Below are 57,671 nucleotides of genomic sequence, written 5' to 3'. Positions count from 1 at the left end.
CTGGGCCCGCGACCGGATCCACCCGGAGGTCGAGCAGGCCTTCGCCGCCGCCCTCCGGCACCTGCAGGCCATGGGGGCCGAGCTGGTGGAGATCGGAGGAACGGGTCCCGGCGAAGGGGACTTTCCCGCCGCCGGGGTGCTGACCCTGGTGAACCGCCTGCTGGCCCTGGCCGAGGGGGGCGCCTACCATGCGGCCACCCTGGCACGGCAGGGCGGGGACTACAGCCGGGAGGTGCGGGTCCGGTTCGAGCTGGGCCAGTTCCTCCTGGCCCGGGACTACCTGCTGGCCCAGCGGCTGCGGACCGAGCTGGCCCGCCGGGCGGCGGCGGTGATGGCGCGCTGCCATGTGCTGGTGGCGCCCACCCTGCCCATCCCGGCGCCGCGGCTGGGGCAGGCCACGTGGCAGCCCGAGGGTGCCGGCGCCGAGCCGGTGCCCGAGGCGCTGATCCGGCTGACGGCGCCCTTCAACGTCACGGGCCAGCCGGTGCTGTCGGTGCCGGTGGCCATCGGCCCCAGCGGGCTGCCCCTGGCCATCCAGATCGCGGGCCGGGCCTTCGACGAGGCCACGGTCCTGCGGGTCGGCGCGGCCCTGGAACGGGCCCGGGGCCCCCTGCGGGGGTGAGGGGCGCCGGGAGGACCGGAGCCCCTGGCGACCGGCGGCTGGACCCGACCCGGGGCGTGGCGCCTGCGGCCGGCGGTGGGATGGGGCCCGGCGGTTGCACGCGACCCGTGGGCCAATCCGGCCGCCGGCGGCGGGACGCGCCCGGCGCCGGCCGGCAGGGGGTGGCGCCTCCGCCCGGCAGTGCCCAGCGGTTCCGTTTCATCGCAACCGGCGAGAGGGAGCCCGGAGACCACAGGCGGGGCCGGGACGCTGCGGCGTCCCGGCCCCGCCTGGTTTTGCTTTGCTTGCTTCCTTTGCCCTGAAATCCGGCCCCGCTCGTCTTGACGCCCCGGGCGGCGGCCGTTATACTTGGCCGCGGGTCACCATTATTGACACTCATTTTCAAAAACCGACCTCCTGCGCAACGCGACCGGAGTGGAGGCGTGCCCGTGAAAGCGGCATCGGCCTTTGAGGTCATCGCAGCCCGCGGCTGGAACCTGCTCAACGAGGGCAAGAGCTTCTACCCGATCTTCAACCTGGGCCTGCTGGCGGTTCTGGTGGCGGCCGACCCGGCCTGGCGCCGGGGCGCCCTGGCGGGGGGCGGGACGGGTCTGGCTTTGGCCCTGCTGGCCAGCCTGCCCCTGGTGCTGGCCTACATCCGCTGGGACTTCCCCCTGCACCTGCGCTGGTTCCTCTGGCCGCCGCTGCTGGCTTTCGGCCTGTTCTTCGGCTGGCCGCCGGCCGCCGCGGTGGTCCTGTCGGCCGGGCTGTACTTCTTCTTCACCGTCATCGTCTGGGGAACGATCTACTACCACCTGCGCACCGGCACGACCCTTTGGAACTTCCTCCGCTTCTGGAAGCTCGTCCTCAAGAACGCCGATTCCACCAGCGGCAACGCCCAGGAACAGCTGCCCAAGTCCTTCCTCACCCTGGCGGTGTGGCACCACCTGCTGGCAAGACCGGGCACCGCCTCCGCCGCCGCGGCGGGGCGCATGGAGGACCTCCTGCCCGTGTTCCTCTTCGCCCTGGCGGTGGCGGCCTACGGGGCGGTGGTCCACCGGCTGGGGTTCAACTGGCGGCCGGCCGAGTACCCGGACTACGCCCCGGTGCCCCCGCCGCTGCCGCAGCCGTCGCAGCGGGTGGTGGTCATCGTCATCGACGGGTGCCGCAAGGACAAGCTGGAGCGGGCCGAGACCCCCTTCCTGGACTGGCTGGCGGCCCGGGGGACCCGGTTCGACCGGATGGAGACGGTCTATCCTGCTCGGACGGTGGTCTGCTTCAGCTCGATGTTCACGGGCACCTACCCCAGGGAGCACGGCATCACCAGCAACCTGGTGCTGCGCCTGGGCGTGCGGGTCGAGAGCGCCTTCGACGTGCTGGCGCGCCACGGCCGCAAGGGCGTCCTGCTGGGGATCGCCCACCTGATCGACGCCTTCGGCGACCACGTGCGGGCCATCACCAGCGTGCAGAACGGCGACGAGGTGGACGGCAACATCATGGCCGCGGCCCGGGAGATCCTCCAGCGGGACGACCCGGATTTGCTGGTCGTCCAGCTGATCGCCACCGACCAGACCGGCCATGCCCGGGGCGTGCATTACCCGGAATACCTGCAGCGCATCCGCGAGGCCGACGCCCACATCGAGGCCTTCTTCGCCTGGATGCACCGCCACGGCTACACCCGGGACGCCACCTTCCTGATCTGTGCCGACCACGGCCAGGGGGACGGCATCGGCGGCCACGGCCACCTGGGCGAGGGGGAGCGGTGGGTGCCCTTCTTCCTGGTGGGGCGGAACGTGGCCCGGGACCGGCGCAGCGAACGGCACCACAGCATCGTGTCGGTGGCCGCAACGCTGACGCACCTGCTGGGCCTCCCCCTGCCCGCCCGGGCCCGGGGGCCCGTGCTGGAGGAGGCGCTGGATCCGAGTGCCCCCGACCTGGCCGCGGACCTCGACCGCTACTTCGCCGCCGAGGGGAGGGCCGCCCTGTGAGGGAACGAGGGCATCCGCCGGCCCGAACCGGCCAGGTGCATCTCCCGGGACGAACCGGCCGGTGGGCACGGCTTGGGCTCTCTGCCGGCGGGGCAGGGGATGCCACCGCCCGGCCGGGCTGCGGGCCGGGAGCGGTCCGCGGCCGGCCCGCAGCCCGGGGCCGGCGCGCAGCCCGGGGGCGTGGCCACCGGCCCCCAGGCGTGGCCGGCATGACCCCCGGGCGGCGGCTGGTGGTGGTGTTCCTCCCGGCCTACAACGAGGCGGCGGCCATCGGCCAGGTGATCCGACGGATCCCGCGGCCTGCCTGGCCGGGATGGGAGACCCTGGTCCTGGTGCTGGACGACGGCTCGACCGACGGCACGGCCCAGGTGGCCCGGGCCGCGGGGGCGGACCTGGTGGTGCGGCATCCCCGCAATCGCGGCCTGGGCTACACCGTGCGGCAGGCCCTGCGCCTGGCCTACCGCCTGGGTGCCGGGGCGGCAGTGATGATCGACGCCGACGGCGAGTACCCGCCCGAGGCCATTCCGGACGTGCTGGCGCCCATCATGGCAGGCCGGGCCGATTACGTGCTGGGTTCCCGCTTTCGCGGGCGCATCCGGGGCATGCGCTGGTACCGGCGGCTGGGCAACTACGCCTTCACCCTGCTGCAGGCCCTGATCCTGCGCCGCTGGATCAGCGACGGCCAGACGGGGCTGCGGGCCTTCAGCCGGCCCGCGCTCCGCCGCTGCCGGATCGTCCACGACTACAACTACGCCCAGGTGATGAATCTCAACCTTCTGCGCCAGGGCTTCCGCCTGGCCGAGGTGCCCATCCACTACCAGTTCCGATCCACGGGCCAGTCCTTCGTCCGCTTCCGCGACTACGCCCGCCGGGTGCTCCCCGCCATGGTGCGGGAGCTGCGCCTGCCGGTGGAGCCGGTGCCAGGGCGGCTGCCGAGGCTGGGCCCGCCCGTGTCACGGGCCCGGGGCCAGGGGGTGGCGCCGGGACAGGGGCCGGCGGCCCCGGAGCTGGTCCGGCCCGCGGGCCGCACGGGGTGAGGCCGTGGTGCCGGCGCAGGCCACTGGAGACGCCGGGCGGAGGAGGGCGGGCTCGCGGCCAGCCTCGGGGGAGCCGGGTGCTGCAGCCCGAGCCGGCCAGCGCCAGGCGGGCAGCGGTGGGGGCGGCGAGGAGGGGCGGAAAGCGGGGGACGGGCAGGGGCCCGCCCAGCCCGCCGGGAGGCCGGCGGGGGCGGTTCACCGGGGGGTGGCCCGCCCGGCCACCGCCCGGAGACATCACCTGAGGTATCGCCAGCAGGCACACCAGCGGGCCGGAGGGCCCGCAAGGAGGGTGGTTCCATGACGGTACATGACGGGCGCCCGGGCGGGCACCGGCCTGGCCGCCGGGCCTGGCTGGGGCGGGCCGCCCTGGCGGCGGTGCTGGTCCTGACGGTCGTGGTGCTGGCGGCCTGTGGCCGCGGGGAAGACCGGCCGGGGACCGTGTCGGTGGACCCGGAGAGCTCGACCCCGTCGGTGTCGGGCTCGGGCACCGGGACCCACTCGGGCAGCGGGTCGGGCACCCACAGCGGGAGCAGCTCCGGCACCCACAGCGGCAGCGTCTCCGGCACCCATACCCACAGCGGCGCCGCGGCGGGTCACGTGGAGCCCAAGCCGGCCGGCGCCGCCCAGGTCAACGTCACCCTGAAGGAGTGGGCCATCGAGGTCGAACCGGCGGAGGTCAAGGCCGGTCAGGTCTACTTCCTGGTGACCAACGCCGGCCCCGAGCATCCCCACGAGCTGGTCATCGTCCGGTCCGATGCCGGGCCGGAGGAACTGCCCGTGGTGGACGGCCGGGTGCCCGAGGACCAGGTGGAGATGATCGGCGAGGTGGAGGCCTTCGCCGCCGGTACCCAGGCCTCGGGGCTCTTCACCCTGCAGCCGGGCCGCTACCTACTGATCTGCAACATCGTCGAGGGTGAGGGCGAGCACGCCGTAAGCCACGTGGAAGAGGGCATGGTGGCCGAACTCACCGTCACGCCTTGAAGGAGATGAGGCCCTTGCAGACCGTGGTCGAACCGGCGCCGGCCGCCTCCCGGCGGCCGGCGCCAGCGGGCAACGGCTGGAGTCCCACCGCCGCACCCGGGGGCGGCCCGGACGGCGATCCCGTCGCTTCACCGCGGGCCCGGCGGGCCCGGGGAACCGCCGGTCACCGGGGTCCCGGGGCCTCGGGCTGGCGCCGCTACCTGGCGGCCGGGCGCCGGCTCCTGGGGTCGGTGCTCCTCCTGGCGCTGGCCGGGTTCGTCCTGGCGGGGTGCGGCCCGCTGGGCGGCGGCAACCAGCAGCTGGTGATCTACTCCAGCCGGACCCAGAGCCTGGTCCACCCGCTGCTGGAGCAGTTCGCGAAGGAAACGGGCATCGACATCCGGGTGCGTTACGGCAGCACGGCCGAGCTAGTCAACACCCTGCTGGAAGAGGGGGACCGCACCGAGGCCGATGTCCTGTACCTGTCCGACGCCGGCGGCTGGGGCCCCCTGCGGGAAGCCGGCCTGCTGGCCCAGCTGCCCCAGGACGTGCTGGAGAAGGTCGACCCGCGGTTCCGCTCGCCCGACGGGCAGTGGGTGGGGGTGTCGGGCCGGTCCAAGGTCATCGTCTACAACAAGGACCGCATCGATCCCGCCCGCGACCTGCCCGATTCGGTCATGGCCCTGACCGACCCCAAGTGGAAGGGCCGCGTCGGCTGGGCACCGACCCATGGTGAATGGCAGATCCTGGTCACCGCCATCCGGCTGACCCGGGGGGAAGAGGCGGCCCGGCAGTGGCTGGAGGGCATGAAGGCCAATGAGCCCAAGGAGTACCCCAACCTGATCAGCATCGTCCGGGCGGTGGCCGACGGCGAGATCGACATCGGCGTGGCCAACCACTACTACGTGCCGCGCCTCATGGAGGAGCTGGGCACCGGCTTCGCCGCCCGCAACCACTTCCTCAAGAACGGCGATCCCGGCGCGGTGATCGACGTGACGGGGGCGGCCATCCTGCGCTCGACGGACCAGAAGGAGGCGGCGGAGCGGTTCGTCCGGTTCCTGCTGAGCGAGGAGGCCCAGCGCTATTTCACCCAAGAGACCAAGGAGTTCCCGATGATCGCCGGCATCCCGCTTCCCGAGGGCGTGCCGCCCATGGAGGAGCTGGACCCGCCGGCCATCGACCAGAGCGACCTGGCCCAGATCCGGGAGACGGTCAACCTGCTGCGGGATACGGGCGTGCTGCCCTGAGAAAGCCCGCCGGGACAGCCTGAAGGGCAGGCCGGGAGCCGGCGGCACCGGCGGGGACGGGGCCGCCGCCCAGGTTTGGCCATCCACCCGCGGGGGCGGGGCCGTCGGCCCGGCTGACGCCGGCCGCCCGGCCGGGTAGGGTCGGGTTCCCCAGGCTGCCGTCAGGCAGGGGCGGGCCAAGGGGCAGGGGCCGCGATGCAACCGGGACGCAGCCGGGACCATCCCGTGCCGGGGCCGGCATGGCGTGGAGACGGAGCCGGGACGGCGACTAGAGCCGGGACGGCGACCGCCGCCCGGCGGCCCGGGCACCGCCGGGCCGGAGCAGCGGCCGGGGAGCCCGGGAGCGGGTGGTCGCGCCGGGTCGCTGAGCAGCAGCGGGTGCGGCTTCGCCTGGCGGGTGCAGGCGGCTGCCGCGGACAAGGGGGTGGCAAGGATGGCCCGGAGGGCCGTGGCGCTGTTCGTCCTGCTGGCCGCGCTCTACAGCCTTTCGGCGGGCCTGCGGGCCAGCCAGGGCGCCGCCATCACGGGGGACGAGCCGTTCTACCTGCTCACCACCCAGAGCCTGCTGGAGGACGGCGACCTGGACCTGAGCCAGCAGTACCGGCGCCATTCCTACCGGGCCTTCTTCGACCATCCCGACGGCCTCTGGATGCAGTCGGTCCCCACGGCCGACGGGCGCATCCTGAGCCCGCATAACCCCGGGCTGTCGGTGCTGCTGATCCCCGGCTTCGCGCTGGGCGGCCTCCGGGGCGCGCAGCTCCAGCTCCAGCTGCTGGCCGCCCTGACCTTCGCCCTGGTCTACGTCTGGGTGGCCCGAGTGACGGGCGAGGCGCGCTGGAGCGCCTGGGCGACCCTGGCCCTGGCCCTGGCGGCCACGCCCTTCGTCTACGCCACGGAGATCTACCCGGAGGTGCCGGCCGCCCTGGTGCTGGTGGCAGCGCTGTTGCTGCTGGAGGCCGGCGGGCCGGCGGCCGGGGATCCGGCTCGGGCTGCGGGCGGTCCCCGCCACCTCCCTCTGGCGGCAGGGGCCCGGGACGCCGGGGGAAGCCTAGCCCCGCGGCGGGAGGTGACCCGGGCCCTGATGCTGGCCCTCTTGCTGGCCGCCCTGCTCTGGCTGGGCATCAAATACGCGCCCCTGGCCGCGGTGGTGGCCGCGGCGGCCTTCTGGAGGGCCGGGCGGGAGGGCCGCTGGGCGCTGGCCGGGGCGGGCGTGCTGCTGGCCGTGCCCTACGTGCTGTTCCACCTGCGGGTCTTCGGCGCCCTGACGCCCTACTCGGTCAACGTGGTGTACGCGGGCGACTCCACGCCCGAGGTGTTGCGGGCGCACGTGACGGACCTGGCCAACCGGTTCTACCGGCTCTGGGGGCTCTTCGTGGACCGCCGCTTCGGCCTGGCGCGCTGGGCGCCCGTGCTGCTCCTGGCGCTGCCGGGGCTGGTGCTCATGGCGCGGCGGAAGGGCGCCCCGCGTCTTGCCCTGGGCCTGATCGCGGTGCAGCACCTGATGGCGGTCTTCGTCGCCATCACCATGATGGGCTGGTGGTTCCCCGGCCGCACCGTGATGACCGTCCTGCCGCTCTACGCCCTGCCCCTGGCCCTGGTGCTCGAGCGGGGCGGGCGTGGGGCGCGCAGCGCCTTCTTCCTGCTGGCCGGGCTGTCGGTGGCGGTGACGGCGGCCCTGGTGCGGGCGGTCAACCTGGGGCAGGTCACGGTGGCCGTCGACCCCTTCGCCATGCCGGTGGGCTGGTTCCAGGCCATGGGCCTGCTGTTCCCGGACTACCGCTCCTGGGCGGGGAGCACCCCCTGGCTGACGGGGCTGTGGCTGGCCGTCCTTTGGGCATTGGGGAGCTGGGGATGGCGGCTTGACCGGAAGGACGGGAGCGGCCGTCTTGACCGCCGGGACCTTTGGGCCAAGGGCCAGGCCTTGTTGAAATAGAGAATGTCTATCAATTCGGCCGCGGCCGTGCTACAGTGAACCCGAGGAGGCGACCCCTGTGGCAGAGGCCTGGTCCCCCGCGCGGACCCCGGTGCCAGCCCCCCAGCCGGCGAGACGGCCCGGTCCGGGCCCCCGGGCCGGTTTCCTGGAGGCCGCCCGCCGCAAGGCGGGAGGGCCGGGTCAGGGCCCCCAGCCGCCGCTGGCCCTGGTGGTGCCGGCAGCCCTGGTGGCGGCGGCGATGCTGCTGCCGGTGGCCTACCTGCTCATCCGCACGGCGGGAGCCTGGGACCGGGTGGCCGAGCTGCTCTTCCGGCCCGCCACCTGGGCCATCGCCGGCCGCTCCCTGGGGCTGGTGGCGGCGGTGACCGCCACGGGCGTCATCCTGGCGGTACCCCTGGCCTGGCTGGTGGTACGGACCGATCTCCCCGGGCGGCGCTTCTGGGCGGTGGCCACGGTGCTGCCCCTGGCCATCCCGAGCTACGTGGGCAGCTTCCTCTACGTGGTCGCCGCGGGGCCCCACGGGCTCCTCCAGCGCCTGCTGGCGCCCCTGGGCGTCCAGCGGCTGCCGGACCTGCACGGCTTCTGGGGCGCCTACCTGGTCATGACCCTTTTCACTTATCCTTACATCTTGTTGCCGGTGCGGGCCGCCCTGGCGCGCCTCGACCCGGCGCTGGAAGAAGCGGCGCTCAGCCTCGGCCGCGGCCGCGGCGCCACCTTCCGGAGCGTCATCCTGCCCCAGTTGCGCCCGGCCATCCTCTCCGGGGCGCGGCTGGTGGCCCTGTACACCCTGGCCGAGTTCGGCGCCGTGACCACCTTGCGCTACGAGACCTTCACGTGGGCGATCTACGTCCAGTACCAGGCCGCCTTCGACCGGGCGGCGGCGGGGGGCCTGGCCCTGGTGCTGGTGGCGGCGGCCCTGGCCATTCTGGGACTGGACGCCCTGCTGCGGGAGCGGTGGCGGTACCACCGGGACACCCCCGGCACGCCGCGGCCACCGGCGCCGGTTCCGCTGGGCCCGTGGCGCTGGCCCGCCCTGGCCTTCTGCGCCGCCGTAGTCCTGCTGGGGCTGGGCGTCCCCCTGGGCGTGCTGGCCTACTGGGTGGTGCGCGGCGTGCTGGAGGGAAGCTGGTGGGAGCTACTCGGGCCGGCCACTTTCAACTCCCTGGCCGTCGCCGCCCTGGCCGCCGCCGGAACGGTGGCCGCCGCCCTGCCCGTAGCGGCCCTGGGGGCCCGGTTCCCCGGTTTCCTGAGCGGCCTGGTGGAGCGGGCCAGCTACGTGGGCTTCGCCATTCCCGGGATCGTCATCGCCCTGGCCATGGTCTTCTTCGGGGTGCGGTTCCTGGGACCGCTCTACCAGACGGTGGCCTTGCTGGTGGCCGCTTACGTGATCGTCTTCTTGCCGACGGCCCTGGGCCCCCTGCGGGCGTCCTGGCTGCAGGTGGATCCCAAGCTGGAGGAAGTGGCCCGCACCCTGGGCCGGCGGCCGTGGCAGGTCCTGGCCCAGGTGACCCTGCCCCTGGTGCGGCCGGGCCTGCTGGCCGGGGCCGGGATGGTGTTCCTGGTGACGCTGAAGGAGCTGCCCTTGACCTTGATTCTGAGCCCGGCGGGGTTCGGCACCCTGGCCACCTCGGTCTGGAACTCCATCACCGAGGGCTTCTTCGGCCAGGCGGCGGTGAAGTCCCTGCTGCTGGTGGCGGCGTCGGCCGCCTCGGTCATGCTGATCCTGCGCCGGGAAGGGGAGTGGCAGGCGTGAAGGATGCCGGCGCGCCCGTCATCCGCTGCCGCGGGCTGGTGAAGCGCTTCGGGCCCACCCAGGCGGTGGCGGGCCTGGACCTGGATGTGTACCGGGGCGAGATCCTGGTGCTGGTGGGGCCCAGCGGCTGTGGCAAGACCACCACCCTCCGGCTGATCGCCGGCTTCGAGGTGCCCGACGCCGGCCGCATCGAGCTGAGCGGCCGGGTGGTGGCGGGAGCGGGCCGGCCGGTTCCTCCCGAAGAACGGCGGGCCGGGCTGGTGTTCCAGGAGTATGCCCTGTTCCCCCACCTGACGGTGGCGGAGAACATCGCCTTTGGCCTGCCCCGGGGGCCCGAGCGCCGGCGCCGCGTGGCGGAGATGGTCGAACTGGTGCGGCTGGAGGGCCTGGAAGACCGCTACCCCCACGAGCTCTCGGGCGGGCAGCAGCAGCGGGTGGCCCTGGCCCGGGCCCTGGCCCCGCGGCCCCAGATCCTGCTCTTGGACGAACCCTTCTCCAACCTGGACGCCGACCTGCGCCAGCAGGTGCGGGAAGAAGTCCGGGAGATCCTGCGCCGCACGGGGACCACCACCGTGCTGGTGACCCACGACCGGCGGGAAGCCCTCAACCTGGGCGACCGGGTGGCGGTCATGCACGGGGGCCGCATCGAGCAGGTAGGCACGCCGGAGGAGGTCTACTACCGGCCCCTGACCCCCTTCGTGGCGGAGTTCATGGGACCTGCCACCCTGCTGGAGGGCCGGGTCGAACCCGGCGGCATCGCCACCGAGCTGGGGTTCTTCCGGCAAGGCGTCACCGTGGCGCCGGGCACGCCGGTGCGGGTGCTGGTGCGGCCCGACGACATCACCCTGCGTCCTCTGGCGGGCGGGCGCGCCGCCGCCTGGACCGGGCCGGGGGCCACGGGCGTCATCGCCGGCCGGGAGCGGCGGGACGGCTACTACCATTACCGGGTGCGCCTGGACAGCGGTACCGTGGTGGGCAGCGAGCTGGTGCACGTCCACGACTACCCGGTGGGCACCCGGGTCGCCGTGACCGTGGAGGCCGGCCATCCCCTGCACTGGTTCCCGCAGGGGGACGAACCGGCCCCTGCCGCGGCAGGTCCTTCGCCGGCGGAGGGGGCGGCGATGGAAGCGGCGGCCGGGGGACCGGGCGGCAGGCCGGTGACAGGCCAGGGCGACACGCCCGGCCAGGCCGGCCAGGGCGGGCAAGCCCTTGAGCAGGTTGGCTGCCAGCGGCGGGGGGAGGGCCGCCCGGCAGGACCCCGCCCGGAAGCCTTGAACGGGCGGCAGCGCGCCCTGTGGGCCGCCCTCCGGGGCCGGGGGGACCGGCCATGAGGCTCCTGATCACCGGCGGAGCCGGCTTCATCGGCTCCCACCTGGCCGAGTGGGCGCTGGTGCAAGGCGCCGACGTGGTGGTGCTGGACGCCTTCGCGTCGAATTACGATCCGGCCCTGAAGCAGGCCAACGTGGAGCTTCTGCGCCTGCGGGCGGCGCGGGCTTCAGGATCCTTCCGGTTCGTCCGGGGGGACGTGCGCAACGGGGAGCTGCTCGACCGCCTCTTCGCCCGTCACCGCTTCACCCATGTGGCCCACCTGGCGGCGCTGCCGGGGGTGCGCCCGTCCCTGGCCGAGCCCCGGCGCTATCTGGAGGCCAACGTGGGCGGCACGGTGGCCCTGTTCGAGGCCATCCGGCGGCACCCGGGGACGGTCCGGCGGGTGGTGGTGGCGTCGTCGTCGTCGGTCTACGGCGCCCAGCCCGGTCCCTGGCGGGAGGACATGCCGCCGGCGCCCCTGTCGCCCTATGCCGCATCCAAGGCGGCGGCCGAGCAGTACGCCCTGACGTACCAGCGGCTGCTGGGCATCGGGGTCAGCTGCCTGCGCTACTTCACGGTGTACGGGCCGCGCCAGCGGCCGGACATGGCCATCGCCCGCTTCACGGCCCGGGCGCTGGCCGGCCAGCCTATCCCCGTGTTCGGCGACATCCAGAGCCGCCGCGACTACACCGAGGTGGGCGACGTGGTGCGAGGCACCTGGGCCGCCCTGCTGGAGCCGGGCACGGGGTTTGAAATCTACAACCTGGGGAGCGGAGGGCCCTTCACCCTGCAGCAGCTGATCGCCGCCCTGGGACGGGTCCTGCACCGGCCCATCGCCCTGGATCTGCAGCCGCCGGCCCCTGGCGACGCGCCGGCCACCTGGGCGGACATCGGCCGGGCCCGGGAGCGGCTCGGGTACGAGCCCCGGGTCTCGCTGGAGCAGGGGCTGGCGCGGTACGTGGCCTGGGTGCGGTGGCATCACCAGTGGGCCCAGGGACGTCCTGGCTTGTCAGCGGGGGGCCGCTCCCGCCGGAGCGGGGATCGCCGCGAGAGCTGGCGCTAGGGACGGGGCGTCACGGCAAGGAAGGGTAGAGGCCGTCATTGTTATGTTTCATCCCGCCAGCTGACCAAGCTCGCCACATGATCTGGTTCGCTGCATTCTTGGTTCAAGATGGGTACGATACTTACGGCAGGCGGACTCACCTGATGCGATGCGGGAAAGGACACGGGGTCGTTGCGGCACGCCGCGCGAGAGGGGTGACGAGCGGTGGCGGGTGGGCGCCCCTTCATTCAGTCGGTCAGGGTACGGAACTACAAGAGCATTGCTGCATGCGAGGTGCATTTGAGTCATGTTACGGTGCTCGTAGGGCCTAACGGTTCTGGCAAAAGTAATTTCCTAGATGCCCTGCGCTTCGTGGCGGATGCTCTGCGAACGACCCTAGAACACGCCATACGGGACAGAGGCGGGATCAACGAGGTACGCCGGCGGTCCCACGGACATCCCCATAACTTCGATATTGAACTGAAGGTCAACCTTCGTGATGGGGCGGAGGCCGAATATGCTTTCAGGATCGGCTCTACCCGCGGTGCGGGATATCAGGTGATTCACGAAACGTGCGCCATTCGGACGGCCGATATGGGGCAGCACTTTTACGAAGTGGAGAAGGGGACTGTCCGCAGGGCAAGCTTCGGCAACCTGGGACCGGAGCACATTGAAAGCGATCGCCTCTACCTGACGCTGGTATCGGGATTGCCTCAGTTTCGTGCTCTATACGACGGCCTTTCCCACATGGGCTTCTATAACCTGAATCCGGACGTCATTAAGGATATCCAAGATCCGGACCCTGGCGAGTTGTTGAGTCGGGACGGCCGCAATATGGCCAGCGTGATCCGGCGGCTTCATGAGAATAACCCTGATGTATTGGATCGCATCATGGAGTACTTACAAGCGGTGGTTCCGGGCGTGCGGTCGGTTGAGGTTGTCTACCTGCAGCATAAAGCAGCGCTGCGGTTCCGCCAAGCGGTTCGGGGTGCCCGGGACCCGTGGACTTTTGCGGCAGCCAACGTTTCTGACGGTACGCTCAGGGCTCTGGGTGTCCTGGTGGCCGCTTTTCAGACGCAGGCCATGACCAGATTCCCGGTTCCACTGGTGGGAATCGAGGAGCCAGAGATCGCGATCCACCCGGGAGCCGCGGTCAAGCTCATGGATGCGCTGCTAGAGGCAGCCCGCCAAACGCAAATCGTGATCACCACCCACAGCCCGGAATTGCTCGATCACCCCGACCTGACAGATGACATGTTGCTGGCCGTCGAGGCCGATCAGGGGGAAACGCTCATTGCCCCGGTTGACATCACCACGCGCCGCGCCATCCGCGAGCACCTGTACACGGCTGGCGAGTTGCTGAGGTTGGGACAACTTCAGCCGGAGCGGTCCCGCGCGTCAGCATCTCCCCACGAGCAAACTCGGCTGGCCCTTGAATGAGGTTCAAGGACTGCGGGTAAGGAAGGTTGGATATGCGCCTGGCGAGCATCGTGGAGGGCCACGGTGAGGTGGACGCCGTGCCCGTCCTTCTACGCCGCATTGCCCACGACCTGGAGATGTACGACCTGGAAATCCTCCCTCCGATTCGTGTGCAGCGCGGCCACTTTCATGCCGGTTCGCCCCGGCTGCACCAGGCAGCCCTGTTGGCCGCTTGCCGTGTGGGTCGCCATGGAGGTGTACTCGTTCTCTTCGATGCCGACGATGATTGTTCGGCCCACTGCGGGCCCGCCCTGCAGAGCGATCTTGCCGCCAGGCTGTCACCGCTCCCGGTGGCAGTCGTTCTGGCCCACAAGGAGTTCGAAACCTGGTTCCTTGCCGCCGTTGAGTCCCTGCGGGGTTGCCGGGGCATTCGTGAGGACGCTACCGTACCCCCCGATCCGGAAGCGATCCGCGGGAGCAAGGAATATCTCAGAAGGCAGATGCAGCCGCCAAGGGATTATCGGGAAACCGTGGACCCAAGCTGCCCTGGCCAGCCGGATGGATCTTGTTCTTGCGCGCCAGAGAAGCCCGTCCTTCGATAAGTTTTACCGGGAGGTCCGGCGACTGCTTACGGGTCGATAAGATGGAGCCCTGGTCTGAAGAACGGGGGCAGGATACCCAGTGCATCCTGCCCCCGTTCCACGCTGCTGCTGGTTTGCTCTGTCGTTCGCCGCGGTTGCCCCGGCTTACAGCCAGAGGGACGCCACGATGGGCGCGATCAGCAGGGCCACGATGTTGATGATCTTGATCATCGGGTTGATGGCCGGCCCCGCCGTGTCCTTGTACGGGTCGCCCACGGTGTCGCCGGTCACCGCCGCCGCGTGGGCCTCGGTGCCCTTGCCGCCGTAGTGGCCCATCTCGATGTACTTCTTGGCGTTGTCCCACGAGCCGCCGCCGTTGGTCATCTGGATGGCGATGAACAGGCCCGTGATGATCGAGCCCACGATCAGGCCGCCCAGCGCCTTGGGACCCAGGGCCAGGCCCACCACCACGGGACCCAGCACGGGGATCAGGCCGGGCACCACCATCTCGCGCAGGGCCGCCCGGGTGACGATGTCCACCGCCCGGCCGTAGTCGGGCTTCGCCTTGCGCTCCATGATGCCCGGGATCTCGCGGAACTGGCGCCGCACCTCCTCCACCACGTCGAAGGCCGCCCGGCCCACGGCCTCCATGCTCATGGAGGCGAAGAGGAAGGGCAGCACGCCGCCGATCAAGAGGCCGGCCAGCACGTAGGGATCGCCCAGGTCGAAGGTCAGGGCCTGGGCGCCGGCCTTGCCGAGTTCTTCCACGTAGGAGGCGAAGAGCACCAGGGCGGCCAGTCCCGCCGAACCGATGGCGTAGCCCTTGGTCACCGCCTTGGTGGTGTTGCCCACGGCGTCCAGCTGGTCGGTGACCTCCCGGACGGAGTCTTCCAGGTCGGCCATCTCCGCCAGGCCGCCGGCGTTGTCGGTGATGGGGCCGTAGGCGTCCATGGTGACGATGATGCCCGTCAGGGACAGCATCGCCATGGCCGCGATGGCCACGCCGTAGAGCCCGGCCAGGTTGTAGGCCAGCAGGATGGCCACGGCGATGACCAGGGCCGGTACCGCCGTGGAGCGCATGCCCACGGCCAGGCCGGCGATGATGTTGGTCGCGTGGCCGGTCTGGGAGGCGTGGGCGATGTTCTGCACCGGCCGGTAGTTGGCCGAGGTGTAGTACTCGGTGATGATGATCATCGCCACGGTGACGCCGAGGCCGATCAGGGAGGCATAGAACAGGCTCATGTCCAGGCCGAGCCATCGGGTCACCGCGAAGAAGCCGATGGTGCCGATGATGCCGCTGGCCAGGGCGCCCTGGTAGAGGGCCCGCATGATGCCCCCCGGCTTGGCCGGCGGGGTCGCCAGCACGCCGGCGATGGAGCTCACGATGCCCACGGCGCCCACCAGCAGCGGGAAGAAGACGAACCGGGAATCGCCGGCGAACTCCGGGGTCAGCAGGCCCAGGAGGATGGCCGCGACCGCCGTGACGGCGTAGGTCTCGAACAGGTCCGCCGCCATGCCGGCGTCGTCGCCCACGTTGTCGCCCACGTTGTCGGCGATGACCGCGGGGTTGCGCGGGTCGTCCTCAGGGATGCCGGCCTCCACCTTGCCCACCAGGTCGGCGCCCACGTCGGCCGCCTTGGTGTAGATGCCGCCGCCCAGGCGGGCGAAGACCGAGATCAGGCTGGCGCCGAAGCCGAAGCCCACCAGCGCCGAGTTGTTCTGGGCGCCGGTGAGCCACACCAGCGCCGTCACACCCAGCAGGCCGAGACCGACCACCATCAGGCCGGTGACGGCCCCGCCCTGCAGGGCCACGCGGAAGGCGGCCGCCAGCCCCTGGCGCGCCGCCATGGCCGTGCGCATGTTGGCCCGCACGGCCACGTTCATCCCGATGTAACCCGCCGCTGCTGACAGGACGGCACCCGCGAGGAACCAGACGGCCGTCGTCAGGCCCATCCCCGGCGCGGCCGCCAGGATGATGAACAGCACCGCGGCCACCACGGCCAGGGTGCGGTACTGGCGGTTCAGGTACGCCGTCGCCCCCGCCTGGATGTGGCTGCCGATGTCGACCACGGCGGGGTGATCCACCGGCAGCCGGACGATGCGGTTGGCAAACACGAGTCCGGTGAGGAGCGACAGCAGGCTCCCGGCCAGCGGGATCCAGAGCAAGCTGTTCATGTGCTTTGCCCCGCTGTGAGGCGGGTCCCTCCTTTCTTTCCCCGACAAATGCTGACGGTCCGATGAACATGATAAAAGTGTTGGAGGAACGGGACCAGTCCTTGCAGCAAAAGTCACGTGAAGGCATATCCTGCCGCCGCGGTCCGGTACGGGCCTGCGCCGCTCAGCGGGTCAGGATCGGACCAGCGCGGGTGAAGCTTGTGGCGAAAGATGGCGCATGGAGGGAGAGGGCCTTGGAGCCGGCGGCCGGGGAGGGCAAGGGCGGCGGCAGGGCGCCGGCGGGCGCCGGGCACTCCTGGGAGGCCGGATCCGCCAGCGAGGCCGGCTCTGCCAGCGAGGCCGGCGCCGCCAAGGCAGCGGCCCGTCAAGAGGTGTACCGGCGGCTGCGGGAGGCCGGTGCTGCCCGCTTCCCCTTTCCCATCGAAGGCCGCATCCCCAACTTCAAAGGCGCCGAGCGGGCGGCGGCCCGGCTGCGGGAGCTGGACGTCTACCGCCGCGCCCGGGCCCTGAAGGTCAACCCCGACACGCCCCAGCTGCCCGTCCGGGCCATGGCCCTGGCCGACGGCAAGACCGTGTACATGCCCACGCCGCGCCTCCGCGGGGCCTTCCTGCGCATCCGGCCCGAAGACGTCCCCCGCGGCGAGGAGCGGCGCGCGGCCCAGCTGGGCAGGGCTGCGGAGTACGGCCGGTTCGTCACCCTGGACGAGATGACTCCGGAGGCGGCGCCCATCGATCTGGTGGTGGCCGGCGCCGTCGCCGTCACCCGGGACGGGGCCCGGGCGGGGAAGGGGGAGGGCTATGCGGACTACGAGTACGCCCTCCTGCGGGAGCTCGGGCATCCCGAACTGCCCGTGGTGACCACGGTCCACCCCCTGCAGATCGTGGAGCGGCTGCCCGTGGCGCCCCACGACCTTTCGGTGGACATCATCGTCACCCCCGACGAGGTGATCTTCACCCGCACCCCCTACCCCAAGCCGCGGGGCATCCGCTGGGAGGCGGTGACCCCCGAGGATCTCGAGGCCATGCCCGTGTTGCAAGAACTGCGGGCGCTCCACTGGGAGCGCATGCAGGTCCCCGACGTGCTGGCGCCGGGGCTTGGGGCCGTGTTCGTCGGGCTCAACCCGGGGCGGGCCAGCGCCACCGCCGGCCACCACTTCGCCGGGCCCAACAACCTGTTCTGGCGCCTGCTGCACGAGGCGGGCTTCGTGCCGCGGGTCCTGCGGCCTGAAGAGGACGGGCTGCTGCCCCGGTGGGGGCTGGGGGTGACCAACGTGGTGCCCCGGGCCACCCGGGGGGAGGCCGATTTGACCTGGGACGAACTCCGCGCGGGCGGTGCCGCCCTGCGGGAGAAGGTGGCCCGCTTCCGGCCGCGGCTGGTGATCCTCCTGGGCAAGCAGGTCTACCGGGCCTACGCCGGGCTGGCCCGCACGGCGCCCGTGGAATGGGGCCTGCAGCCGCGCCAGACGGTGCCCGGGGTGGCCGAGTTCGTCGCGCCCAACCCGTCGGGCCGCAGCACGGTGCCCTATGCCGAGCGGCTGCGGCTCTTGCGGGAGGCCCGGTCCTGGCTGGCCGGCGGGGCGGGCGGCGGGCAGTCCTAGCGGCAGGGCCGCGGCGGGCGGTCGCCCACAGGCGCTGCGGGCGGTGGCTGCCAATGCCACGGGCGATCCAAGCGGCGGCAGCGGGCCATCCCCGCCGCAGGCAGCCGGAGCTTGTTTTATAGTGAAAATATTTCGCTTGACAACGATCTTCGCCCCGCCTACGATCCCCATGATGAACGGTTGGGAGATCCTTCAGCACATCTGGCGCCTGCAGCAGGTCGTCCTGCGGGAGGCCACGCCCTGCCTGGAGCGGCACGGCCTCTTCCGCATGGCGTCCTTCGCCCTGGCCATGGTGCGGCGCTGCGGCACGCCCTCCGGCGTTGCCTCGGCCATGGGCGTGCCGGCTCCGACCGCCAGCCACATCCTGCGGCGCCTGGAGGCCGAGGGCTGGGTGAGGCGCCAGGTCGATCCCCAGGACCTGCGGCGCTACCGGCTGGCCCTGACCCCGGAGGGGCAGGAGGCCCTGCGGGCGGCCCGCGCCTGCCTGGAAGAGGCCGTCAACCGGCGACTGGAGGGCCTGGCTCCCGAGGAACGGGACCTGCTGGCCCGGCTGCTGGCGCGCCTGCACGAGGATCTCCCGGGAGGATCGGCGGAACGCGAAGGAGCGGTGTCCGGTGAAGGAACGCAACCCCATGACCCGTGAGACCGTAGCCCGCGGCCGGCCCGGGGCGGGCACCCCCGGCCGGTCGGGAGGGGGGTCGCCGTCCACGGCGGCGTCCCCCGGCGCGGAACCGGCCTCGGCGCCCGGTGCCGGCGCGTGGGCCGGCACCGCGGCCGGAGGGGCGGCTCAGGCCGGAGGGGTGGCTGAGGCCGGCGCGGCGCCGGCCGGCTACCGTCCGGGCGAGCGGCGCCTGGCGATGATCGGCGTGCTGCTGTCCATGTTCCTGGGCGCCCTGGACCAGACCATCGTGGCCACGGCCATGCCCCGGGTGGTGGAGGAACTCCACGGCCTGGACCGCTACGCCTGGGTGGCCACGGCCTACCTGCTGGCCACCGTGGTGGCCCTGCCCATCTTCGGCCGCCTCAACGAGCTCCTGCCGGGCAAGTGGGTGTTCACCACGGCGGCCAGCCTGTTCCTGGCCGGCTCGGCCCTGTGCGGCCTCTCGCCCAGCATGGACGCCCTGATCGCCTTCCGCGCCTTCCAGGGCATCGGCGGCGGGGGCCTCTTCGCCACGTCCATCACCACCATCGGCCTGCTCTACCCGCCCCGGGAGCGCGGCCGGGTCCAGGGCGTCTTTGCTGCCGTCTTCGGGCTGTCCAGCGTGATCGGCCCCTGGGTGGGCGGCCTTCTGACCGACCACATCAACTGGCGCTGGGTCTTCTACGTCAACATGCCCGTCGGCATCGTGGCCCTCTACTTCCTGCTGCGGCACATGCCGCTGCTGCCGCCCGTGCGGCGGTCGGCCTTCGACCTGCCGGGCGCGGTGACCATGGCCCTGTGGACGGTGCCGCTGATCCTGGCCTGTGCCTGGGGCGGTTCGACCTACCCGTGGAGCTCGCCGGTCATCGTCGGGCTCCTGGCGCTGGCGGCGGTGGGTCTCGGCCTGTTCATCGCCGTCGAGCGGCGCAGCCCGCAGCCGCTGTTCGACCTGACCCTGTTCGCCAACCCCACCTTCCGCTGGTCGGTGCTGGCCCTGCTCTTCTTCGGCGGCACCTTCCTGGGCAGCGTGATGTTCCTGCCCCTCTACCTGGTGCAGGTCAAGGGTTTTTCGGCCTCCAACTCGGGCCTGGCCCTGACGCCCCTGACCTTCGGCACCATGGCCGGCAGCCTGCTGGCAGGCCAACTGGCCACCCGGTACGGGCGCTACAAGCCCATGCTGCTGGTGAGTTCCGTGGGCTCGGTGGCGCTGTTCCTGGTCTTCCACGAGGTGCTGCGGGTCGACACGCCCCTCTGGCAGGTGCTGGTGCTGATGGTCCTCCTGGGCTTCGTCTTCGGCCCGTCCATGCCCCTCTACGGCATGGCCGTGCAGAACAGCGTCTCCAGGGAGCGCCTCGGCACCGCCAGCAGCGCGACCCAGTTCTTCCGCCAGGTGGGGTCCACAGTGGCCGTGGCCTTGCTCGGCACGGTGCTCAGCGGCGCCCTTCACGACGGGATGATCCGGCACCTGCCGCCAGCCTACCAGGCGGCGACCCAGTCGATCCAGATGCCCGCCGAGGGCATGACGGGCGGGACGGACCTGGCGGCCCGGGTGCGCCAGGGGTTCGAGGCGGTGCTGGCCGACGTGGAGAAGGCGCTGCGCGGGGACGAACAGGCCTACGCGCGGCTGCAGGCCGACCCGCGGGTGCCCGCGGCGCTCAAGGAAAAGCTGCCCGAGGGCGGCGTGCGCGCCCAGGTGCGCCAGCAGGTGGCGGGCCTCAAGGCGGCCCTGGCGGCGGCTCTCCAGGGGGACGAGCAGGCCCGGCAGGCCCTGCTGGCCAACCCGGCGCTGCCCGCTTCCCTGCGCCAGCTGGTGGAGCACCCGCCGGCCGAGCCGGCGGTGCGCCAGGCGGCCCTGGCGGCAGCGGAGCAGGCGCTGGACGGCCGGGTGGACGCCATGGCAGCCCAGGCGGAAGAACAGGCCATCGCCCAGATCCGCCGGGCCATGGAGCAGCAGGTGGACCAGGCGGTGGCCACCTTCCGCAACGCCTTCAACCAAGCTGTCACCGAGGCCCTGCGACAGGTGTACCTCTACACGGCGGCCATGGCGGTGATGGGGCTCTTCTGCCTGTTCTTCCTGCCGGATGAGGAGCTGAAGCGCAGTTACGCCCAGGCGGAGGCGGTGCCGGCTCCGGCTCGGCAGTGACGGGCCGGAGCGGGAAGGTTGCTCCCCGGCGGCCGGGGGCCAGGTTGCGCTGAGGCTCGGTGGCGTGAGGTCAAGCTGCGGCGGCTCCGGCCCGGCAGCGACGGGGCGGAGCGCCGGGACTGAGCCGGTGACCGTCCCAAGGAGCCGGCGGCGGGCGTCTCGCCGGCGGCGGGTTGCCGGTGCCACCACCGCGACGAGGCTCTAGCTTCGCGGCAGCCAGATGCGCACCCGGTCGCCCTGGGCGATGCGGCCCGGCCGCTCCACGGAGAGGACGATACCCCGCCGCCCCCGCGCCACCTGGACGAACCGCACGGGCAAAGCCTCCCGCTCGGGGTGCAGGGGGTGCAGCGCCGCCAGCACCTCGCCCGGATGGCGGCAGGGGCGGTTCTCGCCCTCGCAGACCAGCCCGGCGCCGCCGGGAAAGAGCAGCCGGGCCCCCGCCGGCAGGCGGGTCAGCTCCGGCAGGCCCTCCAGCAGCAGGTTGGCGCCCAGCCATTCGGGCAGGACCGCATCGAGCCCGAGGCCGGTGGCGATGGCGGCGCACTCCTCCACCGACACGGCGCTGAGCTGGCGCCGGTTGCGGATGGGGGTGCCCCGCGGGTACATGGGCTCCCGGCTGCCCGCCGGGCGGGTGAGGCCGTGGTGGCGGTCGCCGGGGATGCCGCCGAAATCCACTTCCACCGCCTCAACCCGCTGTGTCACGAAGGTTCCGGCATCCCAGGCTCCTAGTACGGCCTCAACGCGGGTGGTCAGCACGACGGCCACGGTGTTTCCTCCCATCCGGAGGGCATGTCAGAATGGCGTTATGGGCGGTAGGGCGCCGGTCAAGGCGCTGTCCGTTGATGCCTGTACTTGTACCACTCCTGCCCAGCAGCCTCAACCCGCGGCGGCGACGCCGGCGACGGCGGTCATTGGGCGACGAAGACGAAGCGGCGGGGACGAGGAGGATCTGCGTGGAACGGTGCCCGTTTTGTCACCTGGCCATTGACCCGGAACAACGGGTCGTGCTGCAGAACGAGCATTGTCTCTTCCTGCAAAAGCCGCAAAAGGTTCTGATCGGGTCTGGCGTGATCGTCCCGAAGCAGCACCGGGAGACGGTCTTGGACTTGACCGAGGAGGAGTGGGCGGCCACTTTTTCGTTGCTACAGGACGTGAAGCGGCTGCTCGACGAGCAATGCCGTCCCGATGGGTACAACCTTGGGTGGAATTGCGGTCCCACCGCCGGGCAGCACATCATGCATGCTCACCTGCATGTGATCCCGCGCTTTCGGGACGAGCCCCTGGCCGGCAAGGGAATCCGGTACTGGCTGAAGAGCGAGGATAACCGGCGGCATCACACCGGGCCGCATTGACGAAGTCCTCACGCAAGGACGCATTCACGAATCCGCAAAACGTATCTCGAGTTTGCGTCCCTGTCCCGTCACTCCCGCAACCGGCCCAGCAGGCGTATCGGGCCTCCCGCCAGCCGCCAGGCGGGCTCCAGCCCGGCGGCGAAGGCGAAGAGGTACTTGGCCAGGTGGGTGGCCAGGGCGATGCGGAAGGCGGCGGCGGGTTCCACCGCGTAGAGCTGGAGCGCCAGGGTCATGTTCGCTTCGTAGGTGCCCAGGCCGCCCGGGGTGATGGCCAGGACCTGGCCGGCCACCGCCACCAGGGTGGCGGTGAGGGCGGCGGCCGGGTCCAGGGGCGCGCCAAGCCCCCGGGCCACCACCACCAGGATCCCCGCCTCCAGGGGCCAGCTGAGGGCCGAGAGCAGCCACGCCAGGGCCAGCCGGCGCCCGGAGACGGCGGCCAGGGCGCCGGCCACCGGTGCCAGGCGGGGCCAGCGCCGGGCCAGGCGCGGCGACAGGCGGGCTCCCGCCGCCAGCCCCACGGGGACGGCGAGACCCAGGGCCACCGCCGGCACGGCGGCCGCCTGGGCGGGCGACAGGAACAGGGCGGCGGCCGCCACCGCCAGCAAGGCGGCCGTGTCCACGGCCCGCGCCTGCACCACCGACACCAGGGCTTCCGCCCGGGGCAGGCCGGCTCGCGCCGCCAGGGCGATGCGGGCGACTTCACCCAGCTTGCCCGGCGCCAGGTGGTTGACCAGGTTGGCCGCCAGGGTGAGGCGCCAGAGCAGCAAGAAGGGCGGCCGGCGGCCCCCCGGCGGCAGGAGCACCTGCCATGCCCAGGCCCGCAGGGCAAAGGCGGCGGCGTACGCGGCCACGGCTGCCAGGGCCGGGGCCGGTTCGTCCCGGAGGAACCGGCCCAGCGTGGCCAGGTCGGCGGGCCGTATCACCCGCGCCGCCACGGCCACCAGCCCGGCCAGCAAGGCCAAGCGCAGGGCCAGGAGCCCGTAGCGGGCGGCGGGCCCGGGCCGGGCGGTGGAGCGGAGGACGGGAACGCGCATGGGGGTCATGACAACCGCATTGTACTACGGATGACGGGGTGCCAGGGGAACGGGCGGGCGCCAGAGGGACCGGGAGGCTACGGGTTCCAAGAGGACCGCCGGCGCCACCCGGTGAACTCTAGGGCGGAACCCATCGGGGTGTGTGATCCCATCCGGTTTGCGAGGCGCGATCGATGACGGGAACGTTCCATATTTACATTTACCGTTCTGGATCGGACGCGCGGGGCGGTGCCGCCTCGGGAGCGCACGCGCGGGGCGGTGCCGGTGCCGCCGGCACCGCCGGCAACGACAGGGGTGGCGCCTGGCCCGCCGGCGTCCCCAGGGGCGCCGCCCGGCCCGCCCAGGACGGCGCGGCCCCCGCAGCCTCCCCGCCCCCCGCCCGGCCGGGCGAGGAGCCCGTGGTGGCGGGCATCGACCTGGGGGGTACCAAGATCGCGCTCGGCCTGGTCGACCGCCAGGGCCAGGTGCTGGCCGGCCGGACGCTCCCCACCGACGCGCCCTCCGGCCCCGCGGCGGCCATGGACCGCATCGCTGCAGCCGTCCGGGACCTGGCGGAAGAGGCCGGCCGCCGGCCGCAGGCGGTGGGGGTGGGCGCGCCCGGTCCCCTGGTGCTGCCCGAAGGCCGGTTCGCGGGCACGCCCAACCTGCCCGGGTGGAACGGGTTCGCCCTGCGGGACCAGCTGGCCGCACGCCTCGGCTTGCCCGTGGCCGTCAACAACGACGCCAACGCCGCGGCCCTGGCCGAAGCCCGGCTGGGTGCCGGCCGCGGGGCGGAGGTCATGGTGTACGTCACCGTCGGCACGGGCATCGGCGGCGGCCTGGTGATCGGCGGGCGCCTGTTCAGCGGCGTCAACGGCAACGGGGTGGAGATCGGCCATACCACCGTCGACCCCGACGGGCCGTCGTGCGGCTGCGGCAACCGGGGCTGCTGGGAGGCCGTGGCCGCCGGGCCCGCCCTGGGGCGTCTCGCCACCGAGCGCCTCGGCCCCCCGCCGGGCCGGCCGGGCGGCCGCTGGACCGCCCGCGAGCTGCTGGACGCGGCGGCCGCGGGTGATGAACGGGCCCGGGCGGTGGCGGAGGAATACGCCCGGCTGCTGGGGATCGGGCTGGCCAGCGCGGTCAACCTGTTCAACCCCGACCGGCTGGTGCTGGGGGGCGGGGTGATGGCCCGCTACCCGTTGCTGGCGCCGGCCATGGAGGCCGAGATGCGTCGCCGGGCCCTGCCGGCCAACCTGGCGGCGGTTACCCTGGTACCCGCGGCCCTGGGCAAGGACGCGGGACTGGTGGGGGCGGCACTGCTGGCCTGGGACCTGCTGGACGAACCGGCGCCCCGGCGCTGACCGCCCTGCACCGGCGGCCCGTGGTCCGCATCCGCAGGGTGCCGCCTGGACGTCCGCTGGCCGGCCGAATGACGCGCCGGCTGAAGCAAGCCCGGAGCGGCGCCTGCGGGGGGAGCCCGCGGCTTTGCCGGCCGCCCGCCCCGCGGACGGTCCGGCCCGCGGCCTGGCCTTCCGGAGCCGGTTGCGGCTTGTACGAGGGTGGCGGAGGGGAGGGGGAAACCGTGGCCCAGTGGTGGCTGCGGCTGGAGGGGTTGCTGCTGGCCGTGGCGGCGGTGACGGCCTACGCTGCCGCCGGCGGCGGCTGGGTGGCCTTTGCCGCGTTCTTCGTCCTGCCCGGGGTGATCGGTGGGATTCCCTTCCGCAGGGCTGCACGGCGCCTGGAGAGGGATGGGGTGCAGGGCTCCGCCCCGGCCCAGGGGGCCCGCGGCCGCCGGCGCCCGGCGGGAGAGGCGCCCGAACCGCTGGTCCCGCGCCGCTGGTTCCTCCTGTACAACGCCGCCCACAGCACGGTGCTGCCGCTGCTCCTGGGCCTTGGGGGATGGTGGCTGGCGGGCCGGGTCTACCTGCCCCTGCTGGGCTGGCTGGCCTACATCGGGCTGAACCGGGCCCTGGGCCGGGGGCTGAAGCTGTACCCCTACCTGCGGTCGACCCACCTGCAGCTGGAAGAGGCGCCCCTCCGGCCGCGCTGGTGAGAGAACGGGGCGCAGCTCAAGGATGGGGCGCATTCCCGCCTGCGCCTGCGGCGCACCCGCCAAGGGCGCAGGCCATCTGGCTGCCCCTCTGGCCGGTCCCCCGGCGGGAACCCGGCCGGGGGTGGTTCGTCTTGTTTGACGAGATGGGACCCCATGCCTGGCCGGCACGCCGCCCTTCGCCAGGCTGGCGGCGCTGAACTGGGGATTGGGGGCGGCCGGCGGGTGGGGGAGGAGGATCGCAACGTTGGACGGCGGCGGCTATGCTGCGGACATCCCCTGGCGGCTGCGCAGCCTGGGATCCCGCCGTTCCCCGCGGCAACCCGGAACCCGCAGCCACTCGGCAGTCGCCCGCTGCCCTGACGGCGCAGGGCTCGGGGCCGGGGAAGGGGATGGCGGCCGGCTCGAAGCCCCCGCCGCACGGGCGGGCGGGCTTCCCGGACGGGCCGTCATGGGGGTGACCTTGGACCCTGGGATCCGAGACGCCGGGGCTCTTGCCGGCGCGGGTTCCCCCTCCCGGACGCCTTTCCGCGAGCCGGAGGTGGATGCCTCCTGGGAGGCCGGCCTGCGGGCGGGCGATCCGGCCGCCCTGCAGCGGCTGGCCGAGCACTGGGCACCCCGCCTGTACCGCTATGCCCTCCGGCTGGGAGCGGATCCCGAAGCCGCCCAGGACCTGGTGCAGGACACCCTGGTGCGGGCGCTGGGCAGCTTCCGCGCCGGGACCATGCCCGCCCGCCTGGGCCCCTGGCTCTACACCATCCTGACGAACCGGCTGCGGGACGACGCCCGCAGCGCCTACCGCCGGCGGGTGGCCCTGGCGGCCGCCTTGCCCGAGGGACCGCCGCCCTGGCACGCCGGATCTTCCCCTGACGGGGCCGCGGTGGACGACCCCGGCTGCGATCCGGCGGAGGTGGTGGCCTGGCGCGCCGGCCACGCGGCCCGGGCCGAGAGGCTGCGGGCGGCCCTTGGCACCCTGCCGGAACCCTGGCGGCAGGTGGTGGTCCTGCGGATCCTGGAGGAACGCCCGGTGGCCGAGGTGGCGGCCATTCTCGGCGTGGCCGAAGGGACCGTCAAGTCCCGCCTGCACCGGGCGCTGAAGAGCCTGCGCCAGGCACTTGAAGAGCTGGACCGGGAGTTGGAACCGGCGGGCGGCCAGGGGGAGGTGACGCGCGATGACGAGCCCTGACGTGGCGGCTCGCCGCAAGGGCGAGCGGCGGGAGCCCCCGGCGGCGAATCGGCCCGCACCGGCTGGGGAAGAACGGCCTGCTGCGCCCAACCCCTCCGCCGCGGCCCCGGCCGGTGCTCCGGACCACGATCCGGCCGCAGGGTCTGATGACCCCCGTCTCGCGGGGGCCACGGCGGCTCCCCAGGGTGCGGCGCAGGCCTGGGAGATGCTCTGGCAGGAAGCGGCGGAAGGGGCCCGCCGGGAGGGGGACGATCCCCTCTCCCCGGCGGAGGTGAAGGCTCTGTGGGCGGACTTCGCAGCCCTGCGGGCCGAGCCCGGACCCGTTCCCCAGGACCTGGTGCCCCGGGTGACCCGGGCCTTGCTGGCGACGGCGGGCGGGCAGGAGGAACCCGAGCCCGTTGCCGCGCTGCCCGCCGGCCCGGTCCCGGCCCGGGCCGGCGGCGGGCCGCTGGACCGGGACACCCTGATCCCGGCCGGTACGGTGCGGCCTCGTATGGTGCAGCTGCTGAGGCTTCTGGCCGCGGAAGCCCGCTGCTTTCCCCTGCCGTTTCTCGCCCTGCAACTGCTTTTGATGGCCGGCGGCCTGCTGCTGCACCTGGTGGCGGTGGAGACGGCCCGGGGGCTCATGCCGGACTGGACCCCGGCGCTCCGTGCGGCAGGGGATGGGGCGGGAGCCCTGGGTCCCGCAAGCCGGCCGGTGCTGGACGGCTGGCGCCTCATCCTGCTCTCCGCCGACAGCCTCGCCCTGGTGGCGCCGTGGCTGGGCACCCTGGTGGCGCTGGCGGCCGTCTGGCCCCGGCGGCAGCGGCTATGGGCCGATCTGGAGACCCTGTCGCCGTTCCCTGCGGCCAGCCGGCTGCTGGCCCGGGCCGGCGTGGCGGGCCTGCTGGCGACCCTGTTCATCCTGGTGGCGGGGTGGATCCAGCCGGCCGCGGTGCAGGCGTTCATGGGCCTGCCGCCCGGGGGTCCCGCCCCAGACACCGTTCCGGCGTGGCCGGCCACCGGGGCGGTCGCCGGTTCGGCGGCCGGGACCCTCGGCGGGACCTTGGTGGTGATCCTGGCCCGGCTGGCGCCCCTCTGGCTGGCGGCGGCGTGGGCCCTGTGGTGGCACATGCGGGCGGGCACCCTGGGCGCCATGCTGGCCTCCGCCGGCCTGTGGACGGCCGTGACCCTGGGGGGCCACTGGCTCGGCCCCTGGAACCCGCTGGCCGCGGGTCCCTTGCCGGCGGTCGCCGTGCAGGCGGCCATGCTCCTGGCGGCGGCCCTGCTGGGGCGGGGGTTGGCCAAGCAGGCGGGCGCCGGGGAGGTGGCCGTATGAATGGGGCTCCTGGCGTGGGGAGATGGACCCCATGGCCCTGACCCTGGCCGGAGTGCGGCGCCTGGCGTGGGAGGAGCTGGTCCTGCCGAGCCGGCAGCCGGTGGCGGTCCCTGACACCGTGCTGGCACCAGGGGTGGTGCTGGTCACAGGGCCGCCGGGGGCGGGCAAGTCGCTGTTGCTCCGGGTGCTGGCGACGCTGGCCGTTCCTCGCCGGGGGCAGGTGCACTACCCCTGGCCGGCTCCCGGCGGGGAGCCGGTTTCCTTTCCCGGGGCAGGACCCGGCGCCCTGGCCGCGGTCCGGGGATGCACCGGATACGTGCCCCAGGAAGGCCGCGTGGCCCGGCGGATGAAGGTGGCCGCCGCCCTGGCCTACCTGGCCGCCCTGCGGGCCGTGCCCGAGCCACGGCAGGCGGTGGCCGCGGCCCTCCGGCGGTGGGGCCTGGACGGTGCGGCCCGCCAGCGCCTGGAGGAGCTTTCGGGTGGCCAGTGGCGCCGCTGGTTGCTGGCCCAGAGCCTGCTGGCGCGCCCGGCCCTCTGGATCCTGGACGAACCCGCCCGTGGCCTGGACCATGACGGCGTGACCCTTTTGCGGGCCGCCCTGGAGGAATACCGGGCGGCGGCCGCCGGCGGGCGGCCGGTGTGGGCGGTGGTGGTCGACAGCGAGGGGCGGCTGGCCGATCTGGCGGACCAGTGCCTGGTCCTGCCGGGGCGGTGAGCGAGGCTCCGCGCCGCCCGTCGCCCGGCGTCGGCAGCCGGAGCAGGGCCCGCGCCGGGGCCACCGGTGCAAACGGCATAAGGAGCAGGAAACAGGGGGGACGGTGGTACCCATACGTCGCAACCAGGCCCGGCGGCGGCCGGGGTGGGGCTGGCTGCGGGCACTCGCCTTTGGGGTGTACCTGGCGGTTCTCCTACGCGTGACGGTATTCAAGTTTCCGGCGCCGCTGTGGCGTAACGGCTTGGACCCTGAATTGCTCGTGGCCCGCTGGCGCTGGTCCGTTAACCTGATTCCTTTCCGTACCATTGCCGGGTATCTGGCCGGCGAGCCGTCGCCCGGGGTAGCAATGCAAAACCTGGCCGGCAATGTGCTGATCTTCGTGCCGTGGGGGCTCCTTTGGGTCTGGTGCTGGCCGCGGCGGGCATCGGCCCGGCTCGTAACCGCCAGCGCCCTGGTCGCCAGCGGCATCCTGGAGACGGCCGAGTTCTTCCTGGGGACTGGGTCGTGGGATGTCGACGATCTACTGCTCAACGTTCTTGGCGCCTTACTGGGCTACGGGGCCGCCCGGGTCGCCCGCCTGGGCTTCAGACGTGCCTGAGCGAGATGGGAAATGGACGCTGGCAGACGCTGAGCAATGCACGCCGGCCGGATCCTCCCGGCCGGCGTGCCGCTGGTAGGGAACGTCCGGCGATCTCGCCCGTCTCTCCGGGTGGAAGCGACGGTGCGGGGAGGATGGAGGATGGACGCGACCCGTCATAAGGCCCCATGGCGCCGGGGCGGTCCCGCGGCGACTGCCACGGCCAGCGCGGGAGAGGAAACGGGCATGCGGCTGCACCTGACCGGTGTCAGCAAGGTCTACGGCCGCCGGAAGGTAGCCCTTGACGGCGTGAACCTGTCCTGGGGACCCGGCGTGCTGGGTCTTCTGGGGCCCAACGGAGCCGGCAAGAGCACCCTGCTGGGCATCCTGGCCACCCTGGTGGAACCCAGCCAGGGGCAGGTCCGCATCGGGCCCTGGACCCTGCCCCGGGACCAGCACGCCGTTCGCCAGCACCTGGGCTACCTCCCGCAGGAAGGCGGCTGGTTCCCCCAGCTGACGGTCTACGAGACCCTGGACTTCGCCGCCATCTTCAAGGGGATCGCCGACTCGGCCGCCCGCCGGCGGGAGATCGAGCACCGGCTCGAGCAAGTGGGACTTCTGGACGTGCGCCATGTCCGGGCCGGCCGCCTCTCGGGCGGCATGCGCCGGCGCCTGGGCATCGCCATGGCCCTGCTGGGGGATCCCTCCCTGATCCTGCTGGACGAACCCACCGCGGGGCTCGACCCCGAGGAGCGCGTCCGCTTCCGCCAGCTCCTGGGCGGCCTGGGCCCCGAGCGGCTGGTCATCTTCTCCACCCATGTGGTGGAGGACATCGCCGCCACCTGCGAGGAGGTGGCCGTCATCGCCGGCGGGCGGCTGCGCTGGCTGGGACCGCCCCAGGACCTGGCCGCCTGTGCCGCGGGCCTGGTCTGGGAAGTGGAAGGGAGTGCGCCCCAAGGGGCCGTGGTGGTCTCGTCCCGCCGGGAGGGGGGCACTGCCCTGCTGCGGGTACTGGCGTGGCACGAGCCCCCGGGAGCACGCCCCGCCGAACCCCGGGTGGAAGACGGCTACGTGGCCCTGCTGCGGGGCCTGGCGGCCGGTCGCCGGGGGGTCCCGGGGGACCCGGCCGGGGCGCCGCCGCCGCAACGGGTGACCGGTTCGGAAGCGCCGGATGCGGAGGAACCGGCGAGGACGGCGGGGGGCGACTCCGCCGGTGGGGCCACGGGGAGCCGTGGCGCCGGTTCGCCCTCCGGCGGGAAGGAGGTCAGGCCGTGAGCTGGCTCGCTTCCTTCCGGACGGCGGCCCGCTTCACCTGGACCCGGGTGCGGCGCAGCTGGTGGTTGCCGGCCGCCGCGGCCGGCGGCCTGGCCACGGGCCTGGTGACCGTGACCCAGACCGTGGCGGAGACCGGAGCCGGCGTCCTCCAGCAGGCGGCCCAGTTCCTCGCCTTCCTCCAGGTGGGGGTCATGGTGCTGGCGGGGCTGGCGGCCGATCCCGAGCGGGATGAGGACAGCGCCGCGGTGCTGTGGTCCTGGCCGGTGGACAAGGCGGCCCTGGTCCTGGGCAAGTTCGCCGGGACGGCACCCCTGGCTCTGCTGGCGGCCCTGGGGGCGGTGGTGCCGCCGGCAGTGCGGATGGCCATACTGGCCCGGTCGGCCGGACTACCATGGGGTTACGTGCTCGCCGAGTGGGGCCTGCTGACGCTGTGGATCGTTTCGGGAGCGCTGTGGGCCGGTGTCCTCGGCGGCGCGTTGGGGCTGGGCTTGCGGGGTCTGCCGCTGTTCGCGGCGATCCTGGCCACGTGGCTGGCGGGCCTTGTGGGACCATATGTCTTCCAATCTCTCGTCAGACCCTTCATCCCCGTGGCGTGGCTTCTACAGTGGACCGGCTCGGGGATGCTCCCTGGGGATTGGCAGGACGTCGCGTTGGCGGCCCTCGCCGAAGACGTGCCCCTGTTTGTCGCCCATCGGGTGCTGTACCTGGCGGCGGCCGGGGTCGTGGTGGTGACCCTGGCCCTGGCCTACCGCCGGGGCCGTTGGGTCAAGACACGGGTGCGATGGGGCTTGCGAATGACCGCAGCCGCCCTTGTGCTGCTCACCCTGGCATCGTCGGCAGGCTTCGTCGCCACCTTGTATGCCCAGGCGGACGCCGCCCGTGCTGAGCTGCTGCACTACGCCCGGAACGGGGTTGCTTCCCTTTATGCTGGTCCTGAGCCGGATCCGGCGCCCCCGTTCGCCATCAGCCGCTACGAACTCGACGTCGACGCCCGCCGGGCGCCGGAGGTCGTCGTCCATGCCCGGCTCCGCCTGGAGAACCGCGGCCGCGAGGCCGTGGAAGATCCCGTCCTCACCCTTCGCCACGTCTTCACCGTGACCCGGCTCGAGGTGATGGCGCCGGGCGGCGATGCCGTCCGCTGGTCCCAGGAAGGCGATGTCATCCGCATCCAAGACCTGGTCTTGCCACCCCGCGGGGCGGCGACGGTCGCCCTGTCCTACCGGGGACGGGTCGACCAGTGGTTGTTGCCCTTCGAATACCCGCCGGTGCGGACGGCGGGCATGACCATCGCGCCGCCACCCATGCGAGGTGCCCAGGTGGGGCCCGCCAGCCTCAGCCTGCCGCCGTCCTATGGCTGGTACCCGTTGCCGGGAGCGGTGACCTTGGCTCGGGTCCTTGCCACCCGTGCTGATCCGGACGGCGGCGGTCAAGAGGTCTGGTGGTTTGGCGAAGGTCCGGACAGGACCTCCGCCGGCGCCATCCGGTGGGCGGGCGTCGCCGCGCCCCGGCCGCCGTACGTCCCGGAGAGCTTGCGGGCATCGTTCCAGGTGACGGTTCGCCATGCGGGTCGGTATCCCGTGCTGTCGAATCTGCAGACCGTGGAGAGGCCCTGGGGACCGGTGACCGTGATGCGAGGCACCACGGCCTTCCTGGAACTGGTAGGTGGGCACCTGGTGCAAGCGAACGACTCTAGCGCGGAAATCTGGTACTCCCCTGAGGACTTGGGGAGCCGCGACGATGCCCTGCGGTGGGCCCGCGACCTGGTCGAGGCCTACCGCTGGGTCGGCCGGACCGTCCGACCCCGGGTGGTCACGCTGCCCCCTGGTCGCGGCGACGCCCATTGGGTCCACCTCGATCCGGACACCGGCACGGTCATCGAGCGTGGCTCCAACATCTTGGTTCCGCAACAGGTGGCGCAAGCCGTGCTCTACGGACGCCGGGAGGTGGCAGGCGACGCCGAGGGGTGCCTGCTCGCCGTTCTCGCCGATGTGGTGGGTGCGTCCTCAGGTCGGACGCCGGCAGGCCCGCCGTTTCCGACCCCCGGCGGCGACGCGCCGACCGCCCCGGGGGCCGGGGGGGCGCCGCCGCAGGGACCCTGTGAGAATCTGCCCGACGGACCGCGGTACGAAGAGGTGCAGCGCTGGCTCCTCGGCACCCCCCGTTCTGAGGTGACGGCCCGGTTGAGCCGACTGCGTGAGATGGCCGCCCAGCGGCCCCTGACGGCTGCTGACCTGAGGGAGGTCCTGGGGCGATGAGCGCCGGTCTGGTGCGATTGCACCTCCGTTTGGCGCGACCAGGCCTGGCGGTCACCGCGGTGTTGGGCTTGGCGTTCGTCCCGGTGTTGGTGTGGCCCGAGCGGCTGATGGGCCACCCCCTGGCGCTGCACACCCTGTTGCGGCTCGTCGAGGAGTTCCTGGTCCTGGCCGTCCTGCCCGTGACCGTGTCCCTGTGGGCGGACGTGGAGGGGCGGCGGCCGGGACTCTGGCGGGCGCTGCCGTTTCGCCGGACGGTGGTCGTGCTAGAGCGGATCGGCTTGGCGCTGGCGACCTACCTCCTGGTCGCCCTCGGGATGACCACCGTGGCCGTTCTCCGGCTGGCCCCAGCCGGGGGAGCCCCCTGGGGGACCGGCCTACGGGCGGTGGGCCTCGCGCTGCCCGCCGCGGCCTGGCTCGTCGCTCTGGCAGCCTTGGTGGCCGTGCTCGTCCGGACCCCGGTGGCCGGCGCCGGGGCGGCCGTGGCCTGGTGGGCGCTGGAGGCCGTCACCCGCGGCGACCTCACCGGGTCGCTCTACCTCTTCGCGGCCAGTGGCGGCTTGCGCGCGGCCGGGGTCGATCCCGCTGCCATCGTGGAAGCCCTGGCCCTGGGACAGCCGCTGCCGCCCGCCTTGGTCGCGAACCGCTGGGCGCTGGTGGGCCTGGCTGGCCTGGCGGCGCTGGCGACGGCCGAACGCTACCGGAGGAACGAGCGGTTCCTCCGTCAAGGATGACGCGATGACGCGGGGCCTTGCGAGCTACGGAGGCACGTCCGCGAATGCCGCGCTGTCGAAAGATCGATTCCTGACGCCGACGAACATTCGCAAAATCCCCGCGACGCCGCCTTGCCTGGCCGGGGCGCCTGTGCTAGAATCCCGCCCAAACCTGAACGATGGTCGAGGCGCCGTTGAAGGGGCTAGTACCCTGCTGACGCTGCCGCCAGAGAGCCGGCGGATGGTGCGAGCCGGTGGGGCGGGCAGGGGAATCCACCCCGGAGGTGGCCCCGAGGGTCCGCCCGGACCGGAAGGGGCCCGGCCGGCCGCCGTTAACGGCCTGAAGCGGGCTTCACCCCGGTAGAGCCGCCGTGGGTTTGGTTCCGTACTCCCGCGGGACGGGAACCTCCGCGCGACGCCGCGAGGCGCTGCTGCTGGTGGGCGTGCGACGGAGGGCCAGCGGACGCGGGGGAGCCGGCGCGCCGCCGGCGGGCAATCGGGGTGAGGTCAAGCGGGGTGGCACCGCGGGTGAGAACCCGTCCCGGAGGGGACGGGTTCTTTTGTTTTCGTGGACCCCATGGGGCCTTGCCCGGTGCATGGCCATCGGTCAGGAGCAGCCAGACCCCCTGGAGGAGGGAGCCGCCATGCAGCAGCCGCTGGAGATCGGACCCGGCGTCGCCGGCCGTCACGGTGCAGCGGCCGGATCGCCCCTGGCAGCCGGTGCGGGCAGGGGCGCGGGTTCGGGTATCCACCCCGAGACCCCAATTGCCCAGGGAGCCGGCATGGCACCGGGTCCTGGGTTTGACGCCGCCTCCCCGTCCGGTCCGGGATCCGGCACCCCCCTGGGAACCGCCCAGGCGCCGGCACCCGGGGCGCCGGCGCGCCCGGAGCCGGTGTTCCTGTCGCCGGGCCCCACCGCCGTGCCCCAGGAGGTGCGGGCGGCCTGTGCCCGCCAGGTGGTGCTGCACCGCAGTGCCGAGTTCGACCGGGTCAGCGCCGCCGTGCGGGAAGGACTGCGGCGGCTGTTCCGCACCAGCGGCCGCGTGGTGGTGTTCCCCTGCTCGGGGACGGGGGCGTTGGAGGCGGCGGTGGTCAACACCCTGTCGCCGGGCGACCGGGTGCTGGCGGTGGTGATGGGCCTCTTCGGCGATCGCTTTGCCGCCGTCGCCGAAGCCTACGGCCTGGAGGTCGACCGCCTGGAGGTGCCCTGGGGCCAGATCCCCCGGACCGAACAGGTGCTGGAGCGGCTGGAGGCCGCGGGTCGCGGGGCGGGCCGGCCGTACCGGGCCGTGTTCCTCACCCACTCGGAGACCTCCACCGGGGCGCTCCTGCCGCTGGAGCAGCTGGTGCCCGCCATCCGCCGGGCGGCGCCCGAGGCGCTGGTGCTGGTCGACATGGTGAGCTCCTTTGCCGCGGTCCCCGTGGCCATGGACGCGTGGGGCATCGACGTGGCGGTGACGGGGTCCCAGAAGGCGCTGATGACGCCGCCCGGCCTGGGCATCGTGGCCCTGGGGCCCCGGGCCCTGGAGGCGGTGGAACAGGCCCGGCTGCCCCGGTTCACCTGGGACGTGCGGCCCTACCTGGCGGGCGAGGGCGACTTCCCCTACACCCCGGCGGTGACCCTCTGGTTCGGGCTGCAGGCGGCCCTGGAGCGGATCGCCGCCGAAGGGGAGGAGAACGTCTACCGCCGGCACCGGCTGCTCTCCGCCATGGTGCGGGCGGGGGTGCGGGCCCTGGGGCTGGAGCCCCTGGCCCGGGACGAGGAGGCCTCTCCCACGGTGACGGCGGTGCCGCTGCCCGCCGGGGTGCGGCCCGGAGAGGTGATCCGCCGCCTGGCGGACGACCACGGCGTGGTGGTGGTCAGCGCCCAGGGACCCCTCAAGGACCGGGCCTTCCGCATCGGCCACATGGGTGCCCTGGAGCCGGCCGACATCCTGGCGGCCATGACGGCCCTGGACGCCGTGCTGGGGCCCATGCTGGCGGAAGCCGGCCGGCCGGTGCCGCCCGGTGCCGCGGCGGCCGCCGCCCGGGCGGCCTGGGCCCAGGTTGCGGGGGAGGAGGGGGGCGCATGAACCCGAGGCCCAGGGTGGTGGTGGCCGATCCCTTGCCCCGGGACGGCCTGACCCTGCTGGAAGAGCACTGCCATCTCATCGACGCCGCGGGGGCGAACCTCGAGACCCTGAAGCGGGATCTCCTGCCCGCCGCCGACGCCCTGATCGTGCGCAGCCGGGTCAAGGTGACCGCGGACCTCATCGCCGCGGCGCCCCGGCTGCGGGTGATCGGCCGGGCGGGGGTGGGGGTCGACAACATCGACCTGGAGGCGGCCACCGAGCGGGGCATCGTGGTGGTCAACGTGGCCGACGGCAACACCGTGGCCGTCGCCGAGCACGTCTTCGCCCTGCTGCTTGCCCTGGTCCGGCGGCTCGTGCCGGCCGCCGCCTCCCTGCGCCAGGGGCGCTGGGAGAGGAACCGGTTCGTCGGGGAGGAACTGCGCGGCAAGGTGATGGGGCTGGTGGGCTTCGGGCGCATCGGCCAGGAGGTGGCCCAGCGGGCCCGGGCCTTCGGCATGGTCGTGCTGGCCTATGATCCCTACGTGCCCGAGGCCCGCATCCGGGAGCTGGGCGCCGAGCCCGTCTCCCTGGACGACCTCTTGGCCCGGGCCGACGTGGTCAGCGTCCACACGCCCCTCACCCCGGCCACCCGCCACCTCATCGATGCCGAGGCCCTGGCCCGCATGCGCCCGGGGGCCTATCTCATCCACACCGCCCGCGGCGGCATCGTGGACGAACAGGCCCTCTACCAGGCCCTGACCGAGGGCCGCCTGGCAGGGGCGGGGCTGGATGTGTTCGCCACCGAGCCGCCGGGGGAAAGCCCCCTGCTGGAGCTGCCCAACGTGGTGGCCACGCCCCACCTGGGCGGTTCGACCCGGGAAGCCCAGGCCTACAATGCCCGGGCCATCGCCGAGCAGGTGCTGCGCGCCCTGCAGGGCCAGCCGGTGCGGGGCGCCGTCAACCTGCCGCCCCTGTCGGATCAGGACTGGCACGCGGCCGGGCCCCTGGCGCCGGTGGCGGAGCTGGTGGGCCTGGTCTACCGCGAGGGGCTGGGCGGCCCGCTGGAGGATTTGGAGCTGCGGGTGGCGGCCCGGGACCTGCCCTCGGAGCGGGGCTTCGAGCTGCTGGCGGGGGCCGTTCTCAAGGGCCTGCTGGCCGGGGTGGTGGACGGCCCGGTGAACGCCGTCAACGCCGCGGTGCTGGCGGCCCGGCGCGGCATCACCCTGCGCTGGCGCAGCGAGCGCCACCCCGACCTGCCGGTCCCGGTGGTGGAACTGGCCGGCGGCCGGGGGCCGCGGCGGGCGGTGGCCGGGAGCCTGAGCCCCGAAGGGCTGCCGCGGCTGGTCCACCTGGACGGGCTGCCCCTGGACATGGTGCCGGCGCCCCGGCTGCTGCTCACACGGCATCACGACCGGCCGGGCATGATCGGCAAGGTGGGCGGCCTGCTGGGCATGGGGGAGATCAACATCGCGGCCATGCAGGTGGCCCGGCGGCAGGTGCGGGGCGAGGCCATCATGGTCCTGGCCCTGGACGATCCTTTGCCCCCGTCCCTGCTGGCGGAGATCCGCCGGTTGCCCGGTATGGAGGAGGCGCGGCTGGTGCATGTGCCGGTGACGTTGCTGCAGCCCGCATCCCGTTGGCTTTCGAGCGAGGGGGCGGACGGGGGTGTCAAGGGCGGATCCGGCCGCGACGAGCCCAATGCCCCGCCGGTCCCCGGAGCCGCATTGGCCCAGGTGTGGAGGGAGCGGGCGGGTTGATCCCACCCTCCGGGCATGGCTGGCCTTGGCGCGCAGGACCGAGGGCGCCGGCCGATGGCGGTCGGGCCGCTTTCGCCATCGTTTCGCGGCCAAGGGCTTGCCCTGCCCCGGAGCAGGGGGACGTTCGGTCCACGCGGGACTTACCGGAATAGGGGAATCACGTAGTTGGCCAGAAAATAGAGCACGGCCAGCAGCATGATGATCCAGGCCCCGTACTTAATGGCCGTGGCGCCGGCCCCGTTGCCGGCGCCTTGCTTGTGGTCTTCCACCCTTAGCCACCTCGCCGTCGCGGAAACCCCAAACCGCGCCCCTCGCGGGCGGTGCCTTCGCCGCCTTTCGAAAAACGCCTTCCGAAAGAAAAGGATGCCATTTGGCCCCGCCCTTCATCCGGGATGGTCTCCGTCCGCCCGGGCCGCCGGCGCCCGGCGGCGCCACCCGGATCCGTCCAGGGACGCGGGCTCCGCTTATCGGCCCCGGAACACCGGGGGCCGCCGCTCGACGAAGGAGCGCATCCCCTCCCGGCGGTCGTCGGTGGGGACGCAGGCGGCGTAGAGCTCCAGTTCCCGCCGCCGGCCCTCTTCCCACCCCAGGGACCGGGTGGCGCGAATGGCCTGCTTGACCTGGCGGACGCTGATGGGGGCGTTGGCCGCAATCACCCCGGCCAGCTCCAGGGCCCGCGGCACCACCCGCTCGGGTTCGGTCACCTCGGTGACCAGGCCGATCTGCCGGGCCGTCTCCACGTCGATGATCTCCCCGGTCATGATCAGCCGGCTGGCCCAGGCTTCGCCCACGACCCGGGGCAGGATCTGGGTGGCGCCGCCGCCCGGCATGATGCCCCGGGTGACCTCGGGAAGGCCGAAGCGGGCGTCGGCCGCCGCGACGATGAAGTCGCAGTTCAGGGCGATCTCGAACCCGCCGGCCAGGCAGTACCCCCTCACCGCCGCGATGACCGGCACGGGCGTCTCCGACACCGCCCGGAACATCCGCTGGAAGACGTGGTGCTGGGCGAACCAGGCCTGTTCGTCCAGGGTGGCGCGCTCCTTGAGGTCGGCACCGGTGCAGAAGGCCCGGTCGCCGGCGCCGCAGAGCACCACCGCCCGCAAGCCTTCCTCCCGGCGCAGGTCTTCGAAGCAGGCCGCCACGGCTTCCGCCATGGCGGTGTTGAAGGCGTTGAGCCGGTCCGGGCGGTTCAGCCGCACCAGGGCGACCTCGGGCTGGGGCCACTCCAGCTGGACCAGGGTGTGATCCACGGCGGTCCACCTCCGTAGGCCGAAAGTTCCATGGACCCGGGCGGCGCCCCTGCCGGCGTCCCCCGGCGGATCCCGTCCCGTCCCGTCCCTCCCTTGGAGCCCGAGGAGAGGTGGAACCGGTGCCCCGGCGGCCTCACTCCGCTGTTCCCGCGGCCGCGGCCCCGCCCCGGCTCCGGCGCAGGGCCCGCAGCAGCCGGCGGCGGGCAGCGAAGGCGGCGCGGAAGGCCCAGTAGCGGGCGGGGGCGTAGACCCGCTCGAACTCGCCGACGTACTCCACCAGCTCGGCGCCAAAACCCTTCTTGAACCGGTAGAGGCCGTAGTGGGGGTCGGAGGGGTCCAGGTTGCCGGACACGCCGCGGAAGTCGTAGATGCGGCACCCCTCGGCGATGGCCCACTGGATGGCCGCCCACTGGGCGGCGTGGCTGGGCATCACCTTGCGGGCCTCGTAATCGGTCCCGCCGTAGAGGTACCAGACCGTATCGCCGCAGCGGAAGACCATGATTCCCGCCACGGGCCGGCCCTGGTGTTCGGCCAGGAAGATGCGGCCATGGCCCGGAACCAGCAGGTGGCGCCAGAGCGCCTCGTAGTAGGAGAAGGCGCGGACGGCAAAGCGCTGCCGGGCCGCCGTCAGCTGCAGCAGCCGGTAGAAGGCGGCCAGGTCCTGCTCGTCCCGGGCGGCCCGGGCCGTCACCCCCTGGCGGGCGGCGTAGCGGATGTTGTACCGCGTCTTGGACTCGAAGCGGGCCAGGGTCTCTTCCGGGGTCGGCGCCAGTTCCAGGCGCATGACGAAGCGCGGCTGCAGGGCCTCGAAGGCCGTGGCCTCCGTCCCGCGGCGAAAGCCCAGGCGGGTCAGGAGCTCGACCGCATCGCGCCGTCCGGCGGGGATGTCGGGGTCGACCCGCAGGACGAAGGCCCGGTGCCGGCGGGCCTCCTCGGCGGCCGCGGCCAGCAGCGACCGGACCGTCTCCTGGTCGGTATAGTCCACGGCGGGTCCCGTGGGGGCGTAGAACACCGTCCCCAGCCCGGGCAGGCGCCGGGCCAGCACCGTCATGGCACCGGTGACCCGGCCGCCCCGGGTGGCCAGGAAGCGCAAAGGTTCCCAACCGGTGGCCCGCTTGACCTCGCCCCAGCCCCAGAGCTGCATGAAGTGGGGCTTCCCGGACCCGGCCACCGCTCGGTCGTAGGCCTCCCGGTCCTGGGGGCCGGCGCGGACCACCTTCAGGCTGGCTGTCTGGTTCATCCCATCGTCTCCTCGTCCGGATGCGCCGGGCCGCCGGCCACAGGAGGGGCCAACGCAGCTTCCGGGCTTGCCGCTCCTGCCCCGGGGCTCGCCGCCCCCGTCACCGGCCGGAGTTCCTGCCCGTCCCCGGCACCGGCGGGAGCCTCGGCCGCCGCCGGTGCGTCCCCGCCGGCCATTCCACCCGGCCCGGCCGTTGCGGTCCCGGCCGCGACGCATTCCAGCACCTGGCGCTGGGGCCAGGCCACGGCCACGGGACGCCCGCCGCGCAGGTACACCACCGGCAGGTGGGCGGGCGCCGTCAGCCGGCTGACCAGCAGCTCCACCTCCTGGCCGGGGGCGAGGGGGAGACCCGTGGCGTCGAACAGGCAGTGGTTCATCATGAACTCGCCGCGCAAGGGCACCTCCCGGTGCCCGGCGCGAACCCGCGGGCCGGGGGGTGCGGTGCTGGCGCCCAGCACCTGGCGGGCCCCCAGGGCGCCCAGCAGCCGGCGGCCCAGGATCACCATGCGGTCGCCCCAGTGGCGGGCTTCCCGGGCGGGGCGCAGGCCGTCGGCCAGCCCCACCGGCAACACCGCGACGGGGGTCCCCGGCCGGGCCCACCCGCCGCGGTAGCCGGGGGTCATGTCGCCGGCCCGGTGGACCGCCCATACGCGCACCACCAGCCGCGACGGGGGCCGCACGGCCAGGCCCGCCCGCCGGGCCGCCCGCGGCGCGTAACCGTAGAGCAGGTTGCCCACCCGGACCATGTCCAGCTGGGCGTAAGGGGCCAGGACCAGCAGGTGGCTCTCGGCACAGTGCACCAGGGGCGGCCGGAGGCCGCGTTCTTCCAGGTCCCGGACCAGCCGCAGGAACCGGTCCAGCAGGCGCAGGGCCAGGCGGGGCCGGGCGGCCGTGGGCAGGTGGGTGTAAAGCCCCTCGATCCGTACGCCCGGAAGGGAGGCGGCGCCCGCCACGAGGGGCGCCACCTGGCCGGGCGCCAGCCCGCCGCGGCCCAGGCCCATGTCCACCTCCAGGTGGACCGCCAGGGGGCGGCCCACTCCCAGCGCAACAGCCCGCTGGGACAGGGCGTGCAGGGTCGCGGCGTCATGGACCGTGGCCTGCAGGCCTTCCCGCAGCCAGAAGTCCAGCAGCGGTGGCTCCGGCGGCTGAAAGACCAGGATGGGCGCCGTGATGCCGGACCGCCGCAGGCGCAGGGCGCTTTCCAGGGTAGCGGTGCCCAGGGCGTCGGCGCCGGCGGCCGCGAAGGTGCGGGCGGCCATCTCCGCGCCCACGCCGTACCCGTCGCCCTTCACCACGGCCAGGAGGCGTGTCCCGGGCCGGAGGAACCGCCGCACGGCGGCCAGATTGGCGGCCAGCACGTCCAGGTCGACTTCGATGCGCGCCCGGGCCAGGGTCGCCGCCAGTTCGTCCGGCCAGGTGGCCAGCGTGTCCGTCGCAGACAGGCTGGCGATACCCTTGCCGTCGGAACCGGCGGGTCCGGCGGCAGGCCCCTGGCCGTCGCCGCTGGCCTGGAGATGGTGCTCCACCGTCAACGCCCTTTCCTGCTGCCGCCCGGCCGGCGGCTGCCGGCCGGGCGGGATCCCGCCGCCTCCCGCCGGGCCGCGGCTGGCCCACGAGCGCCAGGGGACCTTGCCCGGGGCCGCAGGGTTGCCTTGTGGTTCGCGTCCGGCGGGGCGGGATCCTGTCACCGGCGGTTGTGGCTTTCGTCGGCGGCGGCTTTTCATCAAAAGGCTTCCTGGGGGGCCGGCCTTCCATTCCCGCTTTCCCGTTGCCCTGCGGAATCCGGCGACCTGCATGGGGCCGCCCCCGTCGCCTTCGCCGGGATCTGGCAGGCTTTGACCGGGCCGCCGCCGAACCGCAACATATCCAAAAAAAGCACCATGGCCCCGGACAGGCAAGACCCCGCCTCCGGCCACCCCTCCGCACCGATCCGGCCGGGTCCGGGCCCATGGTGTCGCCGGGGCCGGCGGGGCTCGGGGCCGGCCCCGGCTGCGGGCAGGAAAGGAGAAGGGATATGCCAGAGACGCCGGTGCAGGATGCCACGAGAGGAGTGACCGCAACGGGCCGGGCGACCGGCCTGGTGCCGCCGGACGCGCCGCCGGCCTACCATCGCCTGCTGGAGCGGCTGGGGCAGGTGAGCGATCTTCACGCGGCGACCACCCTGCTGAACTGGGACGAGGAGGTCAACATGCCGCCCGGCGGAGCGGCGGCCCGGGCCGAACAGAAGGCGACCCTGAACCGGCTGGCCCACGAGGCCTTTACGGCTCCCGAGGTGGGGCAGTGGCTGGACGAGCTGGCCGGGTGGGAAGCCCAGCTGGACCCGGAGAGCGACGCCGCCGCCCTCCTGCGGGTCACCCGCCGGGACTACGAGCGGGCGCGCCGGGTTCCTCCGGACCTGGTGGCGGAACTGGCCCGGGCGTCGTCCCAGGGGTACCAGGCCTGGGTGGAGGCCCGCTCCCAGCAGCGGTTCGCCGTCTTTGCCCCGGCCCTGGCCCGGCTGCTTGAGCTGCGCCGCCAGATGGCCGACGCCCTGGGCTACCCCGAAGAGCGGTACGACGCCCTTCTGGAGGGCCACGAGCCGGGCATGCGCACGCGGCAGGTGCGGGAGCTCTTCGCCCGCCTCAAGGAAGGCCTGGTCCCGCTGGTCCAGGCTATCGCCGAGCGGCAGGACCGGGTGCGGGACGACTTCCTCCATGGCGATTACCCCGACGCCGCCCAGTGGGAGATCACCCTGGAGGCCCTGGAGGCCATCGGCTTCGATTTCCAGCGGGGACGCCAGGACCGGTCCATCCACCCTTTCACCGCGCCCCTGGCCACCGGCGACGTGCGGCTGACCACCCGCATCAACCCCCGCGTCTTCGGGCCGGCATTCTTCAGCAGCCTGCACGAGGGCGGCCACGGCTTGTACGAGCAGGGCTTCCCCGCCGCCTGGCACCGGACCCCCCTGGCCGACGGCGCCTCCTCGGCGGTGCACGAGTCCCAGAGCCGGCTGTGGGAGAACGTGATCGGGCGTTCCCGGGAGTTCTGGCGTTTCTTCTTCCCGCGGGTCCAGGCCCGTTTCCCGCAGCAGCTGGCCGGCGTGGACGCCGAGGCGATGTACCGGGCGGTCAACCGCTCGCGCCCGTCGCTGATCCGGGTGGACGCCGACGAGGTTACCTATAATCTTCACATCATGCTGCGGTTCGAGCTGGAGCTGGCCCTCCTGTCGGGCGACCTGCCCGTGGACGACCTGCCCGGCGCCTGGCGGGAGAAGACCCGGGCCTACCTGGGCATCGAACCGGCGCACGACGTGGAGGGCGTGCTGCAGGACATCCACTGGTCCTGGGGCGGCTTCGGCTATTTCCCCAGCTATGCCCTGGGCAACCTGATCGCCCTGCAGCTCTGGGAGGCGGCCCTGCGGGACGAACCCGGCCTGCCGGAAGAGATCGCCCGCGGGCGGCTGGGCGGCGTCCTGCAATGGATGCGGCAGCACGTGCACCGGCACGGCGCCCGGTACGAGCCTCTGGAACTGGTGCGCCGGGTCACGGGTGCCGAGCTCAGCGAGCAGCCCTTCCTGCGCTACATCCGCCGCAAGTACGGAGAGCTCTACGGGCTCTGATGACGGGCTCTGATTCGGGGGAGGTGGAACCGTGGCCATCGTAGCCGTCAGCATCGCTCCCGTGGGGGAGGGGGTGAGCGTCAGCCCCTGGGTGGCCAGGGCCCTTGAGGTGCTGGCCGGCCAGGACCGGGTGCGTTACCAGGTGGGGCCCATGTTCACCACCCTGGAGGGCGACCTGGACGAGATCCTGCGCCTGATCCGGGCCATGCACGAGGCCATGTTCGAGGGCGGGGCCCGGCGGGTGTCCACGGTGATCAAGATCGACGACCGCCGGGACCGGGCCCAGACCATGGCAGACAAGGTGGCGGCCGTGGAGCGGCGGCTGGCTGCGACCCAGGGTGAAGGGGCTCCGGGCGCCGGGGCCCGCCCGTCGTGAAGGACCGGCGGCGCCACCCGGGCCACCCGGGGGCGGCAGGGGGCGCCGGGATACCGGCGGCGGCCCGCCCGGCCGGCCTGTCCGGAACACCCGGACCCGCGGCGCGGGGGGCAGGACCCGCGGGGGCCGAGACCGGACCGGCCGCGGCCGGCAGGGGTGCGGCCTCCGCCGGTACCCAGGTGGGCGCCACCCACAAGGGGCTCATCCTGGCGGCCCTCATGCTGGCCATGTTCATGGCGGCCATCGAGGGGACCATCGTGGCCACGGCGATCCCGTCCATCGTGGCGGACCTGGGGGGCTTCGCCCGGTTCAGCTGGGTCTTCTCGGCCTTTCTTCTGACGTCGGCGGCGTCGGTGCCCATCTACGGCAAGCTGGCCGACCTGTACGGCCGCAAGCCCGTGTTCCTGGCCGGCGCCGGCCTGTTCCTCCTGGGTTCGGCCCTGTGCGGCACGGCCAGCACCATCGGGCAGCTGGTGGCCTACCGGGCCCTGCAGGGGCTGGGCGCCGGGGCGGTGCAGCCCATCACCATGACCATCGTCGGCGACCTCTACCGGCTGGAAGAACGGGCGCGCATCCAGGGCTACCTGTCCAGCGTGTGGGGCGTCTCGGCGGTGGTGGGGCCGGCGGCCGGCGGCCTGCTGGTCCAGTATGCCGGCTGGCCGTGGGTGTTCTACATCAACCTGCCCATCGGCCTGCTGGCCTGCCTGGGCCTGGCGCTGTTCCTGCACGAGCCGCCGCGCCACGGCCGGGTGGCCGTCGACCTGGCCGGTTCCTTCTGGATGGTGGTGGCCGTCTCGGCCCTGCTGGTCCAGCTGGTGGAGGGAGGCAGCGCCTGGCCCTGGCTCTCGGGAACCACGGCGGCCCTGCTGGCCCTGGCGCTCGGCGCGGGCTGGATGTTCGTCCGCCAGGAGCGGCGGGCGCCCGAGCCCCTGCTGCCCCTGGAACTGCTGGGCCGGCCCGTCATCCGGGCGGGGAACCTGGGCGGGCTGGTGGGCGGGATCATCCTGGTGGGGCTGTCGTCCACCGTCCCCACCTTCGTGCAGGGGGTCCTGGGACGCTCGCCCGTGGTGGCGGGCTTTGCCGTGGCCACCCTGTCCATCGGCTGGCCTCTGGCGAGCACCATCTCCGGCCGGCTGATGATGCGCTGGGGCTTCCGCGCCACCGCCGTGACGGGATCCCTGTTCGGCATCGCCGGTATGCTGGTGCTGTGGCTGACCGGCCCCGACGGGTCGCCGCTGCAGGTGGCCGCCGGCTGTTTCCTGGTGGGCGTCAGCATGGGGCTGGCCATGACGACCTACATCGTGTCGATCCAGGAGTCGGTGCCCCGACATGAGCGGGGCGTGGCCACGGGATCCCAGGCCTTCGCCCGCATGCTGGGCAGCGCCGTGGGCGCCGCCCTGCTGGGCGGGGTGATCAACACCCGGCTGGAAGGCGCCCTGCTGGCCGCAGGCCAGCCCGGCCTGGCCCGCCTGGGGGCCGATGCCGGCAACTGGCTGCTGGATCCCCAGCGGCGGGCCGCCCTGGATCCCGCTGCCCTGGAGGCGCTGCGCCAGGCCCTGGCCGGCGCCTTCCGGGCGGCCATGACGGTGGTGCTGGGCCTGGCGGTGCTGGTCCTGCCCATCACCCGCACCCTGCCCCGGGGGGTCGAACCGGCCGCGGCCGGCCGCTCCCCGGCGGGCGGCCGGTGACGGCGGCGGTCGCCGCTGAAGGGCCAGGGGGCCGGGACACCCGGGTGTCCCGGCCCCCTGGCCCTTGAAGGAGCGCCCTCTGGCGCGGAGGCCGTCAACCGCAGCACCCCGAGCCGCCCGAGCCGCCCTGGCCTCCGCTCCCGCCGGCGGCCGGCCCGGAGTTGCCTCCGAACAGGAGCTGGGGCTGGCACTGGGCGAACAGGCCGATCAGCACGATCCGGTTCAGGCTGGGCTGCATCACGTCGGCGCTGAGCTCGGCGGTGACGATCAGGTCGTTGAAGGGCGCCAGCTGCTGGCCCGGCGGCACCGCCAGGGAGCCGGCCCAGACCCGCGGCGTCAGCAGCGGGTTCGTCCGGACCAGGGGGACCTTGACGGTGCGGCCGTTGGGCGCCACGCCCCGCAGCCAGGCCACGAAGGTGTTGCCGCCGAAGGTGGTCGGCGCCGGCAGGTCGATGGTGCCGATCAGCACGTTGGCGCCCGCCGCGGCCGACTGGAAGATGCGGGCCACCCCGCCGGCCTCCGGTCCCCGGGGCACGTTGGCCGTGCGGAAGAGCAGCATGCAGCACTCCACCGTGGGCACCTGGGGCGGGCCGCCCACCGGCACGCAGATCTGCTGGCCGGGGAAGATCAGGCTGGGGTTGGGGATCTGCGGGTTGGCCGCGATCAGCGCCTGCAGGCTCACCCCGAACCGCTGGGCGATGAGGAACAGGGTGTCGCCGGGCTGCACCGTGTAGATGAACCCGTTGGGGCACGGCGGCGGCGGGGGCAGGGTCACCCCCGTGGGTACGCAGATCTGCTGGCCGGGGAAGATCAGGCTGGGGTTGGGGATCTGCGGGTTGGCCGCGATCAGCGCCTGCAGCGTCACCCCGAACCGCTGGGCGATGAGGAACAGGGTGTCGCCGGGCTGCACCGTGTAGATGAACCCGTTGGGGCACGCGGGCGGAGGCGGCAGCTGCGGGGCCATGGGGCCGCCGGCCGCCCCGGCGGCCACCTCCTCGCTGGCCGCCGCCTGCTCCGTCACGCCGGCCGGTTCACCGGGGCCGCCGGCGGCAATCTGCGCTGCGCGGGTTTCTTCCGGGGTGTCCGGTTCGACCCCGGCACCGCCCGTGGGTCGAGCATCGTCATGGGCCATCGGTGTTCCACCTCCCACGGCGATGTATGCCGGCCGCGGGGGGCAGGTCCCGGGCGGGGACCGAGCTTGGGCCTTCGCACAGGCAATCGGGCGCGGAACCCATGGCGCGGGCGCGTCCGGGACCGGGTGCCGCCCTTGCGGCCCGGGGGCCGTTGACAGATCGCGCCGGCGGCGTCATGGTAGGGATAACAAACGCTGCATCGCCACGTGGTGTGCCTTTCCTTTGGGGCAGGGTGAGGTGCCGGCCCTGGTGCCGGCACCAATTCCCGACCGGCAGTGATGGGGCGGCCCGGGTGCGGGCCAGCCCACGAGCCTGCCAGCCTCGGCGGTTGATCCGGTGAGAATCCGGAGCCGACGGTATAGTCCGAACGGGCAGAGGTGGCGCACCCGGGCGTTGCGGGCGCGGTACGGCTGGCTCCCAGGTGGCCGCCCAGCGGCGAAAGACCGGCCAGCCCCCGGCGGCCTGCGGAGTCTCCGTCCGGCCGCGGCGGCCTGCCAGGTCCCTGGCCGCTGCCCGACCGCTGGCCGGGATCCGCCCGCCGGCCCTCCGCCCGGCACCGCCCGTCCAGGCAAGGGTCCCCCGTACCCTTGCGGGAAACCTCTGCCCGGCGCCCATCCTCCCGATGGCGCCGGGTTCTTTTTTCAGAACGGCCCCGCGGGCGATGCCGGCGGCATGGTGGGAGGTGGAGCCGGTGGCCAGCGACCAGCTGGTGGGAGAGGTCCGGGAACCCGTCCGGGCCCGGGCAGGGACGGAGCCGGTCGCGACGGGGGAGGAACCCGGCCGGGACTCCGGCCGGCCCCTGCGGGGCACCTGGGCCCTGAAGACGGGCCTGGCCCGCATGCTCAAGGGCGGCGTGATCATGGACGTCACCACCCCCGAGCAGGCTCGCATCGCCGAGGAGGCCGGGGCGGTGGCGGTGATGGCCTTGGAGCGCGTGCCGGCCGACATCCGGGCGGCGGGCGGGGTGGCCCGCATGGCGGACCCGGACCGGATCCGGGCCATCATGGAGGCGGTGACCATTCCCGTGATGGCCAAGTGCCGGATCGGGCATTTTGTCGAGGCGCAGATCCTGGAGGCCCTGGGGGTCGACTTCATCGACGAGAGCGAGGTGCTGACCCCCGCCGACGACCGCTTCCATATCGACAAGCATGCCTTCACGGTGCCCTTCGTCTGCGGGGCCCGCGATCTGGGCGAGGCGCTGCGCCGCATCGCCGAGGGGGCGGCCATGATCCGCACCAAGGGCGAGCCCGGCACGGGCGACGTGGCCGAGGCCGTGCGCCATATGCGGCGCATGAACGAGCAGATCCGCCAGGCCTGCGCCGCGGGGGACGAGGAACTGGTCGTCCTGGCCCGGGATCTGGGGGTGCCGCTGGAGCTTCTGCAGGAAGTGCGGCGCCTGGGCCGCCTGCCGGTGGTGAACTTCGCGGCGGGCGGCATCGCCACCCCGGCCGACGCCGCCCTGATGATGCAGCTGGGCGCCGACGGGGTGTTCGTCGGGTCGGGGATCTTCAAGTCGGAGAACCCCGCCGCCCGGGCCCGGGCCATCGTGGAGGCCGTAGCCCACTACGACGATCCCGCCTGGCTGGCCCGGATCTCGGGCGGCCTGGGGGAGGCCATGGCCGGGGTGGCGGCGGCCAGCCTGGCGGCAGACCAGCGGATGCAGCAGCGCAGCGCCTGACGGCGGTGCCGGAGCGACGGAAAGGGGAGGGGCGAGGTGGCGTTCGGGACAGGCGGTGGCGACGCCGGCGGCCGGGGGCACGGTGCCGGGGAGGACCGGCCCCGCGTCGGTGTCCTGGCCCTGCAGGGCGATGTCAGCGAGCACCTGGACTACTTCCGGCGGGCCGGCGCCGCGGTGCGGCCCGTGCGGGTGCCCCTGGACCTGGAGGGGCTCGAGGGGCTGGTTCTTCCGGGAGGGGAGAGCACGGCCATCGGCCGGCTGATGGAGCGGGCCGGGCTCCTGGCTGCCGTGGCGGAACGCAGCCGGCGCGGCGACCTGGCCCTGTTCGGCACCTGCGCAGGCCTGATCCTGCTGGCCCGGCAGGTGGAGGGAGGCCAGCCGCCCCGGCTGGGCCTGCTGGACCTGGCCGTGGTGCGCAACGGCTACGGCCGCCAGGTGGACAGCTTCGAGGCGGACCTGGAGGTACCCGCCCTGGGCGATGCCCCCGTGCGGGCCCTGTTCATCCGGGCACCGGTGGTGGAGTCCACCGGCGCCGGGGTGGAGGTCCTGGCCCGCTTTCGGGGCCGGCCCGTGCTGGTACGGCAGGGGCGCTGCATGGCCAGCACCTTCCACCCGGAGCTGGGTGAGGATCTGCGGGTGGCCCGGCTCTTCCTCTCGCTGCTGGCGGCATAAGCGGCGGCGGGACAGGCCGGAGTTGACGAGCGGGCAAAAAGAGGTCGACGCGGCCGGCGGGCCTGCCTGGGATGGGGCAGGCCCGCCGGGTTTCCCGCGGCCCCTGGCGGCGGCGGGGTATGCCGCGTTTTCAGGTGCCCGGAGCGAGCCGGCCGCCCAGGGCCCGCAGCACCCGCGGCGCCAGCCAGGCCGCCACCAGTGCCTTGGCCAGGTCGCCCGGGACGAAGGGCAGCACGGCGGCGGTTGCCACCCCCGGCCACGGGGTGCCCGTCTCCACGGCCAGCCAGGGTGCACCGATGGCATACACCAGCAGGATGCCGCCCGCCACGCTGGCCACGAAGGCCCGGCCGAAGCCGGGCGCCCGAACGGGGGAGGCGGCTTGATCCCGGGCCGGCTGCGCCGCCTGTGCCGTGGTCCGTGGGCCGCCCCGGGCCCCTTCGCCGCCACTGGCCGGCCCGGGGCGGCGGGCGGTGCCGGGCCGGAAGAGAAGCCCGGTCAGCCCGGCGGCCAGGGGATAGCTCAGGAGGAACCCGCCGGTGGGGCCGAGCACCACGGCGAGCCCCGCCGCGCCTCCGGCGAAGACGGGCACGCCCGCGACGCCCAGCAAGAGGTACGCCAGCTGGGCGGCGAAGCCCCAGCGCGGGCCCAGGAGCAGTCCGGAAAGCATGACGCCCAGGGTCTGCCCCGTGATGGGCACGGGGGTGAAGGGGAGCGGGATCCGCAGGTAGCTGAGGACGGCGGTCAGGCCGGCCATCAGGCCGGCCAGGACCAGCGGGCGCAGGGTGGCCGCGGTACTGCCCGAAGCTGCTGCCAGATCGCCGGTGCGGCTCCCTCCCGCTGCCAGGCGGGTGGGGTGGGCCGGCCCGGCCAGGGGCGCAGGCCCCGCCGCCTCTCCGGCCGGCGATCCGGCCGGGGCGGCCCGGGCCCCCCGGTCCGGGGCATCCAGCGGGGGCTGGGATGGCATGGTCCGTCCCTCCTCGGCAGGCCGGCAGGGCCCGGCAGGTCAGGCCGGGGATGGGCCTGCTCCGGGCGCCGGCTGGTAACGGTACCAGCCTACCCCGGGTCGCGCCCATTGTCAACCTTATATAGTGTTAGATTGACAATACAGCCGTCAGGAATGAACCGGAAGCCCACCTCCTGTGGTACCCATCCCTTCCCCCACGGTAAGGAAGCCTCCGCAACGGATTGCATTAATATACATACGGACGTATACTCATACACAAGTGCCGGACCGGTTCGCCCGGGGGACCCGGCTGGCGTGGCCACCGGGGCACCCGCGGGCACCGGCCCGGTTCCGGCAGGCACCTCCCGGCCCGGGCGCCCCGGCGGTGGGACGGCCGGTAGCGGGCCGGCGGGCCCGCCGCGGGGACGGCCCCGCCCGGCCGGGGTGCCGGCGGCGGGGAATGCGGGGAAGGAGAGGCCAGCGGTGACAGCAAGGGTTGCGGTGCTGGGGGCAAGCGGGTACGCGGGTGGGGAGCTGGTGCGGCTGCTGGCGCGCCACCCTCGGGTCGAGCTGGTGGCGGTGGCCGGTTCGTCCCGGGCGGGCGAGCCCATGGCGGCGGTGTTCCCCCACCTGCGGGGCCTGGTGTCCCTGGACCTGGCCGACGCCGCCCGCCCCGACCTCTGGGACCGGCTGGAGGCCGACTTTGTCTTCCTGGCCCTGCCCAGCGGGCAGGCGGCGGCGCTGCTGCCGCAGGTCTTCCCGCCCGCCCGGGAGCGGGGGGTGCGAGTGATCGACCTCAGCGGGGACCTGCGCCTGCCCCGCCAGTCCTACGAGGCCTGGTACGGGCGGCCCGCCGCCGATCCTGCCCTCCAGGCGGAGGCGGTGTACGGCCTGAGCGAGCTGTTTTCTGACCGGATCCGCACGGCCCGGCTGGTGGCCAACCCCGGCTGCTACCCCACGGCCATCCTCCTGGCCCTGGCGCCCCTGGCGGTGGCGGGAGCGCTGGCCGGGGGCCAGGTGGTGGTGGACGCCAAGAGCGGCGTCTCCGGCGCCGGGCGGAGCGCCTCCCTGGCCACGGCCTTCGCCGAGGTGAACGAAAACTTCGCGCCCTACAAGGTGGGGCGGCACCAGCACACGCCCGAGGTGGAACAGGTGCTGGGCTGGCTGGCCGGCCGGGACATGACGGTGCTGCTGACCACCCACCTCCTGCCGGTCACCCGCGGCATCCTGGCCACCTGCTACGTGCGGCCGCCGGCGGGCTGGCAGCCCCGGTCCGGCCCTGGCCGGGCCGGGGGCCAGGGGACCCGGCCGCCGGGGCAGGAACGGGGCTGCCCGGGCGGCGAGGCGGCGGCGGGCCAGGAACCGCTAGCGGAGGCGGCCGGCGATCCGGGCGAGGCCCTCTACGGCCTGTACCGGTCCTTCTACGCCGGCAAGCCTTTCGTGCGGGTTCTTCCGCCGGGGCAGGTGCCGGCCATCAAGCACGTGCAGGGTTCGAACCTGTGCGACATCGGCTTGCACTACGACCCGCGCACCGGCTGGATCACCGTGTTCGCCGCCATTGACAACCTGGTCAAGGGTGCGGCCGGCCAGGCGGTGCAGAACCTCAACCTCATGGCCGGCTGGGATGAGACCACGGGCCTCGACCTGGTGCCCCTCTTCCCCTGAGGGCACGGCGCCGGGCCGTGCCGGGCTCCCGCGGGCCGCCGGCCCAGGGCGTCCCCGGGGCGGGCCGGGCGGGCACCGGGTGAAGGGCCGGGAAGGAGTTCGGGGATGAACCAGCAGGATGGGGTGGCCACCTCCACGGCCATGCCGGCGGCCGGGCCGGGTCCGGTCCCCGTGCCGGCGGCGGGCGGGTATGCCCTGCAGCCGGGCTGGGGTGTCACGGCGCCCGCCGGCTTCCGGGCCGGCGGCCTGCACTGCGGCATCAAGAAACGCAAGCCCGACCTGGGCTGGATCGTGGCCGATGCGCCCTGTGCGGCGGCGGCCGTCTATACCCGGAACCGGGTCCACGCCCCCTGCTTGGACGTGACCCGGGATGCCCTGGCGGCGTCGGGCGGGTACCTGCAGGCGGTGGTGTGCAACAGCGGCAACGCCAACGTTTGCACGCCCCGGGCGGCCGCCGACGCGGTGGAGATCCAGGCGCTGGCGGCCGCGGTGCTGGGCGTGGCGCCCGAGCTGGTGGCGGTGGCCCAGACGGGGGTCATCGGCGAGCCCATGCCCATGGCGGCTGTGCGCCAGGGGCTGACGGCTTTGCCGGCGGTGACGGGGCCGGCGGGCGGCGACGCCTTTGCCGAGGCGATCCTCACCACCGACACCCGCACCAAGCAGTGGGGCGCCCTCTGCCACCTGCCGGGATCTGGGGAGGGACGGTTCGCCCGCATCGGCGGGGCCGCCAAGGGGTCGGGGATGATCCACCCCCAGATGGCCACCATGCTGGCCTTCATCACCACCGACGCGGCGGTGGAGCCGGAAGCGCTGCAGGCCTGGCTGCGCCAGGCCACCGAGCGCACGTTCAACTGCATCACCGTGGACGGCGACACCAGCACCAACGACATGGTGGTGGTGCTGGCCAGCGGCCGGGCCGGCGGGCCGCCCCTGGCGCCGGGCCTTCCGGGCTGGGAGGCCTGGGCCGCGGCGGCCGAGGCCGTCTGCGACCGGCTGGCCCGGGAGATCGCCGCCGACGGCGAAGGGGCGACGCGCCTGATCACCGTGGAGGTGGAAGGCGCCCCCGACGACGCCGCGGCCCGGCAGGTGGCCCGTACGGTGGCCTCCTCACCGCTGGTCAAGTCGGCGGTGCACGGGGCCGATGCCAACTGGGGCCGGATTCTCGCCGCCGCCGGCCGCTCGGGGGTTGACCTCGATCCCTCCCGGGTGGACATCGACCTCGGCCCCGTGCCGGTCTGCCGCGGAGGCCTGGGGGTGCCCTTCGACGAGGCGGCCGCTGCGGACTACCTGCGCTCGACCGAGGTGCGGATCCGGCTGCGGCTGGGTGCCGGGCCGGGCCGGGGCCGGGCCTACGGCTGCGACCTGAGTCCGGATTACGTGCACATCAACGCCAGCTACCGCACCTAGGCGGTCGAGCGGCGGGGGAGGGAGGAACCCAGCCGTGGCCCTGGAGGCCCTTCAGGAAGGGACGGTGGAGCAGGCGGGCGGCGGCGGCCCGGCCGGCCTGGCTGCCCCCGGTCTGCCGGCGGAGGTCAAGGCGGCCGTCCTGACCGACGTGTTGCCCTGGGTACAGCGCTTCGCCGGCCGGATTGTCGTTGTCAAGCACGGGGGCTCCACCCTGGGTCCCGCCCCGGGCCGGGAGCCGGTGCCCGGAAGCGGTCCTGGCCCGGGGCGGGAAGCTGCCGGCCCGGGGTGGGCGCCGGGTCGCCCTTCCGGCTGGGAGCAAGCCCCGGGCGGGTCAGGGGCCGCGGGGCCGGGGCGGGCGCCCGTGCCCGAGGGGGCCGCGACCATCCCCGCTGTCCCCATCTGCGGAGGCGACGCCGTCCTCCAGGACATCGCCATGCTGCGGGCCCTGGGGGTCCGGCCGGTGGTGGTCCACGGCGGGGGCAAGGCCATCACCGCGTGGCTCGACCGGCTCGACCTGCCCGCCCGGTTCGTCGACGGCCTGCGCGTGACCGACGCCGCCACCTTGGCGGTGGTGGAGATGGTCCTGGCCGGGCAGGTGAACAAGGCGCTGGTGACGGGGCTCAACCAGGCCGCCGGCCGGCCGCTGGCCGTCGGCCTGTCCGGCTGCGATGCCGGGCTCCTCCAGGCCCGCCCCAAGCGGCCCGGCGGCCGGGACATCGGCTTCGTCGGCGAGATCGTCGCGGTGAACACGGCCTTCCTGGAACAGATGCTGGGGGCCGGGTTCGTCCCGGTGATCGCGCCCCTGGCGGTGGGGGAGGGAGGCGTGCGGTACAACGTCAACGCCGACGACGCCGCCGCGGCGGTGGCGGGCGCCCTGGGCGCGGAAAAGCTGGTCTTCCTGACCGACGTGCCGGGGGTGATGGCCGACCGGGACGGGGACGGCCGACCGGAAACCCTCTCCAGCCTGGACGCCGCCACCGCCCGGGAACTCATCGCCCGCGGGGAGATCCGCGGCGGCATGGTGCCCAAGGTGCAGGCAGGGCTGCGGGCTCTGGCGGCGGGTGCGGGCAGTGTGCACATCATCGACGGCCGGCGGCCCCACGCCCTGCTGGTGGAGCTCTTCACCAGCGAGGGGGTCGGGACCATGGTGGTAGCCCAGGGGGAGGAGCGGGGAGCATGACGGTGGAGGAAGCGGGCGCGGCGGCCGCAGGGCCGGCCGCGGGGGCACCGGAAGCGGCTGCGGGGACCGCGGCGGCGGCGGAACGGGCCGTGGGGGCGGCACCAGGGGCCGCTGCCGGAGGGGCAGCAGCAACTGCGAAGGCGGCACCAGAGGGCGTACCGGCCACTTCTGCCGCGGCGCCGGCGGCGGCACTGCCCGCAGCCCCGGCGGCGGTGGCGTCGGAGGTGGCACCGACGGGATCCGTGCCGGGGTCGCATCTCTTCCCCAACTACCGGCGGCTGCCCGTGGCCTTCGCCCGCGGCCAGGGGGCGTGGCTCTATGACCAGGAGGGCCGGGCCTGGCTCGACTGCACCAGCGGCATCGGCGTCACCGTGCTGGGCCACGCCCACCCCGCGGTGACCGAGGCCATCCGGCACCAGGCCGGCCAGCTCTTGCACTGCTCCAACCTGTACCGGATCCCCCAGCAGGAAGAACTGGCCCGCCGCCTGGCCCGGCTCACGGGCCTGGATTGCGCCTTCTTCGCCAACAGCGGGGCCGAGGCCAACGAGGCGGCCATCAAGCTGGCCCGGAGGTACGGGTGGTTGCGCCGGGGCGGCGGCTCCGCCGCGGCTTCGGGCGCGGGTCCCGCCGCGGCGGGCGAGGGCGGCGACGGCCCGGAGATCATCGCCTTCAGCGGCAGCTTCCACGGCCGCACCCTGGGCGCCCTGGCGGCCACCGGCCAGCCCCACTACCACGAGGGGTTCGGCCCCCTGCCCGGCGGCTTTCGCCACGTTCCCTTCAACGACCTGGAGGCGGTGGCGGCCGCCATCACGCCCCGCACCTGCGCCATCCTGGTGGAACCCATCCAGGGGGAGGGCGGTGTGGTGCCCCCGGCTCCCGGGTTTTTGGCGGGGCTGCGGGAGCTGTGCGACCGCCACGGGCTGCTCCTGATCGCCGACGAGGTCCAGACGGGCTGCGGCCGCACGGGCACCTTCCTGGCCATGCAGGGGGAAGGGGTCCGGCCCGACGTGGTCACCCTGGCCAAGGCGCTGGCCAACGGCGTGCCCATCGGGGCCATGCTGGCCAGCGGCCGGCTGGCCGAGCTCCTGGGACCGGGGACCCATGCGTCGACCTTCGGGGGCAACCCCCTGGCGGCCACCGCCGCCCTGGCCACCCTGGACGTGCTGGAGCGGGAGAACCTGCCGGCCCGCGCGGCAGACCTGGGGGAGTATCTCCGCACCCGCCTGGCCCAGCTGGCGCGGCGCTACCCCGGCTGCCGCGAGGTCAGGGGCCGGGGCCTGATGCTGGGCCTGGTGCTGGACGGCCCGGCAGCCCCGGTGGTGGAGGCCTGCTTCGCCGAGGGCCTGCTGGTGACCGTGGCAGGAGGCCGCGTGGTCCGGTTCCTCCCGCCCCTGACCATCACGGTGGATGAGCTGGATCAGGCGGTGGAGCGACTGGAGCGGGCCCTGGCCCGGGTGACCGCGGCGACGGTCTGAGGAGGGGCCCCCATGGGCCCCGGTCTGGACGGAGACGGGAGGGAGCGCGGTGAACCCGTGGACGAAGGCAGGAGGGGCCGGACCGCTGGCCATGCCGGCGCCGGGTACGCCCCAGCCTGTGCCCGCCCTGGCCGGGCGGGACTTCCTGACGCTGGGTGATTTCACCCCCGACGAGCTGGTGGGCCTCTTGGACCTGGCGGCCGCCCTCAAGCAGGACTGGCAGGCGGGCCGGGGCGGTGAACCCCTCTACGGCAAGACCCTGGCCATGATCTTCGAGAAGCCTTCCACCCGCACCCGGGTCTCCTTCGAGGTGGGAATGCAGCAGCTGGGTGGCCGCGTGCTCAACCTGAGCCCCCGGGAACTCCAGCTGAGCCGCGGCGAGACCCTGGCCGACACCGCCCGGGTGCTGTCCCGTTATGTCGATGCCCTGATGGTGCGGGCCTACTCCCACGCCACCGTGGAGGAACTGGCCGCGGCGGCCACCATCCCCGTGATCAACGGCCTGACGGACCTCTACCACCCCTGCCAGGTCATGGCCGACCTGCTCACCATCCGCGAGCACAAGGGCCGGCTGCGGGGGATCCGGGTGGCGTACGTCGGCGACAGCAACAACGTGGCCCACACCTGGCTGCTGGGCGCGGCCCTGCTGGGCCTGCACCTGCGGCTGGCCTGCCCGCCGGGGTACGAGCCCCACCCGGAGATCCTGGCCCTGGCCGCCAGCCTGGCCCGGGGCACGGGCGCCACGGTGGAGGTGGGCCACGACCCGGTGACCGCCGTCCGGGGCGCCGACGTGGTGTACACCGACGTCTGGACCAGCATGGGGCAGGAAGGCGAGGAAGAGGATCGCCGCCGGGCGTTCGCCCCGTACCAGGTGAACGCCCAGCTGGTGGCCCACGCGGCCCCGGATTACATCTTCATGCACTGCCTGCCGGCCCACCGGGGGGAGGAAGTGACTTCCGGCGTGCTGGACGGTCCCCATTCGGTGGTGTGGGACCAGGCGGAAAACCGGCTGCACGCGCAGAAAGCCATTCTGCTGGCTCTTCTGGCCTGACGGGACGAGATGGAGGGACGCCGCCGTGGCGGAGAAGATCGTGCTGGCCTACTCGGGGGGCCTGGACACCTCCGTGGCCATTCCCTGGCTCAAGGAAACCTACGGCTATGACGTGATCGCCCTCTCGGCCGACGTGGGCGAGGGCAAGGACCTGGACTTCATCCGGCAGAAGGCGCTGCAGGTGGGGGCCGTGGAGGCGGTGGTGGTCGACGCCCGGGAACGCTTCGCCCGGGATTTCGTGCTGCCGGCCCTCCAGGCCAATGCCCTCTACCAGGGGCGGTACCCCCTTTCGGCCGCCCTTTCGCGGCCCCTGATCGCCCAGCTGCTGGTGGAGACCGCCCGGCAGTACGGCGCCACCGCCGTGGCCCACGGGTGCACCGGCAAGGGCAACGACCAGGTACGGTTCGACGTTTCCGTGGCGGCCCTGGCTCCCGACCTAAAGGTGGTGGCCCCGGTGCGGGAGTGGGCCTGGTCCCGGGACGAGGAGATCGCCTACGCCCGCCGGCACGGCATCCCCATCCCGGTGACCGAGGAGAACCCCTTCTCCATCGACGCCAACCTGTGGGGCCGCAGCTGCGAGGCAGGGGTCCTGGAAGACCCCTGGGCCGAGCCGCCGGAGGAGGCCTACGCCATGACGGTGGCCCCCGAACGGGCGCCGGCCGAGCCCGAGTCCATCACCCTGGCCTTCGAGGCCGGCGTGCCCGTGGCCCTGAACGGCGAGCCCCTGGGGCTGGTCCAGCTCATCGAACGGCTGAACCAGGTGGCCGGCCGGCACGGCGTGGGCCGGATCGACATGGTGGAAGACCGGCTGGTAGGGATCAAATCCCGGGAGGTCTATGAAGCCCCGGCGGCGGTGGTGCTGGTGGAGGCCCACCGGGCCCTGGAGGCCCTCTGCCTGCCCCGGGAGGTGCTGCACTTCAAGCCGGTCATCGAGCAGCAGGTGGCCCAGGTGATCTACAACGGCCTCTGGTTCTCGCCCTTCAAGCGGGCCCTGGACGCCTTCGTGGCCGAGACCCAGCGGCACGTCACGGGGGAGGTGCGGATCAAGCTCTACCGCGGGACCGCCACGGTGGTGGGGCGGCGCTCGCCCTACTCCCTCTACCGCCACGAGCTGGCCACCTACTCCCCCGGTGACCGGTTCGACCACCGGGCGGCCGTGGGGTTCATCCAGCTGTGGGGGCTGCCCACGCGGGTTCATGCGGCGGTCCACGGCCCGGGGGCACCCGGGGCAGGAGGCGCCGGTGCTGCGGTCGAAGCCAGCCCGGCGGCTGCGCCCGGCGCGTAACATGGGAGGCGACCGGACCATGCCCGGCGGCCGGGTGGTGCTGCTTTGCCTTGCCCCGGCGGGCGGGGCGCCGGTGGTGACGGTGCCCGCGGCCCGGGCCGTGGCCGGCCGGGGCCTGGAGGGCGACCGCTACTTCCTCGGGACGGGGACGTGGCTGGGCTGGCCCGATGTCCAGCTGACGCTGATCGAAGAAGAGGTGGTGGCGGCCGTCGCCCAGGCCCTGGGCCGGCCCCTGCACCCCGCAGACCTGCGGCGCAACGTGGTGACCCGCGGCGTCCGCCTGGCCGGCCTGATAGGCCGTCGCTTCCGCCTGGGTGCCGTCTGGGTGGAGGGCGTGCGACCCTGC

General features: G+C 73.6%; 47 protein-coding genes (2 of these 47 only partly in view). 38 read left to right on the top strand and 9 right to left on the bottom strand.

Annotated elements, in window-relative coordinates:
• The 11 genes from THESUDRAFT_RS08415 to THESUDRAFT_RS15300 form a co-directional block, all read left to right on the top strand.
• Nucleotides 1-622, top strand: partial view of an amidase gene (locus THESUDRAFT_RS08415; protein ID WP_006904353.1) — the 3' portion only. 1,238 nt of this gene lie to the left of the window's left edge; the window shows 622 of its 1,860 coding nt (coding positions 1,239-1,860); the start codon falls outside the window, past its left edge; its stop codon occupies nucleotides 620-622.
• A 428-nt stretch (nucleotides 623-1,050) separates the two neighbouring features.
• Entirely contained in the window at nucleotides 1,051-2,589 is a 1,539-nt protein-coding gene (locus tag THESUDRAFT_RS08410; protein ID WP_006904352.1) for an alkaline phosphatase family protein, read from the top strand.
• Nucleotides 2,590-2,798: 209 nt separating this feature from the next.
• Nucleotides 2,799-3,626, top strand: coding sequence for a glycosyltransferase family 2 protein (locus tag THESUDRAFT_RS08405; RefSeq protein ID WP_006904351.1), 828 nt, complete (start codon nucleotides 2,799-2,801; stop codon nucleotides 3,624-3,626).
• A gap of 297 nt (nucleotides 3,627-3,923) precedes the next feature.
• Complete coding sequence (locus tag THESUDRAFT_RS15085) at nucleotides 3,924-4,607, top strand: hypothetical protein (RefSeq protein ID WP_006904350.1); 684 nt, start codon at nucleotides 3,924-3,926, stop codon at nucleotides 4,605-4,607.
• A 23-nt stretch (nucleotides 4,608-4,630) separates the two neighbouring features.
• On the top strand, nucleotides 4,631-5,833 hold the full coding sequence (locus tag THESUDRAFT_RS08395) for an iron ABC transporter substrate-binding protein (protein ID WP_242823382.1): 1,203 nt from the start codon (nucleotides 4,631-4,633) through the stop codon (nucleotides 5,831-5,833).
• Nucleotides 5,834-6,266: 433 nt separating this feature from the next.
• The gene (locus THESUDRAFT_RS08390; RefSeq protein WP_006904348.1) at nucleotides 6,267-7,766 is read left to right on the top strand and encodes a hypothetical protein; all 1,500 of its coding nucleotides are present in this window, start codon (nucleotides 6,267-6,269) and stop codon (nucleotides 7,764-7,766) included.
• A 58-nt stretch (nucleotides 7,767-7,824) separates the two neighbouring features.
• On the top strand, nucleotides 7,825-9,519 hold the full coding sequence (locus THESUDRAFT_RS08385; RefSeq protein ID WP_006904347.1) for an ABC transporter permease: 1,695 nt from the start codon (nucleotides 7,825-7,827) through the stop codon (nucleotides 9,517-9,519).
• Nucleotides 9,516-10,850, top strand: coding sequence for an ABC transporter ATP-binding protein (locus THESUDRAFT_RS08380; RefSeq protein WP_006904346.1), 1,335 nt, complete (start codon nucleotides 9,516-9,518; stop codon nucleotides 10,848-10,850). Before THESUDRAFT_RS08385 ends, THESUDRAFT_RS08380 begins: the two co-directional genes overlap by 4 nt.
• The gene (locus tag THESUDRAFT_RS08375) at nucleotides 10,847-11,890 is read left to right on the top strand and encodes a GDP-mannose 4,6-dehydratase (protein ID WP_006904345.1); all 1,044 of its coding nucleotides are present in this window, start codon (nucleotides 10,847-10,849) and stop codon (nucleotides 11,888-11,890) included. The genes THESUDRAFT_RS08380 and THESUDRAFT_RS08375 overlap by 4 nt, the downstream gene beginning before the upstream one ends.
• Nucleotides 11,891-12,094: 204 nt before the next feature.
• Complete coding sequence (locus THESUDRAFT_RS08370; RefSeq protein ID WP_006904344.1) at nucleotides 12,095-13,309, top strand: AAA family ATPase; 1,215 nt, start codon at nucleotides 12,095-12,097, stop codon at nucleotides 13,307-13,309.
• Between the two features lie 32 nt (nucleotides 13,310-13,341).
• Entirely contained in the window at nucleotides 13,342-13,890 is a 549-nt protein-coding gene (locus THESUDRAFT_RS15300; RefSeq protein ID WP_006904343.1) for a DUF4276 family protein, read from the top strand.
• Between the two features lie 144 nt (nucleotides 13,891-14,034).
• Here THESUDRAFT_RS15300 and THESUDRAFT_RS08360 read toward each other — a convergent pair whose 3' ends face one another.
• Complete coding sequence (locus THESUDRAFT_RS08360; RefSeq protein ID WP_006904342.1) at nucleotides 14,035-16,044, bottom strand: sodium-translocating pyrophosphatase; 2,010 nt, start codon at nucleotides 16,042-16,044, stop codon at nucleotides 14,035-14,037.
• Between the two features lie 233 nt (nucleotides 16,045-16,277).
• Here THESUDRAFT_RS08360 and THESUDRAFT_RS12415 point away from each other — a divergent pair, with 233 nt between their 5' ends.
• The 3 genes from THESUDRAFT_RS12415 to THESUDRAFT_RS08345 all read left to right on the top strand — a co-directional run bounded on the left by THESUDRAFT_RS12415 (nucleotide 16,278) and on the right by THESUDRAFT_RS08345 (nucleotide 20,425).
• Nucleotides 16,278-17,642, top strand: coding sequence for a 5-formyltetrahydrofolate cyclo-ligase (locus THESUDRAFT_RS12415; RefSeq protein WP_006904341.1), 1,365 nt, complete (start codon nucleotides 16,278-16,280; stop codon nucleotides 17,640-17,642).
• Between the two features lie 136 nt (nucleotides 17,643-17,778).
• Complete coding sequence (locus tag THESUDRAFT_RS08350) at nucleotides 17,779-18,285, top strand: MarR family winged helix-turn-helix transcriptional regulator (RefSeq protein ID WP_242823295.1); 507 nt, start codon at nucleotides 17,779-17,781, stop codon at nucleotides 18,283-18,285.
• Nucleotides 18,257-20,425 (top strand): MDR family MFS transporter, encoded by a 2,169-nt coding sequence (locus THESUDRAFT_RS08345; protein WP_006904339.1) that lies wholly within the window; start codon nucleotides 18,257-18,259, stop codon nucleotides 20,423-20,425. The genes THESUDRAFT_RS08350 and THESUDRAFT_RS08345 overlap by 29 nt, the downstream gene beginning before the upstream one ends.
• A 201-nt stretch (nucleotides 20,426-20,626) precedes the next feature.
• On the opposite strand, the gene THESUDRAFT_RS08340 is transcribed toward THESUDRAFT_RS08345, so the two are convergent.
• Complete coding sequence (locus THESUDRAFT_RS08340) at nucleotides 20,627-21,190, bottom strand: MOSC domain-containing protein (protein ID WP_006904338.1); 564 nt, start codon at nucleotides 21,188-21,190, stop codon at nucleotides 20,627-20,629.
• Nucleotides 21,191-21,378: 188 nt separating this feature from the next.
• Between THESUDRAFT_RS08340 and THESUDRAFT_RS08335 the strand changes: the two genes are divergently transcribed.
• Nucleotides 21,379-21,777, top strand: a complete 399-nt coding sequence (locus THESUDRAFT_RS08335; protein ID WP_006904337.1) for an HIT family protein — start codon at nucleotides 21,379-21,381, stop codon at nucleotides 21,775-21,777.
• Nucleotides 21,778-21,845: 68 nt separating this feature from the next.
• Here the strand turns inward: THESUDRAFT_RS08335 and THESUDRAFT_RS08330 are convergent, their stop codons facing one another.
• Nucleotides 21,846-22,820 (bottom strand): lysylphosphatidylglycerol synthase transmembrane domain-containing protein, encoded by a 975-nt coding sequence (locus THESUDRAFT_RS08330; RefSeq protein ID WP_083855392.1) that lies wholly within the window; start codon nucleotides 22,818-22,820, stop codon nucleotides 21,846-21,848.
• A 164-nt stretch (nucleotides 22,821-22,984) separates the two neighbouring features.
• On the opposite strand from THESUDRAFT_RS08330, the gene THESUDRAFT_RS08325 reads away from it, so the two are divergent.
• The 11 genes from THESUDRAFT_RS08325 to serA all read left to right on the top strand — a co-directional run bounded on the left by THESUDRAFT_RS08325 (nucleotide 22,985) and on the right by serA (nucleotide 36,684).
• On the top strand, nucleotides 22,985-24,151 hold the full coding sequence (locus THESUDRAFT_RS08325; protein ID WP_006904335.1) for an ROK family protein: 1,167 nt from the start codon (nucleotides 22,985-22,987) through the stop codon (nucleotides 24,149-24,151).
• Nucleotides 24,152-24,372: 221 nt separating this feature from the next.
• On the top strand, nucleotides 24,373-24,843 hold the full coding sequence (locus tag THESUDRAFT_RS08320; RefSeq protein WP_006904334.1) for a DUF4260 family protein: 471 nt from the start codon (nucleotides 24,373-24,375) through the stop codon (nucleotides 24,841-24,843).
• A 244-nt stretch (nucleotides 24,844-25,087) separates the two neighbouring features.
• Complete coding sequence (locus THESUDRAFT_RS15080; protein WP_006904332.1) at nucleotides 25,088-26,026, top strand: RNA polymerase sigma factor; 939 nt, start codon at nucleotides 25,088-25,090, stop codon at nucleotides 26,024-26,026.
• Nucleotides 26,013-27,344, top strand: coding sequence for a hypothetical protein (locus THESUDRAFT_RS08310; RefSeq protein ID WP_006904331.1), 1,332 nt, complete (start codon nucleotides 26,013-26,015; stop codon nucleotides 27,342-27,344). The genes THESUDRAFT_RS15080 and THESUDRAFT_RS08310 overlap by 14 nt, the downstream gene beginning before the upstream one ends.
• 31 nt (nucleotides 27,345-27,375) lie before the next feature.
• Nucleotides 27,376-28,059 (top strand): ATP-binding cassette domain-containing protein, encoded by a 684-nt coding sequence (locus THESUDRAFT_RS08305; protein ID WP_006904330.1) that lies wholly within the window; start codon nucleotides 27,376-27,378, stop codon nucleotides 28,057-28,059.
• A 103-nt stretch (nucleotides 28,060-28,162) separates the two neighbouring features.
• Nucleotides 28,163-28,657 (top strand): VanZ family protein, encoded by a 495-nt coding sequence (locus tag THESUDRAFT_RS08300; protein ID WP_006904329.1) that lies wholly within the window; start codon nucleotides 28,163-28,165, stop codon nucleotides 28,655-28,657.
• Between the two features lie 141 nt (nucleotides 28,658-28,798).
• Entirely contained in the window at nucleotides 28,799-29,911 is a 1,113-nt protein-coding gene (locus tag THESUDRAFT_RS15075) for an ABC transporter ATP-binding protein (protein WP_006904328.1), read from the top strand.
• Nucleotides 29,908-32,166, top strand: a complete 2,259-nt coding sequence (locus THESUDRAFT_RS08290) for a hypothetical protein (RefSeq protein ID WP_006904327.1) — start codon at nucleotides 29,908-29,910, stop codon at nucleotides 32,164-32,166. Before THESUDRAFT_RS15075 ends, THESUDRAFT_RS08290 begins: the two co-directional genes overlap by 4 nt.
• A 59-nt stretch (nucleotides 32,167-32,225) precedes the next feature.
• Entirely contained in the window at nucleotides 32,226-32,897 is a 672-nt protein-coding gene (locus THESUDRAFT_RS08285) for a hypothetical protein (protein ID WP_242823293.1), read from the top strand.
• A gap of 623 nt (nucleotides 32,898-33,520) precedes the next feature.
• The gene (locus tag THESUDRAFT_RS08280) at nucleotides 33,521-34,948 is read left to right on the top strand and encodes a pyridoxal-phosphate-dependent aminotransferase family protein (RefSeq protein ID WP_006904325.1); all 1,428 of its coding nucleotides are present in this window, start codon (nucleotides 33,521-33,523) and stop codon (nucleotides 34,946-34,948) included.
• Nucleotides 34,945-36,684, top strand: a complete 1,740-nt coding sequence (gene serA / locus THESUDRAFT_RS08275; RefSeq protein ID WP_006904324.1) for a phosphoglycerate dehydrogenase — start codon at nucleotides 34,945-34,947, stop codon at nucleotides 36,682-36,684. Before THESUDRAFT_RS08280 ends, serA begins: the two co-directional genes overlap by 4 nt.
• 140 nt (nucleotides 36,685-36,824) lie before the next feature.
• Here serA and THESUDRAFT_RS15070 read toward each other — a convergent pair whose 3' ends face one another.
• The 4 genes from THESUDRAFT_RS15070 to THESUDRAFT_RS08260 form a co-directional block, all read right to left on the bottom strand.
• Nucleotides 36,825-36,953, bottom strand: a complete 129-nt coding sequence (locus THESUDRAFT_RS15070) for a hypothetical protein (protein ID WP_006904323.1) — start codon at nucleotides 36,951-36,953, stop codon at nucleotides 36,825-36,827.
• Nucleotides 36,954-37,148: 195 nt separating this feature from the next.
• Nucleotides 37,149-37,934 (bottom strand): enoyl-CoA hydratase/isomerase family protein, encoded by a 786-nt coding sequence (locus THESUDRAFT_RS08270; protein ID WP_006904322.1) that lies wholly within the window; start codon nucleotides 37,932-37,934, stop codon nucleotides 37,149-37,151.
• Nucleotides 37,935-38,067: 133 nt separating this feature from the next.
• The gene (locus THESUDRAFT_RS08265) at nucleotides 38,068-39,174 is read right to left on the bottom strand and encodes a lipid II:glycine glycyltransferase FemX (RefSeq protein ID WP_006904321.1); all 1,107 of its coding nucleotides are present in this window, start codon (nucleotides 39,172-39,174) and stop codon (nucleotides 38,068-38,070) included.
• Nucleotides 39,171-40,700, bottom strand: coding sequence for an alanine racemase (locus THESUDRAFT_RS08260; RefSeq protein ID WP_242823380.1), 1,530 nt, complete (start codon nucleotides 40,698-40,700; stop codon nucleotides 39,171-39,173). Before THESUDRAFT_RS08260 ends, THESUDRAFT_RS08265 begins: the two co-directional genes overlap by 4 nt.
• Before the next feature lie 524 nt (nucleotides 40,701-41,224).
• Between THESUDRAFT_RS08260 and THESUDRAFT_RS08255 the strand changes: the two genes are divergently transcribed.
• From THESUDRAFT_RS08255 to THESUDRAFT_RS08245, 3 genes are read left to right on the top strand one after another with little or no spacing between them, the layout of a single operon-like run.
• Nucleotides 41,225-42,772 carry a carboxypeptidase M32 gene (locus tag THESUDRAFT_RS08255; RefSeq protein WP_242823292.1) on the top strand — a complete coding sequence of 516 codons (1,548 nt, stop codon included), beginning with the start codon at nucleotides 41,225-41,227 and terminating at the stop codon, nucleotides 42,770-42,772.
• 31 nt (nucleotides 42,773-42,803) lie between these two features.
• The gene (locus THESUDRAFT_RS08250) at nucleotides 42,804-43,148 is read left to right on the top strand and encodes an MTH1187 family thiamine-binding protein (RefSeq protein WP_006904318.1); all 345 of its coding nucleotides are present in this window, start codon (nucleotides 42,804-42,806) and stop codon (nucleotides 43,146-43,148) included.
• Nucleotides 43,145-44,836 (top strand): MDR family MFS transporter, encoded by a 1,692-nt coding sequence (locus THESUDRAFT_RS08245; protein ID WP_006904317.1) that lies wholly within the window; start codon nucleotides 43,145-43,147, stop codon nucleotides 44,834-44,836. The genes THESUDRAFT_RS08250 and THESUDRAFT_RS08245 overlap by 4 nt, the downstream gene beginning before the upstream one ends.
• A 94-nt stretch (nucleotides 44,837-44,930) precedes the next feature.
• On the opposite strand, the gene safA is transcribed toward THESUDRAFT_RS08245, so the two are convergent.
• On the bottom strand, nucleotides 44,931-45,968 hold the full coding sequence (safA, locus tag THESUDRAFT_RS13935) for a SafA/ExsA family spore coat assembly protein (RefSeq protein WP_006904316.1): 1,038 nt from the start codon (nucleotides 45,966-45,968) through the stop codon (nucleotides 44,931-44,933).
• Nucleotides 45,969-46,807: 839 nt separating this feature from the next.
• Between safA and pdxS the strand changes: the two genes are divergently transcribed.
• Nucleotides 46,808-47,647 (top strand): pyridoxal 5'-phosphate synthase lyase subunit PdxS, encoded by an 840-nt coding sequence (gene pdxS, locus THESUDRAFT_RS08235; RefSeq protein WP_051009321.1) that lies wholly within the window; start codon nucleotides 46,808-46,810, stop codon nucleotides 47,645-47,647.
• A gap of 36 nt (nucleotides 47,648-47,683) precedes the next feature.
• Entirely contained in the window at nucleotides 47,684-48,319 is a 636-nt protein-coding gene (gene pdxT, locus THESUDRAFT_RS08230) for a pyridoxal 5'-phosphate synthase glutaminase subunit PdxT (RefSeq protein WP_006904314.1), read from the top strand.
• Nucleotides 48,320-48,449: 130 nt separating this feature from the next.
• Here the strand turns inward: pdxT and THESUDRAFT_RS08225 are convergent, their stop codons facing one another.
• Nucleotides 48,450-49,283 (bottom strand): biotin transporter BioY, encoded by an 834-nt coding sequence (locus THESUDRAFT_RS08225; protein WP_006904313.1) that lies wholly within the window; start codon nucleotides 49,281-49,283, stop codon nucleotides 48,450-48,452.
• Nucleotides 49,284-49,745: 462 nt separating this feature from the next.
• On the opposite strand from THESUDRAFT_RS08225, the gene argC reads away from it, so the two are divergent.
• From argC to THESUDRAFT_RS08190, 7 genes are all read left to right on the top strand, one after another.
• Nucleotides 49,746-50,927, top strand: coding sequence for an N-acetyl-gamma-glutamyl-phosphate reductase (gene argC / locus THESUDRAFT_RS08220; protein WP_006904312.1), 1,182 nt, complete (start codon nucleotides 49,746-49,748; stop codon nucleotides 50,925-50,927).
• Nucleotides 50,928-51,032: 105 nt separating this feature from the next.
• The gene (gene argJ, locus THESUDRAFT_RS08215) at nucleotides 51,033-52,334 is read left to right on the top strand and encodes a bifunctional glutamate N-acetyltransferase/amino-acid acetyltransferase ArgJ (RefSeq protein ID WP_006904311.1); all 1,302 of its coding nucleotides are present in this window, start codon (nucleotides 51,033-51,035) and stop codon (nucleotides 52,332-52,334) included.
• A gap of 34 nt (nucleotides 52,335-52,368) precedes the next feature.
• Nucleotides 52,369-53,514: an acetylglutamate kinase gene (argB, locus tag THESUDRAFT_RS08210; RefSeq protein WP_006904310.1), complete on the top strand. Its 1,146-nt coding sequence runs from the start codon at nucleotides 52,369-52,371 to the stop codon at nucleotides 53,512-53,514.
• Nucleotides 53,511-54,989 carry an aspartate aminotransferase family protein gene (locus tag THESUDRAFT_RS08205; protein ID WP_006904309.1) on the top strand — a complete coding sequence of 493 codons (1,479 nt, stop codon included), beginning with the start codon at nucleotides 53,511-53,513 and terminating at the stop codon, nucleotides 54,987-54,989. The genes argB and THESUDRAFT_RS08205 overlap by 4 nt, the downstream gene beginning before the upstream one ends.
• Before the next feature lie 49 nt (nucleotides 54,990-55,038).
• Nucleotides 55,039-56,040 carry an ornithine carbamoyltransferase gene (gene argF, locus THESUDRAFT_RS08200; protein ID WP_006904308.1) on the top strand — a complete coding sequence of 334 codons (1,002 nt, stop codon included), beginning with the start codon at nucleotides 55,039-55,041 and terminating at the stop codon, nucleotides 56,038-56,040.
• Between the two features lie 25 nt (nucleotides 56,041-56,065).
• Complete coding sequence (locus THESUDRAFT_RS08195) at nucleotides 56,066-57,325, top strand: argininosuccinate synthase (RefSeq protein WP_006904307.1); 1,260 nt, start codon at nucleotides 56,066-56,068, stop codon at nucleotides 57,323-57,325.
• Nucleotides 57,326-57,344: 19 nt separating this feature from the next.
• Nucleotides 57,345-57,671, top strand: partial view of an MOSC domain-containing protein gene (locus tag THESUDRAFT_RS08190; RefSeq protein WP_156821772.1) — the 5' portion only. Its footprint extends 168 nt past the window's final position; 327 of the gene's 495 nt are visible here — the first part of the coding sequence; it begins with the start codon at nucleotides 57,345-57,347; its stop codon lies beyond the right edge, outside the window.

This window comes from Thermaerobacter subterraneus DSM 13965 (assembly GCF_000183545.2).
Classification (GTDB): Bacteria; Bacillota; Sulfobacillia; order Thermaerobacterales; family Thermaerobacteraceae; genus Thermaerobacter; species Thermaerobacter subterraneus.
This window is presented reverse-complemented; position numbering and strand designations above follow the sequence as displayed.

Coding starts and splice junctions, on each gene's coding strand:
- THESUDRAFT_RS08225 (WP_006904313.1), bottom strand. CDS start 49,283: ATGCCATCCCAGCCCCCGCTGGATGCCCCGGACCGGGGGGCCCGGGCC.
- THESUDRAFT_RS08330 (WP_083855392.1), bottom strand. CDS start 22,820: ATGACCCCCATGCGCGTTCCCGTCCTCCGCTCCACCGCCCGGCCCGGG.
- argJ (WP_006904311.1), top strand. CDS start 51,033: ATGAACCAGCAGGATGGGGTGGCCACCTCCACGGCCATGCCGGCGGCC.
- THESUDRAFT_RS08405 (WP_006904351.1), top strand. CDS start 2,799: ATGACCCCCGGGCGGCGGCTGGTGGTGGTGTTCCTCCCGGCCTACAAC.
- safA (WP_006904316.1), bottom strand. CDS start 45,968: ATGGCCCATGACGATGCTCGACCCACGGGCGGTGCCGGGGTCGAACCG.
- THESUDRAFT_RS15075 (WP_006904328.1), top strand. CDS start 28,799: ATGGACGCGACCCGTCATAAGGCCCCATGGCGCCGGGGCGGTCCCGCG.
- THESUDRAFT_RS08325 (WP_006904335.1), top strand. CDS start 22,985: ATGACGGGAACGTTCCATATTTACATTTACCGTTCTGGATCGGACGCG.
- pdxS (WP_051009321.1), top strand. CDS start 46,808: ATGCTCAAGGGCGGCGTGATCATGGACGTCACCACCCCCGAGCAGGCT.
- THESUDRAFT_RS15085 (WP_006904350.1), top strand. CDS start 3,924: ATGACGGTACATGACGGGCGCCCGGGCGGGCACCGGCCTGGCCGCCGG.
- THESUDRAFT_RS15300 (WP_006904343.1), top strand. CDS start 13,342: ATGCGCCTGGCGAGCATCGTGGAGGGCCACGGTGAGGTGGACGCCGTG.
- THESUDRAFT_RS08205 (WP_006904309.1), top strand. CDS start 53,511: ATGACGGTGGAGGAAGCGGGCGCGGCGGCCGCAGGGCCGGCCGCGGGG.
- THESUDRAFT_RS08360 (WP_006904342.1), bottom strand. CDS start 16,044: ATGAACAGCTTGCTCTGGATCCCGCTGGCCGGGAGCCTGCTGTCGCTC.
- THESUDRAFT_RS08375 (WP_006904345.1), top strand. CDS start 10,847: ATGAGGCTCCTGATCACCGGCGGAGCCGGCTTCATCGGCTCCCACCTG.
- serA (WP_006904324.1), top strand. CDS start 34,945: ATGAACCCGAGGCCCAGGGTGGTGGTGGCCGATCCCTTGCCCCGGGAC.
- THESUDRAFT_RS08280 (WP_006904325.1), top strand. CDS start 33,521: ATGCAGCAGCCGCTGGAGATCGGACCCGGCGTCGCCGGCCGTCACGGT.
- THESUDRAFT_RS08390 (WP_006904348.1), top strand. CDS start 6,267: ATGGCCCGGAGGGCCGTGGCGCTGTTCGTCCTGCTGGCCGCGCTCTAC.
- THESUDRAFT_RS08305 (WP_006904330.1), top strand. CDS start 27,376: ATGGCCCTGACCCTGGCCGGAGTGCGGCGCCTGGCGTGGGAGGAGCTG.
- THESUDRAFT_RS08310 (WP_006904331.1), top strand. CDS start 26,013: ATGACGAGCCCTGACGTGGCGGCTCGCCGCAAGGGCGAGCGGCGGGAG.
- THESUDRAFT_RS08265 (WP_006904321.1), bottom strand. CDS start 39,174: ATGAACCAGACAGCCAGCCTGAAGGTGGTCCGCGCCGGCCCCCAGGAC.